The 57,671-nt window shown below is 28.8% G+C and carries 36 protein-coding genes, 3 rRNA genes and 1 pseudogene (2 of these 40 running past the window's edge); 31 read left to right on the top strand and 9 right to left on the bottom strand.

Translation table 4 applies throughout. From position 1 onward, the window contains the following. Both AC0B4S_RS04390 and AC0B4S_RS04385 read left to right on the top strand, forming a co-directional pair. Positions 1-7,170, top strand: the 3' portion of a protein-coding gene (locus tag AC0B4S_RS04390; RefSeq protein ID WP_465101876.1) for an FtsX-like permease family protein. The gene continues 816 nt to the left of window position 1, outside the view; the window shows 7,170 of its 7,986 coding nt (coding positions 817-7,986); its start codon lies beyond the left edge, outside the window; the stop codon is at positions 7,168-7,170. A gap of 1 nt (position 7,171) precedes the next feature. Beyond that, the gene (locus AC0B4S_RS04385) at positions 7,172-8,128 is read left to right on the top strand and encodes an ABC transporter ATP-binding protein (protein WP_465101875.1); all 957 of its coding nucleotides are present in this window, start codon (positions 7,172-7,174) and stop codon (positions 8,126-8,128) included. 50 nt (positions 8,129-8,178) lie between these two features. Here AC0B4S_RS04385 and AC0B4S_RS04380 read toward each other — a convergent pair whose 3' ends face one another. The 5 genes from AC0B4S_RS04380 to serS all read right to left on the bottom strand — a co-directional run bounded on the left by AC0B4S_RS04380 (position 8,179) and on the right by serS (position 16,087). After that, positions 8,179-9,087 carry a hypothetical protein gene (locus tag AC0B4S_RS04380; RefSeq protein ID WP_465101874.1) on the bottom strand — a complete coding sequence of 303 codons (909 nt, stop codon included), beginning with the start codon at positions 9,085-9,087 and terminating at the stop codon, positions 8,179-8,181. Further along, a complete protein-coding gene (locus AC0B4S_RS04375) occupies positions 9,047-13,045 on the bottom strand; it encodes an MGA_1079 family surface serine endopeptidase (RefSeq protein WP_465101873.1) in 3,999 nt (1,332 codons plus the stop codon). Before AC0B4S_RS04375 ends, AC0B4S_RS04380 begins: the two co-directional genes overlap by 41 nt. Positions 13,046-13,134: 89 nt before the next feature. Next, the gene (locus AC0B4S_RS04370; protein WP_465101872.1) at positions 13,135-13,944 is read right to left on the bottom strand and encodes an HAD-IIB family hydrolase; all 810 of its coding nucleotides are present in this window, start codon (positions 13,942-13,944) and stop codon (positions 13,135-13,137) included. Positions 13,945-13,982: 38 nt separating this feature from the next. After that, positions 13,983-14,822: a Cof-type HAD-IIB family hydrolase gene (locus AC0B4S_RS04365; RefSeq protein ID WP_465101871.1), complete on the bottom strand. Its 840-nt coding sequence runs from the start codon at positions 14,820-14,822 to the stop codon at positions 13,983-13,985. After that, the gene (serS, locus tag AC0B4S_RS04360; RefSeq protein WP_465101870.1) at positions 14,822-16,087 is read right to left on the bottom strand and encodes a serine--tRNA ligase; all 1,266 of its coding nucleotides are present in this window, start codon (positions 16,085-16,087) and stop codon (positions 14,822-14,824) included. Before serS ends, AC0B4S_RS04365 begins: the two co-directional genes overlap by 1 nt. A 73-nt stretch (positions 16,088-16,160) precedes the next feature. On the opposite strand from serS, the gene AC0B4S_RS04355 reads away from it, so the two are divergent. The 9 genes from AC0B4S_RS04355 to AC0B4S_RS04315 all read left to right on the top strand — a co-directional run bounded on the left by AC0B4S_RS04355 (position 16,161) and on the right by AC0B4S_RS04315 (position 25,627). Beyond that, positions 16,161-16,766 (top strand): FMN-dependent NADH-azoreductase, encoded by a 606-nt coding sequence (locus tag AC0B4S_RS04355; RefSeq protein WP_465101869.1) that lies wholly within the window; start codon positions 16,161-16,163, stop codon positions 16,764-16,766. A 165-nt stretch (positions 16,767-16,931) separates the two neighbouring features. Further along, complete coding sequence (rpmH, locus tag AC0B4S_RS04350) at positions 16,932-17,081, top strand: 50S ribosomal protein L34 (protein WP_465101868.1); 150 nt, start codon at positions 16,932-16,934, stop codon at positions 17,079-17,081. 12 nt (positions 17,082-17,093) lie between these two features. After that, positions 17,094-17,435: a ribonuclease P protein component gene (gene rnpA, locus AC0B4S_RS04345; RefSeq protein WP_465101867.1), complete on the top strand. Its 342-nt coding sequence runs from the start codon at positions 17,094-17,096 to the stop codon at positions 17,433-17,435. Then, positions 17,413-19,524: a membrane protein insertase YidC gene (gene yidC / locus AC0B4S_RS04340; protein WP_465101866.1), complete on the top strand. Its 2,112-nt coding sequence runs from the start codon at positions 17,413-17,415 to the stop codon at positions 19,522-19,524. Before rnpA ends, yidC begins: the two co-directional genes overlap by 23 nt. 188 nt (positions 19,525-19,712) lie before the next feature. Continuing rightward, positions 19,713-21,242, top strand: coding sequence for a hypothetical protein (locus tag AC0B4S_RS04335; protein WP_465101865.1), 1,530 nt, complete (start codon positions 19,713-19,715; stop codon positions 21,240-21,242). Positions 21,243-21,446: 204 nt separating this feature from the next. Beyond that, positions 21,447-22,013 (top strand): hypothetical protein, encoded by a 567-nt coding sequence (locus AC0B4S_RS04330; protein WP_465101864.1) that lies wholly within the window; start codon positions 21,447-21,449, stop codon positions 22,011-22,013. A gap of 582 nt (positions 22,014-22,595) precedes the next feature. Further along, on the top strand, positions 22,596-23,402 hold the full coding sequence (locus AC0B4S_RS04325) for a hypothetical protein (RefSeq protein ID WP_465101863.1): 807 nt from the start codon (positions 22,596-22,598) through the stop codon (positions 23,400-23,402). Then, complete coding sequence (locus tag AC0B4S_RS04320) at positions 23,396-24,664, top strand: S8 family serine peptidase (protein ID WP_465101862.1); 1,269 nt, start codon at positions 23,396-23,398, stop codon at positions 24,662-24,664. The genes AC0B4S_RS04325 and AC0B4S_RS04320 overlap by 7 nt, the downstream gene beginning before the upstream one ends. Positions 24,665-24,679: 15 nt before the next feature. Continuing rightward, entirely contained in the window at positions 24,680-25,627 is a 948-nt protein-coding gene (locus AC0B4S_RS04315; RefSeq protein ID WP_465101861.1) for a hypothetical protein, read from the top strand. A gap of 64 nt (positions 25,628-25,691) precedes the next feature. On the opposite strand, the gene AC0B4S_RS04310 is transcribed toward AC0B4S_RS04315, so the two are convergent. Continuing rightward, positions 25,692-26,873 carry an IS3 family transposase gene (locus AC0B4S_RS04310; RefSeq protein WP_465101581.1) on the bottom strand — a complete coding sequence of 394 codons (1,182 nt, stop codon included), beginning with the start codon at positions 26,871-26,873 and terminating at the stop codon, positions 25,692-25,694. 663 nt (positions 26,874-27,536) lie between these two features. Between AC0B4S_RS04310 and rrf the strand changes: the two genes are divergently transcribed. Then, positions 27,537-27,642, top strand: a 5S ribosomal RNA gene (gene rrf / locus AC0B4S_RS04305). A 2-nt stretch (positions 27,643-27,644) separates the two neighbouring features. On the opposite strand, the gene AC0B4S_RS04300 is transcribed toward rrf, so the two are convergent. After that, the gene (locus tag AC0B4S_RS04300) at positions 27,645-28,169 is read right to left on the bottom strand and encodes a hypothetical protein (protein ID WP_465101860.1); all 525 of its coding nucleotides are present in this window, start codon (positions 28,167-28,169) and stop codon (positions 27,645-27,647) included. Between the two features lie 107 nt (positions 28,170-28,276). Between AC0B4S_RS04300 and AC0B4S_RS04295 the strand changes: the two genes are divergently transcribed. The 3 genes from AC0B4S_RS04295 to hinT are packed head-to-tail and all read left to right on the top strand — an operon-like array spanning position 28,277 to position 31,999. Beyond that, a complete protein-coding gene (locus tag AC0B4S_RS04295) occupies positions 28,277-30,445 on the top strand; it encodes a HinT-interacting membrane complex protein P80 (protein ID WP_465101859.1) in 2,169 nt (722 codons plus the stop codon). Then, on the top strand, positions 30,445-31,686 hold the full coding sequence (locus tag AC0B4S_RS04290) for a HinT-interacting membrane complex lipoprotein P60 (protein WP_465101858.1): 1,242 nt from the start codon (positions 30,445-30,447) through the stop codon (positions 31,684-31,686). Before AC0B4S_RS04295 ends, AC0B4S_RS04290 begins: the two co-directional genes overlap by 1 nt. Next, entirely contained in the window at positions 31,676-31,999 is a 324-nt protein-coding gene (hinT, locus tag AC0B4S_RS04285) for a histidine triad protein HinT (RefSeq protein ID WP_465101857.1), read from the top strand. Before AC0B4S_RS04290 ends, hinT begins: the two co-directional genes overlap by 11 nt. A 198-nt stretch (positions 32,000-32,197) precedes the next feature. Here hinT and AC0B4S_RS04280 read toward each other — a convergent pair whose 3' ends face one another. After that, the gene (locus AC0B4S_RS04280) at positions 32,198-33,370 is read right to left on the bottom strand and encodes a restriction endonuclease subunit S (protein ID WP_465101856.1); all 1,173 of its coding nucleotides are present in this window, start codon (positions 33,368-33,370) and stop codon (positions 32,198-32,200) included. A gap of 162 nt (positions 33,371-33,532) precedes the next feature. On the opposite strand from AC0B4S_RS04280, the gene eno reads away from it, so the two are divergent. The 15 genes from eno to AC0B4S_RS04205 all read left to right on the top strand — a co-directional run bounded on the left by eno (position 33,533) and on the right by AC0B4S_RS04205 (position 55,551). Then, a complete protein-coding gene (gene eno, locus AC0B4S_RS04275) occupies positions 33,533-34,894 on the top strand; it encodes a phosphopyruvate hydratase (protein WP_465101855.1) in 1,362 nt (453 codons plus the stop codon). 125 nt (positions 34,895-35,019) lie between these two features. After that, entirely contained in the window at positions 35,020-36,087 is a 1,068-nt protein-coding gene (locus AC0B4S_RS04270) for a phosphatidate cytidylyltransferase (RefSeq protein WP_465101854.1), read from the top strand. Positions 36,088-36,095: 8 nt separating this feature from the next. Then, complete coding sequence (locus AC0B4S_RS04265; RefSeq protein ID WP_465101853.1) at positions 36,096-40,430, top strand: PolC-type DNA polymerase III; 4,335 nt, start codon at positions 36,096-36,098, stop codon at positions 40,428-40,430. 144 nt (positions 40,431-40,574) lie between these two features. Then, positions 40,575-41,477, top strand: a complete 903-nt coding sequence (locus AC0B4S_RS04260; RefSeq protein WP_465101852.1) for a Cof-type HAD-IIB family hydrolase — start codon at positions 40,575-40,577, stop codon at positions 41,475-41,477. Next, positions 41,477-42,160, top strand: coding sequence for a ribonuclease HIII (locus AC0B4S_RS04255; RefSeq protein ID WP_465101851.1), 684 nt, complete (start codon positions 41,477-41,479; stop codon positions 42,158-42,160). Before AC0B4S_RS04260 ends, AC0B4S_RS04255 begins: the two co-directional genes overlap by 1 nt. 56 nt (positions 42,161-42,216) lie before the next feature. Continuing rightward, complete coding sequence (gene recA / locus AC0B4S_RS04250) at positions 42,217-43,218, top strand: recombinase RecA (protein WP_465101850.1); 1,002 nt, start codon at positions 42,217-42,219, stop codon at positions 43,216-43,218. A 52-nt stretch (positions 43,219-43,270) separates the two neighbouring features. Then, on the top strand, positions 43,271-44,104 hold the full coding sequence (locus AC0B4S_RS04245; protein ID WP_465101849.1) for a TIGR00282 family metallophosphoesterase: 834 nt from the start codon (positions 43,271-43,273) through the stop codon (positions 44,102-44,104). A gap of 259 nt (positions 44,105-44,363) precedes the next feature. Further along, positions 44,364-44,792: a hypothetical protein gene (locus AC0B4S_RS04240; RefSeq protein WP_465101848.1), complete on the top strand. Its 429-nt coding sequence runs from the start codon at positions 44,364-44,366 to the stop codon at positions 44,790-44,792. Positions 44,793-44,868: 76 nt separating this feature from the next. Further along, positions 44,869-45,549 (top strand): IS30 family transposase, encoded by a 681-nt coding sequence (locus AC0B4S_RS04235; protein WP_465101847.1) that lies wholly within the window; start codon positions 44,869-44,871, stop codon positions 45,547-45,549. 316 nt (positions 45,550-45,865) lie between these two features. Further along, positions 45,866-47,374 (top strand): 16S ribosomal RNA (locus AC0B4S_RS04230). Positions 47,375-47,663: 289 nt separating this feature from the next. Next, a 23S ribosomal RNA gene (locus AC0B4S_RS04225) occupies positions 47,664-50,553 on the top strand. The 16S and 23S rRNA genes sit together here, the layout of an rRNA operon. A gap of 291 nt (positions 50,554-50,844) precedes the next feature. Next, the gene (locus tag AC0B4S_RS04220; RefSeq protein WP_465101846.1) at positions 50,845-51,294 is read left to right on the top strand and encodes a hypothetical protein; all 450 of its coding nucleotides are present in this window, start codon (positions 50,845-50,847) and stop codon (positions 51,292-51,294) included. Further along, positions 51,270-52,709 carry a S8 family serine peptidase gene (locus AC0B4S_RS04215; RefSeq protein WP_465101845.1) on the top strand — a complete coding sequence of 480 codons (1,440 nt, stop codon included), beginning with the start codon at positions 51,270-51,272 and terminating at the stop codon, positions 52,707-52,709. The genes AC0B4S_RS04220 and AC0B4S_RS04215 overlap by 25 nt, the downstream gene beginning before the upstream one ends. Continuing rightward, on the top strand, positions 52,702-53,499 hold the full coding sequence (locus AC0B4S_RS04210; RefSeq protein ID WP_465101844.1) for a hypothetical protein: 798 nt from the start codon (positions 52,702-52,704) through the stop codon (positions 53,497-53,499). The genes AC0B4S_RS04215 and AC0B4S_RS04210 overlap by 8 nt, the downstream gene beginning before the upstream one ends. A gap of 519 nt (positions 53,500-54,018) precedes the next feature. Further along, positions 54,019-55,551, top strand: coding sequence for a transposase family protein (locus AC0B4S_RS04205; protein ID WP_465101348.1), 1,533 nt, complete (start codon positions 54,019-54,021; stop codon positions 55,549-55,551). A 396-nt stretch (positions 55,552-55,947) separates the two neighbouring features. Here the strand turns inward: AC0B4S_RS04205 and AC0B4S_RS04200 are convergent. Continuing rightward, positions 55,948-56,580, bottom strand: a pseudogene (locus tag AC0B4S_RS04200) (IS3 family transposase); the annotation flags it as partial. A gap of 608 nt (positions 56,581-57,188) precedes the next feature. On the opposite strand from AC0B4S_RS04200, the gene AC0B4S_RS04195 reads away from it, so the two are divergent. Then, positions 57,189-57,671: the 5' portion of a hypothetical protein gene (locus AC0B4S_RS04195; RefSeq protein ID WP_465101843.1), read on the top strand. It continues 231 nt past the right edge of the window; 483 of the gene's 714 nt are visible here — the first part of the coding sequence; the start codon lies at positions 57,189-57,191; its stop codon lies beyond the right edge, outside the window.

Here is a 57,671-nt window from a genome sequence, read left to right as displayed (position 1 = left end):
AATAATAATAACAATTATGTTTATGTAATTAATAAAGAAATTAAACCAGTCTTAATTAATTACACTGATGGTGATGATTTTACTGATTTATATTCAAAAGAATTATTAAGAAGCTTTGCATATGACAATTTATTTAATAATAAAGATATCGAAGTTGAATATAATGGGAAAATAACTTTTGAAAATGATAAGTTATATAATATTCCACTTAACTGGGCTTACCAAAGAAATAAAATAACTTATTTTGAACGTAAGTTATATGAAACAACTTATGTTGGGGAAACCAAAAACAAATGAAGCGGAACATATAAAAGCTTCATGGATAATTTGATTACGCAATTTGGAGATATACCCCAAGACTATGCAAAATTCTCATTTTGAGAAAAAACCATAGTTAACGAATATATTCCGTATATAAATCAAAATAACCTTTCTATTCTCGGAGAAATAGAAACTAAAAACGAAGAGAAAAATTTACTATCTTATGAAGAAGTTCAAAATACTTTGTTAAAATTAGGTGAAAATCAAATTCAACCAAGAGGCATTGATTATACTAAATTTGCATATGATGGATATCAAGGTATAGCACAAATAGAAGGATATACCTTGATAGATAATAAAAATTATTTAAATTTAACTAACCGTAATATAGCTAGTGATACTTTGCTTAAAATCAGGTCTGGTGCGCTTGAAATCACAAAACAAAATATTTACAGATATTTAGAAAGAAAAGTATCAAATGAAAATATTGGTATTAGGCAATCTATAACTGTTGATTCATTTAATGATGGAGAGGGTAAAAAAGTTTATCATTTTGTTAATGTAGGTGATCAAAATAAAACAATTTACGGAATACAAAACAATATTAATAAATTGATTAATGAAGATTTATACCCAACTTTAAATAAAGAATCAAGTGATTTAACCAATTACTTTGTGGCTAAAGAACTTAACCCATATGTCTCTAGTGCTATATTAACCCAAGCATTATCAAATATTATACCTTCAGAAGAATATATTAAATTAGATTATGAATATAATAGAGTTCAATTTACTGATTCACAATCAGGTCAGGTAACTGATATACCAAGGACAAAAATCTATAAGTTAACAAATTATAAAAATAATAAAACATTACTAGATAACGAATACAATGTTTTTGCCGATCTTGGTGTTATGTTGCTATCAAATGATAGCAAATTTGTAATTTTAAAACCTTTTTATAATGAACAAAACCAAATAGTTTCATGAAAAAATGTTGAATTAAATATTGATCGGAACGGAATAGTACCAAACGGGCAAATGTATAATTGACTTAGTTCTAATAAATTAACATTAAAATCATATTTACCTAAAAATACTTTTGTTATGGAGGTTCCTGATTTTAATCATACAGTATTTGTTCCTTTTGAATTTAGAGGACCTGATGTTGAAGTAGTTAACCAGGCTTTAAATGAAAATTCCTTAGATTATGGTATTAATAAACTATGAAAAAGCATAATTAATACCGATTTATATAAAAAAGGGTTTATCAACGAAGAACAGTTATTGGTTTTAATGAGTTCATTAAAGAAATCATTTGATAAAAATAACTTTGCACAAATTTTTTCTTCAGGATCAATAAACTATAGCGTTTTACCTAAGATTATTTTAGATGGATTATATGAAGTTTCTAACCATCCGCAAGGTGATTATATAAAGATAATAATTAACAATGTTTTTAATAAAGTATTAGGTTTATTGTCTAATTTTAATACACAAGAAGAAAAGAACAATTATTTAGCAAAAAATATTGATAACTTATTTTCATTTATTGCTTTATTATCTGGTGATAAGATGGTTAATTATGACACTTTAAGTTCGATGATGAAAGCATCTAAGAACTTAGATGAATTCTTAATTATTTTAAGAGATATATTTTCTGCAATAAACTTTAAAAAGATTTTCGGATATACAAATCATTTCTTTAATACTGATTATAATAAAGAACATGAATTAAATGGGCAAATTTATAAACGTGGTTTAAGTATTTATGATATTCTTTTAGCCGTTTTAAATGGAATTGAATATCCAATTTTAAAAGATGCTTTTATTAGGTTACTTGATAACCTGGATATAAATTATTTAACAGACTGAGATAATCCAAATAATCCATTACAAGGTATTTTAGGTATTTTGCCATTTGGAGTTAAAGAATTATTGCCACAAATTAATGCTAAAGAAAATGACACCAATAAAAAATATCAAAACCTAATTGACGGAATTAAGTTTTTAATAAATAACTTTGATCATAAAATCTTTTTAAATACTTTAAAAGAGGAAATAGAATTAGAGGCTACAACAGTTACACAAGTTTTATTTAATAAACTTTTGGGTACTGATGTTGAATCAAAGAAAAATATTTTGATAACTAATTTAGATTCTAAAAAAATAACTTATGCAATAATTAAAAGTATGTTCAGTATCTCTGGATCAGATCGACGTGTCAAGGATGAAATTATTAAGATGCTTAATTTATCATCAAAAGGAACAAATATAAAAATTTCTGATGGTCAATATTTATCAATACCTGACCAAGATCCTGATAAATTGGATTTCTTTGATTTAATTGGGTTATTAGCACCCATTGATACAACAAGTTCAAGACTTTCTTCAAATACAAATTTAAAGAATCAACTAAATGCTAGTTTGACCACTTTGCAATTGGTCAAACGCCTTGTAAATCAAATAACTGAGAATAAAGATTTATTAACAAAAGAACTTTTACAAAATGTACATAAAAATGTTTTAAAAGAATTTTTTGAATTAAATAACCTTAATGATTTAAATAATCAAAAAGAACAAGTATTACAAAAAGTAAAAGAATGAAAAATAATCCTTGATTCAATGGAAATAGTTAATGAACCAAGTGATAGCAAAGTGCGTGAATCATTTGGAAATTTAACATCATGGTTTATCAATTTACAACCTAAAAGTAGTTCAAGTTTCTTTAATATTATCATTACTAGAATATTATCACAGCTAACACCTGCTAAATATAGTGAATTTAACTATCTTACAGATGTATTGCCTTTAATTAGACTATGGTTAGAAATTTTCAATAATACTAAAGATCATGCCCGTAATTTATCTTTTGCAAATGCATTATTAGAAATTGGAAATAAACAAGAAATAATTGATTCATTTAATTCATTTGATTTATTCCAATCAGGTGTATTAAATATTGCAGGATATCAAGAAACTGGTTTTGGTGTTACCAGATCATTAGCAAACACTACTGCCATGAACGAATATTTCTTTAGAAAAGAAAATTCAGGATATGCGAATACATATTTACGAAAATTAGTAAATGATTATCCTGATTTTGAAAAATTTATTGAACAAAACAGTTATTTAATAACCCAAAACTTTTCATATATAGCAGCAACTAATAAAGATTTTGTGATACAAACTGGAGGAGTTTTCGAACATTCCAATCCTTTATCATCATATATTAGTATTTTTATAAATACATTTTTAAATAACCCAGCATTTAAAAATAACTTAAAAACATTAACTAAAACATTAATTACTGATTATAAAAGATTTTCATTAGATGCTTTAGGTATCTCAGATGTATTATTAAACAATATTTTAAGAAGAATGTTTCCGCAATTACTAGTTTGAACATTTACTAATTCAGTTGCTTCAACTGAAGATGCAACTGTTGATTCAAATATTGCATCGTTTATTTATAATAAGTTAGTTAACTTTGAAAACTTAGTTAAAAATCGTGATAATTTTATATCGTTTTTAAGTAAATTTGATTCATCGGGACGTATTTCACCATATTTAGAAAGTGACTATACTTTAAAAATAGCAATTGATAATAATATTTTCACTAAGTTATCTGATTTAGTTGCAGAGGATCCAGAAAAATATTCATTCTTTGGAATGGATTTAAGTAATATTTTATTTGCGTCCATTAATTCAATTACTGGATTAACACCAGTGAACAATGTACTAACTTTTAATAGGCCTGAATCGTACATTGCAAAAGTTAATTATGCTTTTTTAAATCAAAATAACAAAGAGATTTATAGCGGAAAAATTCCTGACGATGCTATAGAAGCAGAAGCTTTATTAAAAACTCTAGATGAAAGATATTTAATTAATATTAATGGAACTAAATTCATTATTATTGGAGAAGATATCACATTTGATTATTTTTATCCTGTTTTAGATGAAAATAATCTACAAGTTAACACAAAGGATCAAGCTGTCGTATATGTAAATAATAGTGGGTTTGATCGTATTAGACAATCATACCGTGGAACGGTTGTTAAAGAATATTTAACATTAAAACAAAATCCAACTTTTAATTCATCATCATTAAATGAATTAAAATTAGAAATTGAAAAATATGTTCAAGACCAAATAAATGATGTTGCTAGTTTACAAAGAACTTTCTTATATAATGAACTAGATCCAATTAATCCAGAACGTAGTTTAAGAATTGGAACTATAGAAAAATTAATCAACTCAGTTTCGACTACTTCAAACTTTATTTTAATTATATTAATTACTCTAGTTTCAATATCAACCACATTTATTATTAAAAGGTATATTTCTAATAAAAATAAAGTTATTGGTATTTTAATTGCACAAGGATATACACCACTGCAAATCTCGCTTTCATTATGTATTTTTGCAATTTTTACAATATTTACAGGTGGGCTACTTGGATATATTACCGGATTTTTATTAACAGGATATGGATTGCAAATTTTAAGCAATTATTTAGTTATACCAATTGAAACACTGACCTTTGAACCTGTATCATTAATCACAAGTTTAGCTTTACCACTTTTTGGAATGAGTTTATTAATCATTTTAGTTGCACTTCGTTCTTTAAGATATAAAGCTATTGATTTAATGTCAGGAATTACAAGCTTAAGTATTAGTGAGTTTTACAATAAACTATTGCATAAAACTAGAAATAAGAAAGTAACAACAAAATTTGGTATTTCTTTAATTTATAATAGTTTTTGAAAACTCTTTTCATTTGGTATTACAGTTGTTTTATCTAGTATTACCACAATAATTGGTATTTCAACATTTGGTACTTTTGAAAAAGCAGTTGAGAAAACTTATAGTAACCGAAAATATAATTACAAACTTGATTTAGTTACCCCTACAACCCAAGGAGGGTTATATAACCCTGCTTTAGCAAAGGATTTAGAAAATACATTATATGTGCCTGTAGGTGATATAAGAGAACTAAACCAATATCAACCTGATTATTTTAAACCTGGCATGTCAAGTGCGGTAAATTTAAATGATCCAGACACTGGAAAAACAAAAAATGGAAATCCTAGTGATTTCCATCCTCATGTAATCACTCAATTTTCTGTTAATATAAAAATTGAGTCAAGTGTTTCAATTGATCCATTCCAAGTTATTTATAATTCCTTACCTGATAGTCAAAAATCACGTATTTTACAATTGAGAGATAATGTTGGATTTAATTTAATGAAACACCAAGAAGGTGTTGCATTTGTAATGGAAACCGATAAAAACGGCAAACAAGTAACTACAAATACTATTGATATTAATAAAACCTTAGAAAATGGAGTAAGGGCATTCTTCCAATATATACCAAATAAAGACAATATTATTGATGGGAAGTTTTATTATGTTGTTTATAACGATGTTGAAAAACAATGAGAACATAAAATTATTACAACTACTGCATATAGAGATCAATACCGTCAATTTCTAGTTAATGGATATAAATGAATGGATATAAATACTGAAGTCAGAGATTACTTTGTGTTATTTAACGGAATAGTCTTCAATAACACAACAAATGAAACATACACATATTTAGAATCAAACTATAAAGAAAATGATATAAAGATTTATGGTTACCAAAGTAATTCAAATCAAATAAACATATATTCTGAAAGTGGAGAAAATTTGCTTAGCGCAATTGATAATCAATATAAAGCCGAAGGATCAGATAGCACAAAAGCAATACCTTTAATTATTAATAATGTAGTTAAAAGTAAATATAATTTAAGTAAGGGTGATATATTAGAATTAACTATTAAAAATAAGGTTAATCGACTAACTAAAAATATTGAAGAAAAATTGGGAAGAACTTCATACTTAGATACCGAGAATGATCTAAATAAAACTTATAAGTTTTATGTTTATGGAATTAATCCAACTTTTATTAACAATGAATTTATAATTCCAAAAGCTGCTGCTGATCAAATTATAGGTTTTGATGCTTTATATAAAGATAAATTATCTAAAACAGAGGATTCACTGCCTGAAGGGCTTAATGAACATCATTACAAGTTTAATGGTATCTTATCTAAAGATCAACTACCAATTCAATTAATGTTATCAACTGGACTATACTCACCTTCTGGCTTTTTCGGTGCTATTGAAAGTTTTAATATTGATAATACTGGTCTTAGAGAGAAAAAAGATTTCTTTGATGCTATATTTGGAAACTTTACCGTTAATCCTAACTTACCTGTTGAAGGAGTTATGAAACAACTTGGGGCAAGTAATGATGAAATAGTTAAATTTTTAAATCCTAATTACAACCCAGAAAGAGATAACTTTATAACTGTTTATAATGAAGCAAAAGAAGCACCAGATTTACATATTAAAGAATTTGCTAAATTATTCAATGAACAATTAGCAATACCAAGCTCATACACTGTTGAATCTAAAACAATTGCGATTAGTTTTGCTTTATCAATCGGAAAAACAGTTCAGATTATTCTAACGATTATTTCAGCATTTAGTTTTATATTATCAATCATTATCTTAATTATTGTTTCAACAATTTTAATTAATGAAAATGAACGAAATATAGCAATTTGAAGTATCTTAGGGTATTCTAATAAAGAAAAAATTAAAATGTTTTTTGGTATATATGTACCATTTATAATTATTTCATTAATTTTGGCGTTTCCAATTGCTTATGGTATTATTTCAATCTTTGGAATCTTTTTAGCAACTAGTGTATCCTTATCAATCCCGTTAACTATATCTTGATTCAATCTGCTTCTAACAATTACAGTTGTTTCTGGGGTATTTGGGTTAACTTCAGCTGCAGCATGAATTAATTTAAACAAAATTAAAGCTATAGATCTATTAAAGGAGAAGTAAAATGGCATTTTTTAAGAAAAAAGAACGACAAATTAATAACGATCAAACAAATGATGAACAAATTGCTATTTTAAGTAAAAACAGTGATGTAAAGATAACATATAAAAATATCTTTGATATTTTAGACGTAGATCAAGGTAGCAAAAGAGTTATAGTTGATCGCTATATAGCTAAAAAATTGTTTAAAGCAGCGAAAAATAAGCGTTTAACCGACGAAAATAAAGACCTAAAAAATAGTGAGAATGCAATAATTGAGGTTAAAGATGTAAGTAAATATTATTTATCAGGAAATATCGTTACCAGGGTTTTAAAGAATATTTCACTAACAATTAATAAGGGTGACTTTGTTATGATTTATGGTAAATCAGGTAGTGGTAAAAGTACTTTGCTAAACTTAATTTCAGCTTTAGATAGGCCATCAAAAGGGAACGTAATCGTTTGTGATACAAACTTACCTTATTTAAGTGACCTTAAATTAACTTTATTTAGACGCGAAAATGTTAGTTTTATCTTCCAAAACTACAATTTGCTACAAAATTTATCTGGTTATGATAATGTTGAAACTGGTGGATATTTACAAAAAAATAAAGAAAAAAAACTTGATTTACATGCCTTATTCACTGAGTTTGATATGGATGATGTTAAATACAAATATCCAGCACAAATGTCAGGTGGACAGCAGCAAAGAATTTCTATTTTGAGAGCAATTGCAAAAAATTCTCCTATTATCTTTGCTGACGAGCCAACAGGTGCCCTTGACGAAAAAACTACTCAATTAGTTTTAAGTTATTTATATGATATTAACAAAAAATATGGCACCACCATTGTTATGGTTACCCATAACCCAAAAATTGATAAAATAGCTTCTAAAATTATTACAGTCAAGGATGGAAAAATTCAAAACGAAAGAAATAATCCAAACCCAATTCATCCTAAAAACATAAACTGGGAAAATTAATTCAAAGCACCACAAAATATTTTGTGGTGCTTTTTACTGTAAATTATATTTTAATTTTCTTCTTTTAATTCTTTTAAAAACCATGGCATATCATAAGTGTTAGGATTATATAAATAAGCCTTGAAGAGTTGTGAGGCTAATGATCGATAATTTTGTAATGAAAGAGGATGCTCACGGTCATAATTAACACCAAAAAAATTGTAATCTCTTAAATCATAACTATAAGCTATAGAAAAAGTTGAATCACCATAATATTCACTACTTCCAGCAGTTAGAAGACCAAAATAATTAAAACTACCATTTTTAGAAATGTATAAAGCTGATCCTGAAGAACCTTGGCCTCTATAAATATGTGAATAATAATTTCTTCATCCAACTGCAAATTGGTTGTCTTTAATTCACTTTGGTCTTCGCGTAATGGAAGCAGAAAATTTATTAAAAGGAAAACCAATATTCGCAGCATCCCAAATCATAGGAACTGAAGGAATTCTAAATTTAGAAGGAATATTAATTTCTAAATTTGCTTGTTTCATAAGTCTTTTAAATCGTAATACCTGGTCCATTAACCCTTTACTTCTAGCAATTTTTATTTTTTCTAATACATCTATTGAATAAACAATAATATCATGTGGTTGCCTAATGGTTTTACCATCTTTTGATACTTGTTCGTCAGTTACTCATATTATAGATGGATTATTATAGGTAAACCCATGAGTTGTTCAAATATTTCGGCTACGTTCTAAATCATTATCATTTAGTAAATAACTAAAATGATAATGACGGTTTTTTGCTTCCTTTAGGAAGTTTTGATCGATAATATCACTTCATGACTTTGCAGCAGCAGCCTCAGGGATTATATTTTCAACATGCGAATTTGTGGCAAATAAAAAAGTAAAGTCATCAGGATCCTTATTGGCCTTAGCTAATAAGGAGACCCCCCCCTGTTCTATTAAATACATTAACTTTTACTGACCTCAAGTATGCATTTTCCATAATATCTCAGTTACGTCATTCTTCAAGTCGCATGTATTCCGCATCCATTTTGTATCCTTCATGTAATTTGAAGGATACATTTTGGTTTGGTTGATAGACATCACGGTTAGCTAAATATTCTCAATCTGAGAAAATGGTAATAGGTTGGTTGAATTGGTTGTATTCCATATGATTATAATCAAAGCGGTTTTGGTTAACTTTAAAATCTTCTAATTCTTCATCATTTGTATATTGTATTGTTGCGCTTACAGCAGCAGGTAATATTAAAAATGCCCGATGTTTTTCAAATGTTTCTTTGAAATTAATTTGTGTGTCTGGTTCATCAATAATTATTTTATATGAGTTGTCCTCCATATAGATTTTAAACTCAATACCCGTAATTTCATTTCAGGTTAGACTTAATATATATTTAAAAGTCTTGTCTGTATTGGTTTTGGCTTCTTTAATATATTTAAGTGTTTTAGAAGCAATTAAATTATCCAAATCTATATTTAAAGCTATAGTATTATCGTTATTTCTAATGCGTTGAGTTTTTTGGTTATCATTAATTAATGAATTAGCATGTATATTAAATTTAATATTTCTATTTCTAGCATTTGGTTTAAGTAAGGTTTGCTCAAGATACTTACGTTTAAAGGTTCATGATGCAATATTAGTACGAGTATTGATATCTCATAATAAATCATCTCACATTGGTTCAATTACCCGATCACGGGCAATTGAACTTAGCGAATCTTGAATTGTTCTTAAATTTGAATTTTTTCATGTAAAACTTTCGTATAAATTATTTGTTTGACTTAAAGCAAATCCTTTTATTTTGTATCACGTATTACCTTGAATTCATTTATTGCTTTTATCTTGGACCTTAAAGCTGATGTATGCTTGGTCACCAGAAATACGTTTTATAGAATTTATTTTAAATATTGAAGCTGGTAAAGAGAAGTTTTTGTATTGAATTTCATTATTTTCATTAACTTTCAATTTGATTACTTGTTCAAGGCCATTTAAATCTCTTGCTCATTCATCTGCTGTTTTAGTTTTTAAGACTTCATAATTAATATCTAAATCGCTTAGTTTTATATTATTAACCATGATTTCTGGGTAGTGGTGTTGTTGGTAGTCATTAACTAAGTTTATTAAGGTATATTCTTGCTCGTTGGTGTATCTAATTGATTGATCAGTTTTCTTAATTCATCCAAGTTTAAATGACATGCCACGCTTACCAACACGTTTTACATCATATCAAACTGGGAAATAATCTCCTCGTAATGTGCTTATATTTGTTGCATTAACCTTTATATCTTTATCATAATATTTGTTATCTAATGGAACATATGCTTTATCATCGTGATTTACACCTTTATTATCTGTTCCTGTGTTATTTATTAACATTAAATATTCCATGTTAATAAATGCTTTTTGGTCAATTAAATCTTGAACATTGATAAGTCTAAAATCAGGTTCTACTTTAGTCGATGAAGTAAGCCTTGGGGTAAAGTTCGATTCATTAACTGAGTTAATTAAATTAATAATATTTTGATCTGGCATTATTGCATCTTTAAAGTCTTCTGCAGTAAAGATTTCACCTTTAGGCTTTAAGTCAAAGAAGTTAAGTAATTTGAAATTGTTAATTTTAATAGGATTTTTATAAATATCTTGATTATTTTCGCTTGGCACTTCAACTCCATCTTTTTTGTATCAGAGAATTAATTGTGCTGTTCCATTTCAATCATCAATATTAATAACATCTTTAATAAATAATTCATATTTACCAAATTTAGGCAAAATATATGAATCATTGAATGCTTTGATTGCATCAGATGCAAGATAGATTTCATGAGTGGTTTTGGTATTTGGTTTAAATTTTAAAGAATTAAAAAATGTTGATGAAGGACCTTCAAGGATTTTAAGGATCTTTGCTTTATGTATTTCATCAAGATAAGTTTGGTATGATCCTTGATTATTTCAAAAGTCCACTTTATGCAGTGTTGGCCGTTTTATTTCTCTTATTATTTGGTTATTAAATAAAACTCTTAATGTTACATATAATTGTCCATTTTTATATTCAAAATCATCAAGAAATTGATAAGTAAAAAATTTTGAAATTCTTCTTGATTTAGGTTTAAAGTATGAAAGTTTATCTTCAAAACTTAAGCTTAGAAAATCACTTTCTTTCAATTCATTTAAACGCTCATAATTTACATTAAAATTCTCATCAATGTGTCAAAGGTTAATTTTGTCAATGTATTGAGTGACATCTCTAGCGAATGTTTTGGAGAAATTATAAGTGTAGTTTATGTCTGGATTAGGTTTTAATATTACTTTAACTTCTACATTTAAAGTATTTCAATTGCTTGGGTCTAATTCTAGGTTTGTTATTTGATAATCAATATATTCATTATCATGTACATCAAAGAATAACTTTGTATTTTCAAAAGTATATGATGCTGAATATGAATATTTTTCGAGGTCATATTTTTTACCTAATTCATCATATTCAAATTTTAGTTTCTCACCTGCTTCATCTTTGAAATAGTCTAATAGTGTTTTGGAATCTTGCTCCTTGTTTTGTTTTAGATTAGTATCAAGAGTTTGATAAGTTTGTAATAAAGTTTCAAAAGATTTAATATTTGATTGCATTGAAACTAGCGAGATTTTATCTAATAAGCCACCTGTAAATAATTTATTATATTTTGCTTTTTCTTTGTAATAATCTAAAACTAGTTTTTGTGCACCGTGGTATTCATTTTTAATATATGTTTCAATGCTCGTTAGTTTATTATTAACTTGTGCAAATATTTGGAGGAATTTAGTAAATTCTTCGTTAAAGGTATTTAATGATTTAAAACTATAAGTATTAAGTAAATCTTTTAAATTATCTTTGTTATTTTGTGTTAACTGTGCTTCTTGTATTGTTTGAATTAAAGAACTTCTTAGGTCAACAACTTGGCTTGTTTCAAGGTGATTTAGTTTTGCCTGGAATTGATAAATACCTTCTAAGTTATAAATATTTTGGATCTCAGATATTAATGACTGTTTATCCAGAGGCGAAATATTTGAAGATTCAACAGTTTTAAATAACCTATTTTTAGCATTCTTTACATCATGTGCTATTAGATTATTTTCAATAATGTAATTAGTTAATGAAGTAAAGTTATTTTCCAATCCTTTATTATAAGAAGATAGATTATTTATTGACAGGTTTTCCTCAAGAAATATTTTAACTTTATTTAATTGTGTAATTAAAGATTCGTTATTTAAACTAAATGCAAATGTAAACAACTTATTTAGTTTTGTAATATTATTATCAATTTCTTTAATCAACTCCAAAGGATTCTTAATTTCTTTATTTAAATTAAATAATTTATAAATTGCAGAATTTAAAAAGTCTTTAACAACTTTATTACTAAGATTAAGTTTCTTTGCTTGGATTACGAACTTATCTAATTCTTTGTTTTTCTCAATCACTAATTCATTGTATGCTTGAATATCAGAATGAGTTTGTTTAATTTCTTCTAGTAATTCATGAGTTAAATTATTTAAGTTTAATGAGGTTGTATTAATAATCTTGTCATATTTTTGGAGTTTTGTTTTAATTGAATTAAAGTTTTCATTGTTAATACCAATGTCTGAATAAAGACTTTCAATATTAGTATCTAAGATATTGAGATACTCAGTTGCAAAATTGATTAGAATATCAGCTTTATTAGCTGAAATAGGTTCTTTTGTTTGTGTAATATTATTTTGTAATATATTTAACTGTTTTCTATTTTGATTATTGAAAAAACTAATTATCTTTTGATAATTAGGACCTTTTTCTTTATCTTCTTTTTCAAGTCTTTGAGCACTATTACAACTCATTACTATAACTGGTAGCAATGTTACTAAAGGGCCCATTAAAACTAGCTGTTTCTTTTTATGCATAAAACCTCACATTTATTTATTGTAATTATTTTACAATAAATAAAGAAAAACCTGTATTTTATACAGGTAAGTAAAATATTATATGTAGTTTATTTTAAATAGTTTTCCTCTAAATATTTAGCTAACCCAGATTCAGCACAAGTTAGCGGTAATACTTCATCTGCTATTTCTTTTAATTCATCTGTTGAATTAGCCATAGCAATCAATTTACCAACTTTGTTTTTAGTTGAAGCATCATTTCCGCTATCACCAAAGTGGATGGCATTTTGAGGATCTATTCCCTTTAGTTTGCAATATGCTACTTCTGCATCACCTTTAGAAACATTGATTTTGGTAATTTCTAAAATATTATTTGAACCACTAAGAGTAACTTCTAATTTGCCTTTATATTTTTGGCCTCATTCAAGAGCAAGTTTTCTGATTTTTGATTTTGAAATTGACCAAACTAGTGCCTTGAAGATCTCAAAATCATTTTTATATTCTGAATATTGTTTAGCTTGTTCCTTGCCAAAGCCCATTCAAAATTTATAAAAATTATTTTTAACAAATGCATGTTCTTTTGAAGAATTAAAAACAACAAAACATTTGTTCTTTTTAATATCTTCAAAGAGTTCTTGGGCTACTTCTTGTTCGACCGGAAAACTAGCAATAACTTTACCATCTTCAACAATTTTTGCCCCATTTCAAGCTATATAACTATTATTACCAAGCAGTGATACAATGATTTGTGTCTTTTGATTTACACCTCTTCCAGTTGAAACAACAACTGGGAGTTGTTTTTGCAATTTATTTATTACATTAATTGTATATTCAGTAGGCATTCGTTCTCAGAATTTAACACCCGGTCCATCTAATGTTGTGCCGTCTAAATCAATAAAAATTATTTCAGGTTTGTTCATGTTAATATTATATATTAAAAAAGATCTTTAAAAGTTGTTTAAAGATCTTTTTGTAAATATTTTTTGATAAATTGTCCTATGGCACCGGTATTATGATCACCAATTACTTCTTTAGCGGCTGCTTTAGCATCTAAAGTAGCATTACCCATTGCAAGACCATAACCTACGTTTTGGATCATTGACACATCATTTCCACTATCTCCAAATGCTACAATATTTTGAATATCCACCTTTAATGAATTTGCTAAATATTTTAAGGTATTTCATTTTGACACATTAATTCCGTTGATATCTGAATAAATTGAATTTGTTAAATATACTTCGCAACCACTTTCTTTCAAAGCAGCGGTTAATTGATTAGTAACATCTGCTGCTTTATGAATATTGTTACGCAAAGCAATTTGCGTAATTATTGCACCTGGTTTATAAATATTGTCTCAAACTTCTTGTTTTGTAGAAGGAGCATAATATGTATCGCTTTGTAGGTGGGTTTTTGTTGCTCATTCACTCATATATTCATCATGAATTAAAGTTTGATTTTTATCTATTGTATCAACACGCAATAAGATTGATTTAGTTTCAATAAAAATATTATAAATAATTTCCATAACTTCCGGTTTAATACTTTGAATTATTTCGTTTTTTCCGGTTTTTGGGTCATGAATCATCGCACCATTTGAGCAAATCAGAAAATCAATTGAAGACAAATCATTATTTTTAAAAAGTGGCATTATATTTGACAAGCCACGCCCAGTAGCCACAACATTATAGTGACCTTGTTTTTTAACTAACTTTAAAGCTTCAATAGTTTCTGGGTGAACATAATTTCGTTTTGTTAATAATGTTCCATCTAAATCAAATGCAAATATTTTTTTCATTATTTAATTACCTCTAAGCCATTCATATATGGCACTAAAACTTTAGGAATTGTAATAGATCCATCGTGGTTTTGATAGATTTCTAAAATAGCTGCAATAAGACGGTCAACAGCCATGGCTGAACCATTCATTGTGTGAGCATATTCATTTTGCCCCTGATCATTTTTAAAACGAATCATAGCACGGCGAGCCTGAAAATCTCCCATATAGCTCACACTTGAAACCTCACGGTATTTTTGTTCAGAAGGTAATCATAGTTCTAAATCAATTGTTGTTCTTGCTGAAAAACCAAGATCACCAGTACATAATTGTAATAAACGGTGTGGTATTTCTAGTTTTGTCAATACATCTTGTGCATCTAAGACCATTTGCTCAAACTCCCTGGTCGCAGTTTGTGAATTAGTTACTTTAACTAATTCAACTTTTTTAAATTGGTGTTGGCGTAAAATTCCTTTGGTATCTCGTCCTGAACTTCCTGCTTCTGATCTAAAACATTCAGTATAAGCTGTTGCTTTAAATGGTTTTGATAAATCTACCACCTCATTGTTATAAATGTTTGTTAAAGTTACTTCTGCTGTTGGTATTAAATATTGTGAATTGTCTAATTTATATAAATCTTCTTCAAATTTGGGTAATTGACCAGTACCAAATAAAATATTACGATTAACTATAACTGGTGTTGTAAATTCTTGGTACCCTTTAGTTTCGTGTAAATCTAGCATAAAATTAATTAATGCGCGCACTAATTTAGCCCCTTGGTTTTTGTAAATAACATACCTTGAACCTGATAATTTTACAGCTCTTTCAATATCAATAATATCAAGTTTTTTAGCAATTTCGTAATGTGGCAATACACCAGAAACTAATCCCCTCCCTAATGTTGAATATTCTTTTAAAACTATATTGTTTGTTTCCTCTTCACCAACAGGAACAGATTCCAAAGGGAGATTTGGAATCTGTGCTAAAAGAGATTGTATCTCATTATTTAAATCATCAGATTTTTTAGTTAAGGCTACTTCTTGAATTTTTACATCATCAATTTGCTCTTTTAATTCAGATAGTTTATCAGGTTGATTTTTATATTGTCCAAATAACTTTGATAATTTAGTTAATTCACTTTTTTTATTTTGCGCTTGGAACATAAGATTTCCACGGCTTTGTGCTTTATTTAGTAAATCATCAAATATTGCAAGGTCAAAGTTTCTGCTTTGCAAACCCGCTTTAACTTTCTCAGGATTTTTTAAAATATTTTTTAAATCTAGCATTTTTCTCGCTTTCTCTTTTAATTATAATAAATAATGTATAATTTAGTTACAAAATTTCAACGAAGGAGAAAAAATGCTAAAAATTTTATTATTAGATGGTGCACTTAATACAAGTGAAACATCATATTCAACTGCAACAATGAATCATATTGAATCATTATTTGCAAATGAAAAATATTCTGTCAAAAGAATTGATTTAAATCAAACTGAATTTGCTAAGACAATATTAACTGAACAAAACTTTAAAACATATTGAAATGATATAGAAAGCAATAAATGAATTAAAGAACTTAAGGAAACTGACTTATTAGTTATCTCAATGTCTATGATTAATTTTGCACCAAGTAATACAGTTAAAAACTTTATTGATGCTATTGCAGTTGCTGGTAAAACATTTACTTACGAAGGAGCAACATCAGCAATGCCAATTGGATTATTAAACAAACTTAATGTATTAGTAGTTGCTTCACAGGGCGCAGGCTATGGAACATATACATGAGGTGATCATATTAAATGATTAAAAGGAACTTTTGGATTTTTAGGAGCAAAAAGTGTTAATTCATTTGATATCTTAGGAACCAAAGTTACAAGCATTGCTAGTCAAAGTCCACAAGAATATGTTGAATCAGTTAAAGCACAACTTGAACATTTAGTTACAGAAATTAAAAGTAAATTATAAAAATCAAAAAACAAACCACTAGGTTTGTTTTTTATCTAAAAAGGGTTAAAATGTCGTCTTTTATAGTCGTAAAAAATACTTGACATAAAAAATATTTTTATTGTATAATATAAACACGCTTATATTACGTATATATCAATTTATTTTAATTTATAAGGAGGCAAAATGAGCAAAAGAACTTACCAACCTAATAAACGTAAACATGCAAAAGTTCATGGATTTAGAGCTAGAATGAAGTCTGTTAATGGTAGAAAAGTATTAGCTAGTCGTAGAGCTAAAGGTAGAAAAAGACTTACAGTTTCAGATAACAAATAATATTGTTAAATTATGAAAAAGAAATTCCGACTCAGCAAAAATTGAGATTTTGAAAAAATAATTAATGCTAAAAAATATATTTCCAATGATACATTAATTATTTATTATCAAAAATCAACTGAATGTAAAATTGGTATTACCATCCCAAAAAAATTTGAGGGTTCTGTTGGTCGTAATTTTTATAAACGGCAATTAAAGTCGATCTTAAGAGAACTAAACGTTTTTGACCTTAAGTATCATATAATAATTATTGCTCGTAAAAAGTTTTGTGAAATTAGCTACAATGATAAAAAGTTAGCTACACAAATACTTTTTAAAAAATTAAGGAATTATGAAAAAAACACCGCAATTTAGTTATTTTTCTAATTTAGAAAATGATCCACAAAAAAGAAGAAGTGAATTAACAAAGAAAATTTGAAAAATTGTCAAAATCATTCTTTACTTATTTGCTTTTTCTATTACTATAACAGGCTGCGTGCAGTCCTTTGTTTTAAAAACTTCATCAAATGTAGGTAATAGTATCGAGTTTTACCGCCGTCCTGAAGATATTGCACCAAAACTTAATACTTTTAAACCTAAAAATGTAACTAACACTTCAACTTACATCAATGCTAATGGTGAAACTGTTAAAGATAAAAGTATAAACTTAAGTTTGGATGTCTTACAACAAGATGCTGATGTCAACGTATTGGTTGATAATAAAGATACTTTAAAAAACCTTAGTAAACAAACTATTGACAACAAAGGTGTTTATGGAAAACACGGAATTTTCATGACTAGTATTGGAGCTGAAGGTATTAAAAGTGAAGATTTAACAAAACTAGGTTATTCAAAAATAGATAATGAATCTAATATTATTCAGAAAGATAATAAGAGTTTATTCAGAAGTGAAAGTGAACTTAAATATCAATATTTACATGATCCTAGTTTAGATGAAAATCAAATTTTAATTTTTAGTTACCTTCCTGATCAAAATTCCCCATTTTTAGCCTTAAAGCAAAAAGAAATTAAAACTACAAATTCTGCTGGTTCTGAAGTAACTAGAAGATATAATGAAGTAGATGAAAATGGGAAAGTTGCAGTTTCATTTATTTCAGGATTACAGAAAGTAGATTATGTTTCAAAAGAAGCATTAGACTCTATTACTAGCGCAACTGATCAAACAAGGAGTTTACTTAACCGTGCATTTGCAAGAGATGTTTTACAATTCTTCTATGCATATACATTTGGGAAAGATAGTAAATTATTACAAAGATTAAACACTGTAGCTCAACAAGAATATAAACAAACCTTTAATTCATTTAATGACTATTATAGATTCTTAGTATCTAGAATCGAAAATAAAGATACAAAAATACAAAATAATAATGAAGAGTTATTTAAAATAACCCAAGAAGAGTATGCAATTATAAATGCTTACCATGAAATAATTTATGCTTGATTAATGCAATTTGGTATTGTTCCAACACGTGTTTCAGGGAATGCATATAAAGCAAGAGTTTCTGAATTAATTACTTCATCTACTAATAAATATGACGAAAATAAATATACGATAGAAGAATTCATTGCAGAATATAATAAGAATGCTCCGCAAGGCGAAGCTAAATTGCAAACTAATATTTTATTAGGTGGCGATTATGCTGTTCAGCCGATTTATACATGAGGCCAAGCATGAACATATGGTCCATTTTATGGTTTACTAGTCTATCCTTTATCTGTTGTTGTTCAATCATTAAGACAAGCAATGCCGGATATGGATGGTTGGTCATCAATTATTGCTATTTTAATTGCAGTTATCTTTACTCGTTTGCTTGTTCTAGCTCTTTCGTTTAAATCCACAATTATGCAATCAGTACAAGAAGGGTTAAGAAATAAAAAAGCAGCTATTGAAGCTAAATACATGGGATTTGAAAATAATAAGGCCATGAAGATGAAAAAAAGTCAAGAGCTTCAAGCTTTATATAACAAATATAATATTAATCCACTTGATCAATTTGCTAACATCTTCCTGTCAATGCCAGTATTCCTCGCGATGTGGCGGGTAATTCAAGCTATTCCAGAACTTAAAGAAACATTCTGGCTTGGAATTAACTTCTCATCTGTATCATGACAAAAAGTAACTAGTGGTAACTTTGTGTATATATGGATTTTAGTTGCTGCTATTGTGGTACAATTAATTTCACAACTTATACCTCAATGGTTGAACCGGAAGAAAAACAACATTTCTATGACTATTACGGAAAAGCAAGCCTTGAAAAAATCAGAAAAAACCCAAAAGTATATGATGATTATTTTTACGGGTATTACAGTCTTGTTTAGTGCCGGAGTTCAAGTTTACTGATTATTTGGTGGTTTATGACAAATAGGACAAGCATTAACACTTCATAAACTAAAGCAAACCAAATGATTTAAACAAAAGTATAGCAAAAAATTAGCCAAGTAACAATCGAAAATATAAACTAAAAGTATTCATTTTTGAATACTTTTTTTGTTTTTTAATTAAAAACACAACAATATTTTTACTGGAAATAACAGTATAAAGGGCTCAAGGGTTAAATTATTTTTCTTGTATATTTAGTATAATTACTTTGGTAAAGCTTCAATTTAACTTTACCAAAAGGAGCTAAAATTATGAAAAAAAGTTTTAAAAAGGCTTTTGCTTTGTTATCTACTTCATTAGTAGCACTGCCTATTATTGGATTAAGTGCTAATACAAAGAAAAGTAATGATACTGCATATTTTGATAAAACTGTTACAGAAAATGGTAAAAAATACCATGTAGTAAATGTTAGTTTTGCATTAAAAGATAATGAAATAAATGACCTTAAATCAATGTATTCATTTATTAGTTTTATATTAGAGCACCCTAATATAAGCGGTGGAGATAATGTAATGTATTTAGGATACACAAATAAAGTTGAAGAAGTTACAACTAGTTTTAAAGCAACTGGTGCTAGGCTTGAAAATGGAAAATTTAATGAAGCTACAAAGACATATTCACTAGATGTTAAATTTGCGGGCGATTATGCTTGAACAGCAGCAAACTTTAAATTCGAAATTGGTCTTGGTGGTAGAGAAATTTCTATTAAACCAACTAGCCGCAACGTTGTAAAACAAACTGCTTTAGACAAAATGAGCCACGAAGAATTATTAAAATTAGCAGCAAGTGTAGAAACTTATAAACCAGAAGTTAAAAAACCTTTTGAATCTGCCGTAAAAGATTTTGCTTTTATCCCATTAGATGAGAAAAAAGTAAATACTAGAAATGCTTCATCAAACATACATATTAATGCTGTAACTGGTAAACCTTTTGTAACATTACAAGCTACAAAAGAATACTTAGATATTCTTCCTCATTCGCAACACTTAGGATTAGTTCCTAATTTACCTTTATACCAGGTAGTTATACCAAATAACCATAAGTTTTCAGAAGATCCAAGCAGAAAACTTTACTTAAATATGACAATTCAACAAGAAGGGCAAAGTACTGGAAACGTTTCATATGTAATTGAAAAAAATAAAGCATCTCTTATTTCGAACCTTGGATCAAATAAGAGTGATATAAGTTTATATACTAGCACATATAAGTCAGATGATGAATTAGGTTACATAACTTTCCAACTATTATTAGGAAAAAGATGAGACCCTTCAAAAACAAGAATTGTTATGTCATTTACAGGGTATAGAAATGGATCATATTTTGATGTTGCTGGTAAAAATAGAAAAACTGGTGATGTTACACTTACCAAATGACAAGAAAATGAAATTTGGAGAAGAGGAACTTGAAATAAATATGTTTCATTTGACAAAAGTGTTGTAAGTAGTACAGGTAGATCAACCAATCAAAATGATCATAATGGCAAAGAGGTAACAATCGAACTATCACACCCAGATACCCCAAAAACTACTATGAAATATAAAATCAATAATGATAAATTAGAACCAGTTAATGTAGTTGCAAACCAAGTTAAATTTAAGGCTTATGTTAAAAATGGTATGAAATTAGTTAATGGTGGTAAACTGGCATTTTACGTTGAATTTAGTAGTCTATTTGATCCTACTAAAGCAATCATTAAAGTAACTTATAATAATAAAACTCAAGAAGTTAAAATGCCAAATTTCTGGGGTTGATTTGGGGATAACCCTAGGGATACTAAATAAATTAAAATATTCGCATTAATTGCGAATATTTTTGCTTTTATAATATCTTTTATTTCGGCTAAAAATCATAAAACAGCTTTCAAAAAATAATGTATAATATTTTGAGAAAACTGATATTAAACTATCAATAATTTAGGAATATTATTAATATTTGTTTCACAAATTAGTTTTCTTAATAATTATAAATGTAAGAAAGGATGTGTTATGAAACTAAAAAAATTAATTTTATCATCCATTTTATTAGTACCTTTATCAGTATTTTCTTGTTCACAGAAAGAAATTGATTACCCACCCAATTATATTTTGGGTACTAACGAAGATGAAAAACCGTGAAATGAAAAACCTTGGACACTTAACGAGAATGATATTACTAGTATAGTTACTAAAAAAATAAACGAAGAAGAACACAAAAAAATATCTACAGAACTAGCCAAGGAAGAAGCAAACTATGTAACTGAAAGTGCTTTTCTGCCTCCAAAAACAACTAGAATTAATAGTAATAGTGAAAAATCTTCACCATCACGTATTGAGAATAAAATAAATAGCAAATTTTTTATAGACAATGATTTTGTTAGCCCGCAATTTATAAAAATAAGCACGAAAGAAAATTTTAAAAATTATATTATTGCCAATGCTAAAAAAGTACCAAGTTTTGAAAATTTCCATGATGAACTTGAGATAAAAGAACTTTTTGAGAAACTTTATTTAAAAAGCAAAGATGTTTTTAATATTCTTGAAAGTTTAGATATTTATATTTTTCCATATACCTAAGAACATAACTTAATAAAAATGGAATTGAACAACATGTTTTTTGTATTTCAAATTCGTGATATTAATAAAGAACCAGTATGGAATAGTGGATGAGGTGGGCCTGTTGTTTGAAAAGTAATTTTACTACCAAAGGATATAACTGTAACAAAGCGAATATATAATAGCTTTGAGGATATAAAAAAGTGATACAATGATGTTTATCTCCCTAATAAGAAAACATAATATTTTAAAACCTAATCTATTTAAATCAGATTAGGTTTTTTTGATTTTGTAGTTTGATTATACCTCTACAGGTTTAAAAAATTTTTTTATTGTTTAGAATTATGATAAGCAGTTAAACTAGATAAAGTGGTGCTTCTCTTTTACTAGTTACAAAATGACTTACTATTTCCTGTTTAACACCATTTTCATTAACTAAAGTATTTTTGAGTATTTGATATTTAATTATTGTGAAAAAGATAGGTTCGTATATTTACCAACATTACTTAACACTTTAAATTATGTTATAATTTATATATAGAATTTTTAAAGTTATTTAAATAATTAAATATATTTTTAGATAAATTTAATAAGGAGATTTTTATGCTAAAGAATTTAAAATGATTCTTTTGACTTTTTATAAGTTTTTCTGGGTTATCTGCTTTTTTTGTTCCTAAAACTTTAAAACAAAGTGTTATAAATGACTGATATGATAATTTAAGTACTAATAAGTTTGAGATTCGTGGACAAGGTACAACATCTGCTTTAACTGAAGATAATGAAGAAGCAAATATACCAATTAATAATAATTATGAGTTTAAATTATTATTAAATCCTGGTTTTGAAACAGAAAATGAAGATTTAATAGTTAGGTTTAATTTTAACTTTATAAATAAAGTTAAAATAAATGATGTGACATTTAAATCATTTGAAACTAGCGAAATATTCCCAATGGTCTGGTTCTATTTTGAAAGCGAAAAGCGTCGGGAAAGTTTTGTTAATTCAATAAAAAGTTGAAATGAAATTGAGAAATTTATTATTTTTGAGAATAAAGTTAATAAATTTGAAGTAAATCAACTTGATCCACCACGTGAATTTCTAGATCCAATACCATATGAATTAATGCCTCCTAACTTTGACCCAACAATTTATAAAAATAAAAATTATGAAAGTTATATTGATTTTGACTTGCAAAAATTTATTGACTCATCAAATAAAAATGCATCGATAGTTAATGTAACTAATTATTTGAATAATAGTTATATTAATAAAATTGGTGTGTTAGAAGTTTGAGCTTACCCATTTGATCAGAAATATAAAAAGTATTTTAAAAATGGGATAGAAATAAATGACCTTGAAAACAATGTCAATAAACCAAAAAACTCACATTCACTATGGTGTCAATGATAGTTGGTGGCCAGCACGGTATTGATAAAACTTCCAAAGTATATTTATATACTAGTAATTTTACCGATGGTCATTGAAATAAAACAATTCAAAAAATGGTTAAGGAAGATGGTATACGTTTAATAAACCATAGCTATGGTACTAAAATGACTATCTGAAATGGATCTGAATATGTTGATAATTCAAAATACTTTTTAGGATACAGTGAAAACTCATATTTTTTAGACTATATATCACGTAAATATGGTGTGATAAATATCTTTTCCGCAGGAAATAACGGTACTAATAGCAGGCACTTAATATCAGACGACAAATTATCTTTTAATTCTATAATTGTAGGTGCATTAGAAAATAATGCTAACAAGAAAAATTTAAGATCTAATAAAGTTGCAGATTATTCTAATTATCAATTATTAGATGAATTTAGCAATATATCTAAACCTTTAGTTGTTTCACCAGCATATTTTTATAACCCAGTTTATAACACTAATAATTATAGCAAAGGAACTAGTTATGCTGCGCCAGTTGTTACAGGATTACTTTCTAATTTAATTAAATATAATGAAAAAATTAGAAATAGTAAATATAGGGTTCCAATTGTAAAAGCAATTTTATCAGCATCAGCTGTTAGTCCTAAACTAACTGGATTAAGCTATAAAACAAGTGGTTATGAGCAAAAATTTGGAGCTGGAATACCAGATTTTAATGCAATGCTTGAAGCAGCTAATAATTACCAAGTTAAAACAATTAGTCCAACTGAAGCAAGTCAAATTGTTTTAAGAAGCGATGAACTTAAATTAAGTAAAAATCAAACTATTAAAATTTCTAGTTCATGGATGTTTAACGCTGGTATTTTAAAATCTTTAGATTCTCCACTTAATTCATATTATTCATTACAAAATAACAGCTATTGAGAAAATAAATTAAATCGTTTTAGTATTTCAAAAATAGTAACAAACGAAACTCCTTATACACCTTGAAATAAACCATATTCAACTTTACCGGATACTCATAATGATTATTTATGACTTAAACAAGAAGAAGCAAAGAAACGCCAATATGATAGATGGTTTACTGATTATGATTTAATCTTACAAAAGAAAGATGAGACTGGAGCTTGAGTTACAGTTAAAGGTGTTTATACTGTTTTAACTAATGATGAGTTAATAGAATATAAGATTACCGAATCGGGAAGTTACAGATATATAGTTACTAAAGTATCGAAAATTCTTTTGCAAATTCTGTTGATGATATTGTTGCACTAACACATGCGGTACGAAATGAAGATTATTAAGAAAATTTTGTTATTTAGCCCAATTTTAACACCTTTATTCACCTTTGCATGTAATGCAAAGAAACAAGGTACAATTAAAGAGACTACGAAACCAATAGAAATAATGCAAGACAAAGATGAACCAGTACCTAAACAAGATCCAAATTTAAATCAAAATATTGTGTCAGATAAAAAAAAGAATAATGCAAAGCAAAATATTGATAAACCAACATCAAATGATAAGATAGAAAAACCAAAAGAACCAACCGAAGAAGAACTCATTAACGAAATAAAAGAAATATACAAAGTTATTTATCCTACATATCAAAAGTTTACCAACATTGCAGTCTTTGTCCCTAAAGAATGATTACGAGAAGACGAATTATATTTAAAAAATGAATACCATTTAAAATATTTAGATACTTTTAATGAGAATTTTTTAGATAAATCATTGCAACCAAAAAATCCTCAGAATTTTTTAGCTCAAGATTCATATATAATAACTTCGAAAGAGGAATTTGACACTTATATTGTCAAAAGATTTAAAGAATTAAATCCTTTTGATGAGTTTTTTGATGATCAAAAAATTAAAAAACTTTTTGAAGAATTATATTTAGAAAATAAAGATGTTTATAATATTTTAGATAACTATAATATAGTTATAACTACTGTAAGCCCTTATAAATATTTACAAGGTGCTGGCTATATAATACCAATATACCAAAATAATAAAACATATATAACTTCAATTAGTGGTCATGAACTAATCCCTGAATCAGTTTGACATATGGACGCACTTGAAATGGAACCGATAAAGTGGGAAGTTTTCTTAGTTAATAAAAATCATGTTATAGAATATAAAACAATATGAAGAAAAGAAGATGAAACACTTCTTTCATTTAAAGATAAATTTGTTAAATGATATGAAGAAGTATTTAAAAAACAATATCCATAATTTATATTTTAAAAAAATGCTTGGAACTATAAACATGGACAGCAAAATTTAACATTTTAGTTATTTATAATTCCATAGCAAATTGCTGTGGAGTTTTTCAGTTTAAGTTTGATTGAATTCGGTCATTGTTGTACCAAATTACATATTCTTGTATCATATCATTAAGTTCATTAAATGTTATTTTTGAATAATCTAAATCATTTAATAATTCAGTTTTAATGATTCCAAACCAATATTCAATTTCTCGATTATCAAGAGAATTTCCCACTCTTGATAACGAAATAATCCCACCAAGATTTTTAACTTCTTTAATATATTGATGATGTGTATATTGAAAGCCATGATCTGAGTGAATGATAAAATTTTTGTATTTGTATTGCTTTAATGAATTTAAATTGTCTAAAACTAGTTCTAGATTATTACTTTTTGATAATTTAAAACCAACAATTTGTTTAGTTTTATGAGACAAAATTGCAGACAAATAAACGTGTGATTCTAACACATCTTTTGGCGCTTTTATATATGAAACATCAGTTGCATAAATATTTCGATTGTTTTGATCATTATAATCACGATTTACGAAGTTATCAATCTGAGTAGATAGATTTTTAATTTCTTTTCGTTTTGATTTTTGTCTAAGCTTACATTTTAGGCCTAAAAGGTTCATATATCTCCCTAATGAACGTTCGTTTATATCTATTTTGTATTTTTTAGATATGTAAACACTTAGTTTTAACCTTCCATATCTTGACTTTGTTTCTGCGAACGATTTTTCGATTACATCACTATATTTAGGGAGTTTTTGTGCAATTTTAATATTTTGAGTTTTAGAAATTGTTTGTCTAGAAATGCCAAAAACTTCTGCAAGCTTAACATAACTTATACTAAAACTTTTAGATTCAATAACTTTCTTACTTTTAGGTAATTCGTTGGTAATTTCATAATATCTTTTAGCTATTTGTAACAAATCATCACGATCAAAAATATCTCAATTTGGTTCTCTTTTCGTCTTAGGTTTGCCGCTTCCTTTTTTGCGGCTTTCCCCTTTCTTTGTCTGTAATAAGTCTTCCATACCTAAATTATAATACTTAATTATTTTATTAATTCTAACTTTTACACTATTTCTTTGTAAGTTTTTTGTTTCTGGTGATATTTGGTAAATAGCTTGGAAAGCACCTGGGAAACCTGATTTTTGATATTCTTCATATATTTTTGCAAATTCTTCTTTCTTTAAATGTCTTGACATAATTTATCCTTTCAAAAAAATTCTTCGTTGGTACCAACGAATGGTAACAGAAAAGCTAACATTTACATGTTAACTTTTCTGTCCGGCTTTACTACCCCAGCATTTTTTATATGGATTATTCTCTGCACTAGAGCTAAAGAATTTGACTTCGACAAAGTTATGGACTAAATTACCTGTTACTTTTATTTTTTCTCTTTTTGGGCATCTGATTTAAAGCATGATTTTGATTTCTCTGTTCCAAATGTAATAATATCATTTCCTCCAATTTAATATAAATTTTGGTGCCTATTTGAACTAACTGTATCCCTTGTTAACTCATTTCTCGCACAAACCGATTGAATTTTCATATATTTAGCTTTCACTGCTTTAAATTCAATGGCAAAAGCTGTATGTTGTTTGTTGCCCTAATTATATTTCTATCTTTTGAATTTTGGAAGGCAATTAAAGTTTATAGTAAACCCCTAAGTTTTGCAAATTGATTTAGTACAACTTATGGGGTTTACTATAAATACTGCCGTGTTTTTCTGTTTTCTCATGCATTTTTTATGTAAAATTTATGTTAAAATTAAAACGCAATTATTTTGTTAATATCTCGCAAGTGACTTTTCTAAAAAACAAAAATAAAAAAATATTTTGACTTTTATTTTTTTGTGTTATACTATTATCAGTGGTTAAAGCAAGAGGGATCACCTGATACCATTCCGAACTCAGTAGTTAAGCCTCTTTACGCCGACGATAGCCAAAAGGTGAAAATAGGAAGCCACTGTTTTTTTATATTTTTTTTCATTCTTCAATGTATGGAAATTGCTTACCAGCAACTTCGATAACTGAATAATAATCTGGATTAACATTTATAACTTTTTTTATTTTTGTTAATCCTTCATTTGAATCAAAATATAAAAGAATTAATAAATCAGGATTTGGTGAATATAACTTATTAATTACTTTAAATAAGTTATATTCAATTTTTTTGTTATACTTTGTGTTAACAACCAAGTTATAATTAGATTTGGTTGTTTTTATTAATAAATTTAAATAAATTTTTTCGTTATTTAAGGCAATATAGGGCATGGTGTTTTCAGCCGCATAACTGCGGTTTCCAATTAAAACATTATTTTCTAGAAATAATAGTGTAGTTAAGGTTTCTAGATTTATAACTACTTCATATGGCTGTGAAGTACTTTGGTTTAAAGCCAAACTATTAATAGTTTTAGAAAAAAGCGAGTAAACAAATTTATGTTTTTTAGCTAATAAATCAAAGGCACCAAGAGTGTCTAAAAAATTTCTTGTTTTCATGTTTATAATTATAATTATAAACGTACACTTTTATAATTATTTTTTGTTATAATTTATAAAAAAAGTGGCTTAATAATAAAATGCCAAATTTTAAGATAGGAGAACAAATGGCAAAAAGACAAAGATCATTTTTTGAACGTTTATCAGAGTTAAATGATAATTTTGATGAAAAAAATAAAAAATTAAGCAGAAAGACAAAACGTAATTGAATCAATTATACAATTTTGGGTTCTTTAGCAACTATGATTATAACTGGTATTACAGTTCCCTTAGTTATCAATACTACTAAAGTAAATTATATTGAACCAAAAAAAGATAGTGAGAATGCTTTTGTTTTTAATAATAATTTAAATATTTCAATTGGTGATTTAACAAAAAAATTACAAACAAACGACACAGACTATTCAAAACAATTTGATGATACTTATAAAAAAGTTATTTTCTACATGTATGAAAAGGAAGTTTTAGCTTCAAAACAATACCAAGAAATTGTTAATAGTTCACTTAGCAATAATGAAAATGCAAATTTATCAATTGAACTTAGTTCACTAGACAAAATTAAAGAAAATCAGAAAAAGAAAATTAACGATCTTAAAAATAATTTAAAAACAACGTATGGATATTCAACATGAGAAAATGTTTATAAAGAAAGATTGTTAACTGATGAGTATGGGAAGAGCACTAGTGAAGAAGATGCAATTGAATATTTAACATTTAAAGAAATTGAATCAACTGCGCTTAGATCTTCCGAAGTAGAAGTAAAAACCGTAAGTTTAGATTTTATTAATAAAACAGCTAAGAAAACAATTTATAAAATTGATGCTAATGGAAATCCTGTAAAAGACGCAAATAACCAAGCAGTTGTTTTATTTAACCAAGGTGATAAAGTATTTCCACACTTCAAAGAAGGTGTAAATTACTTTATTCAACCCAGCAATCCAACTCAAGCGACACTTTTTCAAACTAAATCATATATTACTGATTTAATCCCTGCGGATAATGTAATTAGAAATTACTTTAACAATAACAATGTTTTAATCCCAACTTCAGTTTTATTACCTGGTGTTGTTAATTCTGATTCTCGATTTGGTTTTAGCTTAACAGATACAACTGCTCGTCAAAAATATATTAATAATCTAAAATATTCAGTTTTAAAGGATGGTAATTCTAATATAAAAGTAAGTCAAAATATTGATTTATTACTTAATTTTAAAAAACCAAGTGAATATGGACTTTATACCAATAAAGATCAAACACTAGATGCTTTTAAAGAAGAAACTTCAAGATATAAAACGTATTTAAGTGCATTAACTCTAACTTCTGATAGTTCTTTAGGTTTCCTAGGAACTTCAAGTATGAGTGACTTAATCAACAATAATATTGATCTTTCATTTGGAACAATTGCAAATAATTTACTTAAAAACTCAAATAATTTTAAAGAAATTGATTTAAAACAAGTATTTAGTATGCCTAGTGGTTTTAACCCTAATGTTGAACAAGAAATTGCTAATTTGATTAAAGAAGCACAGGATTTAGCAACAAATGCAACTGAAGGTAATCAAAATGATAGGTTCAACTTAATTTCTAATAAATTGGAAGAAGCAAACTTATTAATTGATCGTTACTTTGCACAATTAACTAGCGAACAATTTAATGATGTTATTAAAACAAAATATAGTGATGTTTTTGCTATTAAAGTTAATAGCAATACATATAATTCTTTAGTTTATAAAATTAAAGATAAACAAGAACAATCTTTAATTTTAACTCCTGGGGGAATAGCAATCTTTACAAATGAACATCTTGATACAATTGAGAAGTTTAAAGAATATATTACTAATGATTTAGTTAATATTGCTGGCGGAAATGCTTCATACTTCAAATTTGATGAAAAATTAAATGCATACAAATCAAAAGAATTATTAGTATTGGATAAATTAAATGACCTTGAATTTGTAAGTTGGTTATTAACACAGAAAAATCACGATAATAATATATATACCAATGAATTGATTAGTAAATTTAAAGATGAAGTATCATCAGTTAGAAATGGTCTTAAATTAAAAAATGAATTAACTTTATATGAAAAAATTGATACATATATTAAAGACAAAGTTAATTCACTTACAAATCTTAACTTTAAAAATGTAGATGGAGTAATTAGAGTTGCTTATTTAGGATCTGACAAAGCATCAGTAGAACTAAACAACTCTAAAAATGCTTTTGAGTTAGCTGAACAAGAATTTCAAAAGTATTTTGAGAAAGGAAATAACTAATGAAAGCACTTAAAAAATTATTAACTTTTTCAACTCTTGGATTTATTCCTGTTGTAGCTGTGGCTTGTGGTCGGGATGTTAATACTGATAAAAAAATAGCTCAAGATAAATTATTTTCAGGTGAGAATGTTAAAGATGTTGTGCAATCTTTATGGCTAGATAACACCTTAAAATCTTTATATAGTGTTTCAGAATCTGAAAATATTAATAATCCTAAATATAAAGAAGATGCCTTCCAAGCTTATAAAACATTTTTAAAAAATCAATTCCAAAAAGATACTAAATATCTCCCAAAACAAATTAGTGATTTATTATCTAAAGGTTTAATTAATCAAACTCAATATAATGATTTAAAAAGTTTGCTTAATTCATATTATCCAAATATAACAATGGAACAATTCTTGATTCTTTATAATATTAAAGAATCAAAGGTTAAATTAACTGTTGAACAAAATTTATTAGTTAATAAATATCTAACAATTTCTAAAAAAGAAGATTTAGAAAAAGTGTATGCAAGCCAGTATCAATCAAGAAAAGATGATTATGATCTAAATAACTTCATTTTAATTGATTATTTAGTAAATAAAAGACTTACCCAAACTTGAACACATTCAAGTACTAGTGAAAATGATTTATTTACTTCATCTGTAAAAACAATCAATAAAATTGCCGATTATACTGCTATATCTCTTAAATCATTTGATGCAAAAGAAGTAGCTAATGATGATGTTTTATTTTCTAATAGGGAATATGAACGTAAAATTGGCGGTTATAAAGGCTTAGAGGCTTCTTCATTAAATTTTAATTTTGAATTAAATGCATTAAAGAATAATACAACTGAAACACTAGCTAACGGATTTTATGATTATTCTAAAAAAACCTTAATTAAAGTTAATGATGATGAAACATTAGTTGAAGCTTTACCAATTACTAGTGGGAGTAACTCTATTTTAGTAACCTATGTTAGTTGGTTGTTGCCTCTAGGCAAGGATTATGAAATTGAAAATCCTAAGCAAGAAGAACGTAGTGAAAAACCAATGATTAATGTTAAAAAATTAACCTTAGAAGGCACCTATTTAATTAAAGATTTAATTAAATTAACTACCGCATTATATGATTATGATAATAATTTATTTGAACAAGCTGTAGACGCTTTTGTCAGGCTTGGAAATAAAATTAAATTAACAGTTGAAGATGAAAATCTTAAAAAAGCCATTCAAGGATTAAAATATGCAGAATAAGAGTATTTTTACTCAAATTATTGAAAGAAAAATACCTGCGAATATTGTTTATGAAGATGAAAGAATAATTGCTTTTTATGATATTAATCCTGTGCAACCAGGTCACTTTCTAGTTGTTCCTAAGGTAACTGATGAGAATATTTTAAAAAATAATGAAGAAGATTATGTATATCTAATGTTAATGGCTCGTAAATTAGCTAATAACTATATTCAAGAATACAATTGTTCAGGCTTTAAATTACAAGTAAATACTGGAAAAAGTGCTGGGCAAGTAGTTTTCCATACCCATGTGCATATTATTCCCTATAAATAACAAAACCAGCTTTTTAATAAGCTGGGTTTGTTAAAAAGTATATTGTACTAAATTAAAGAAATAAGTTAATATTTACATGTGAACCTCACTACTTTGCTTTAAAAATATTATTTATGTATTAAATATTAAAATTTAAATTAAAATAATTCAAACAAAATATAAGAATTAATTAAAATAGCAACAACAATTAGTTTGTTGCTATTTTGATTCTTTAAAACCTAACAATCTATCTCTATAATATTCATATTGTTTTTTTCTAAGATTTATTTCAGCTGGCAAGCCAATTTTGAGATCATGACAAATTTTCTCAAAATTGTCTAAGACTTCTGCAATACGGTTTTGGACTGGAAGAGGAGGAAGGGGGATTGAAAAACCTTGCAAAATTGGCAAAGTTATATTAGGTATTACTGAATTAATTGTAAATTTATAAACATAATCTCTTAAATATGTTTTTAAATAATGCATTAAGAATAATGAATTAACGTCTTTAAATCCTTGTAAAACATATGTTCGTTGATTAGCATTAAATTTACCCTTATAGTAATGTACATGTGCAAGCTGGCTGCCACTACCAGCAATTATTATTGCTTCGGCATCAAAGGCAAATTTGTCTATTTTATATGGAGTAATATTACATGTATAAAATGGATATAATCCATCTTCAACTTTTTCTTTTGTATCTAATTTACCTGTTGTTATTGAACATAATTCTTTTAGTGGTTTATACTCAACATTAACTTTTGAATCATCAAAAGTTAATAATTTATCTCTGTAATACTCATATTGTTGCTTACGGTATTTAAGTTCTGTGGTAAGTTCTGTGAAATTATCAAGAATTTTCACAATTTCATCCTGGATCGCGCGGGGAGGAAGGGGAATATTTATATTTGCCATTAGTTTTTTAGAAACATTATATCTTGTTACTCCAGAAGCTGTTTTTGACAATTGTCTTCTTAAATTGTCTGATCTAAACAAATGTTTTAAAAAATGAGGGTTAAAGATTGTTTTGTTTTCAATTCTTCAAATAAAACAAAAACTATTTAAATAATAATTTGTATTTGGCTCTTCAGTAACTACTGACGACATAGCACACTCATCAGGATTTTCTGAAGAACCAGTAAATATAACATCCATATATTCTAATTTTCTTTGTTTTTCATTTGGGAATATTTTTACTTTATCGGGTAAATCTAGCCGCACAGAAGGATTTTTAAAAACATTCATATATGTTATAAAATTACAATTCCCATCAGTAAAATCATTTTTAGATTTACCTGTTAATCCGCCAAAGAATTGGCCCAAATTAGAAAGTTTTTTATATTCAACACCACCTGAACACAATTCATTAATTAACTTTTCAACTTTATTCATATTGTTTCCTTTAATATATAATAATTAATTTTAGCAGAAAATATTCCACCGCCTATTATCAATATTATTTAATTAGATTTATATAAAATAACTAGTTTTATTGTATAATTGAGCAAATCAAACAATAATATATAAATACACTAAATATAAGCAAGGAGAAAAATGTCAGCAATTAAAAAAATTCATGCACGTGAAGTGTTAGACTCACGTGGAAATCCTACTGTGCAAGTAGAGGTTTATACACAATTAGGTGGATACGGATCTGCTATGGTTCCTTCAGGAGCATCAACAGGATCTAGGGAAGCTCTTGAATTAAGAGATAAAGGATCAAAATACGAAAACAACTGATTTGGTGGTAAAGGTGTTATGTTAGCAGTTGACAATGTTAATAACATTATTGCACCAGCAGTTGTTGGGTATGAAGTTACTCAACAACGTAAAATTGACCAATTAATGATCTCATTAGATGGGACACCTACAAAATCTAAATTAGGTGCTAATGCTATTTTAGGAGTTTCATTAGCTGTAGCTCGTGCAGCAGCTAATGAATTAGATTTACCATTATACAAATACTTAGGTGGGTTTAATGCACACCAATTACCAGTTCCAATGTTAAATGTTATCAATGGTGGAGAACATGCTTCAAACACAATTGATTTTCAAGAATTCATGATTATGCCAGTTGGAGCTAAATCACTTAGAGAATCATTACAAATGGCTAACTTTGTATTCCACAATTTAGCTAAATTACTTAAAAAGAATGGACACGGTGTTCAAGTTGGTGATGAAGGTGGGTTTGCTCCAAACTTCAAATCACATGAAGAAGCTTTAGATTTCTTAGTTGAAGCTATTAAAGTATCTGGTTATGTACCAGCTACTTCAGGTGAAAAAGCTGTTGCAATTGCAATGGACTGTGCATCAAGTGAATTATATGAAAATGGTGTTTATACTTTTGGTAAATTAAAGAAAGCTATCGAAACTAAACAACCAGGATTTGAATCACTTAAAGATGTTAAACTATCTTACACTACTGACGAAATGATTACATACCTTAAAGGATTAATCAATAAATACCCAATTATTTCAATCGAAGATGGTTTTGCAGAAAGTGATTGAGAAGGGTTTAAAAAATTCACAAAAGAAGTTGGTCACAAGGTTCAAATCGTTGGTGATGATTTAACAGTTACAAATACAGCAATCTTAAAACGTGCTATTGAAGAAAAATCAATGAACTCAATTTTAATTAAAGTAAACCAAATTGGTTCATTAACTGAAACCTTTGATGCAATCCAAATGGCTCAAAAAGCAAACATGACAGCGGTTGTTTCACACCGTTCAGGAGAAACAGAAGACACTACTATTGCAGATATTGCAGTAGCTATGAATGCTGGTCAAATTAAGACTGGTTCAATGTCGAGAACAGACCGTATTGCTAAATACAACCGTTTATTAGCAATTGAGCAAGAATTATGCTCATCAGCAGAATTCCAAGGTGCGAAATCATTTTATAACTTAGAAAAATAGTTAATATTTAAAACATCTTGCTTAAAGCAAGATGTTTTTTAATGAATTGTGTTGAATAGTCCAAATATTTATTCATAATTATAACTATTCACAAAGTTATTTTATTTTTTTATTATAATATTAGTATGAATTGAACAAGTGAAAGTAAAAAAAAATTAATTAACACTCGCATTATTCCTGCGATTATAATGGTTATTTTCTTAATCTTTTTATTAGGGTTTAACCATTATGTATTTTATTTGGCTGGGAACAGTTTACAGGATAATATATATATTCCTCTATATATACTTGCAATTTTACTAATAACAAGTGTGGGCTATTGAATTTGTTATGAACTTGCCAATGGTTTTATACAAGATAAAAAAGCAGCATTACTTCAAGCTTTATTTATGGCAATTGCATTGCCTATTTGAGGCGTTCATTATTATGCCGCAAAAGGAGAAGGCAAGATTATTGGAGAATATATTGCAATAGATTTTTTACCTTATTTGTTTTTCCTTGATTTTAGATTTTTTCCATTACTTGTTTTGATTTTGTTATTACCATTATTTTCATATCCACTAATAAAAATATTAGTATTAAAAAGAACACCAAACCAAATATTATATAAAAACTATTTTAAGAATATTTTATTATTTATAGCAAGTTATTTAGTTATATGGATATTATTTAGAACTTACCTATTATTACATCTTATACCAGATGGACTTTATTATATTTTACTTTGTATTATAGTGCCAGCTGCTCATGATATAGGAGGTTTTTTTGGCGGCATGTTCTTTGGAAGAAAATTCTTTGTTAAAAAACTTGCTCCAGCAATTAGCCCAAATAAAACAATTGAAGGGGCAATTGCTGGAATCCTATCAGGGATATTTACCATTTTTGCATTTTCAATTTTTTACTATTTTATCTTCAAAAATAATGAAAATACTTCTTCAAATGATTTAATTAGTAGAATAATATTTATTTATAAAACAACTGGATTTCATCTTAAAATTCTCGGAATTGCAAACTTTATAATCTTTGCACCAGCTTTTGCATTAACTGGTGATTTATATTTTTCATACTTAAAACGTCGCTTAGATCTTAAAGATTTTTCTAAGATTTTAAAAGGACATGGCGGAATGTTAGATCGAATTGATAGTATCGCATTTGTATTTGTACTGTTATTTATTTTAGCAGCGATTTTATAGGAGGTTTTATGAATTATAGTGATAGAGCATTTGATAAATTGGCCAAAGGTATTAAATTACCTTTTTTAATAACTTTAGAAGATGTCTCAATTATTGATGCTAGAAATGATAATGGATTAATAGCCGGTAAGATTTTACTGAAAAGAGTTCCTGATATACGTGAGTTCTTGCAATTTGTTTATCATATTGAACAAAACAGACATTTATTTTCGTCTCTAACATATGAAGTTCAAAACTACTATCAAGAGCAAGAGATTTTTCGTGATTATATTTATCATTTTCTTGGTGCTTTTGCCAATTTTAAAAATATTCATCCATTAATTAATAAACAAAATGATATTTATTATAGTCATGATAAAAGTAAATGAGTTTTAAAATATACCAATCGTGAATATGAATTGGAATATAAAAATGCTGTTAGTTTTTTAAATAATAATTTTCCACGTTTTGGTCTGGGCAACGTGCAAGTAGAAATTTTATTTGACAAATTTGATTTAAAACTAAATATTCAAACTAATCAAGATTATATTAATTCACAATTTGATTTATTTGTGAAACAAGGTACAAATATACAAGAATTTCAAAAAAATGCCCGAAATAAATTTAGTAACAATTTTAATCGCTCTTACAGATTAATTGAGTTAGATCAACTTAAAGACTATAATGATTTTGATAATTTACCAGTTACATTTACTGGAACTATTTATAAAAATGAGTTATACGAAAGAAATGGAACTAGAATCCACAAATATAAAATTACTAATGAAAAGGATGCTACTTCATTAGTTCACTTTATAACTAATGAAGAAAATCCTGAATTAATAAGTGTGGGAAATAATGTAAAAGTACAGGGAATTTATAATTTAAAAAACCATAATTCAAATTCATTTCAAAAATCAAAAAATGTTAGAGTTGATAAAATTGAAGTAATTGAAAAGAATCAAGAAAATTTCAAAGAAGATTTAGATGTTGAAAAGCGAATTGAATTCAATACTAAAAGCAAAATGAATGCAATGGATGGACTTTTAGATGCTGAACAAATTGTACAAATTGCTAAAAAATATGGACATAAATCAGTTGCAATTTTAGATTCAACAAGCTGTCAAGCTTATCCAAAGTTTGCATTAGCCGCAAAAAAAGCAGGGATTAAGCCAATTTATGGTGTTTCTTTTGATGTCATTTCTAAAAACAATATGATATTTTTAACTGAATTTGATAATAAAAATATTATGGATGAAACATATGTTGTTTTTGATATTGAAACAACAAACCTTTCCCCAAAATTAGGAGAAATAATTGAATTTGGTGCAACTATTATAGAAAAAGGTAGCATTGTTGAAGAGATTCAATTCTTTATTAAAGCAAAACAAAAACTTAGTGAATTTACTATTGAATTAACTAAGATCACTGATGAGATTTTAAAGAAACAAGGTTTAGAACTGGATGGAGCTCTTGCAAAAATTTATAAAATTTTGAATAATAGAACAGCAATTGCACACAATGCAAAATTTGATATGAATTTTATTGTTCAAAAATTCATTGAGTCTAATATTGAGCCGCCTCAAACTGTGTATCTTGATTCATTAATGATTTCAAGATGTGTGTCACCTGATAATAAAAAGCACCGCCTTGGAGATTTTGCAAGTGCCATGGGTATTGATTATGACTCAGATGTGGCCCACCGCGCCGATTATGATGCATATGTATTAGCTAATTCTTTAATAAAAGCTTTTGAAAAACTAAAAAATCAAGGTATTTATGATTTTGTGTCCTTAAATAATTATTTACCAAATGGCTTTGAATATTTTAAAAAAATAAATACGAGTAATAGCCAGATAAGTGTAATAGCGAAAAATCAAGCGGGTTTAAAAGAATTATTTAAACTTGTTTCACTTGCTTCAACTGAAAGGCACTTTAATGGTCCTAAATTATTTTGAGACGACTTGCCTAGAACAAATAATTTACTATATGGATCTGGGGGTCTAAAAAGCCCTTTAATTGATTCTTTATTATATTCATCAGATTCAGAAATAAATAAATTAATTGAAAAATTTGATTATATTGAATTGCCACATCCTGATGCTTTTTTACATAAAACTTCAATTGGCGGATATTCAAAAGATGATATTAATTTCTTACTGAAAGATTTGGTTAATAAAACAAAAGCAAAAAATAAAACATTAATTGCAATAGGTGACGTTAGATTTGAAAATACAGAAGATAAAACTTTTTACAAATCATTAGTTTATTCTAAAGGTATTGGAGGAACCCCACACTTTTTATTTAGTTATAAAGATGCATATAAACTGGAAATACCAGATCTAAGCTATTTAACTACTGAAGAAATGAAAGATAAATTTGCTTTTTTAGAAAATGTAAACTTAATTGATGAAATAGTAGTTAAAAATACTAATTACTTAAATTCATTAATTGAGGATAATATTCAAGTAATTAAAAATAAGTTATATACTCCTACATTTGATAATTCAAAAGAAAAATTACCAGAGTTAGTATTTCAAACTGCTAAAGAAAAATACGGTGAAGATTTGCCAGAGGTCATTTTACAAAGAATTAATAAGGAATTAGATCCAATTATTAAATATGGATTTCATGTTATTTATTGAATATCACATATTTTAGTAAAGAAATCAAACGATGATGGGTATTTAGTTGGAAGTCGAGGTTCAGTTGGGTCTTCGCTAGTTGCTACTTTATCAGGTATAACTGAGATTAATCCCCTTGAACCTCACTATATTTGTGCTAATTGCAAATATTTTGAAATGGTAGATAATCCACTTACATCATCTGGATTTGATTTAGATGATAAGAATTGCCCTAATTGTAATACTTTATTAGGTAAAGATGGCCATTCAATACCTTTTGAAACATTTTTAGGCTTTAATGCTGATAAAGTTCCTGATATTGATTTAAACTTTTCAGGAGATTATCAACCTATTATCCATGCTGAAGTAAGAAATTTATTTGGCAAAAATAGTACTTTTAGAGCTGGAACTATTTCAAGTATTCAAGAAAAAACTGCCTATGGATATGTTAAGGCTGCAGTTGAGGATTATAATTGAAATTATACACCTGATTACATCGATTATGTTTCTTCAAAAATAATCGATGTAAAACGAACAACAGGTCAACACCCTGGCGGGATTATTATTATTCCTAAAGAGTTAGATGTTGAAGATTTTACCCCTATTAACTTTCCGGCTAATGATGAAGATAGCGATTGGAAAACGACGCATTTTGATTTCCATGCAATTCATGATAATGTTTTAAAATTGGATTTACTTGGCCATGTTGATCCTACTGCAATTCGAATGCTTGAAAGATTAACCGGTTTAGATGTTAAAAAAGATATTCCATCAAAAGATCCAAAAGTTATGTCATTATTTACATCACCAAAGGAATTAAATATTGGACCTGAAGATATTGGAGGCGAGAAAACTGGAGCACATGGAATTCCAGAATTTGGTACTGATTTTGTGCGTAGAATGTTAACACAAGCTAAGCCACAAAGTTTTGCTGATTTAATTGCTATTTCTGGCCTGTCACACGGTACAGATGTTTGAAGTAGTAATGCGGAAGAATTAATTACAAAAGAGAAAATGAAACTTTCAGATGTTATTTCATGTCGTGACGATATTATGTATTTTTTAATCAAAAACGGTGTTTCAAACTTAGATTCATTTAATATTATGGAAAATGTACGTAAAGGTAAGGGGTTAAGTAGCGCAGACGAAGAATTATTGCGAAGTAAAAATATTCCTGAATGATCTATTAAAAGTATGAATTTAATTAAATATATGTTCCCAAGAGCACATGCAACTGCCTATGTTTTGATGGCTTGGAGAATAGCATGGTTTAAACTTTATAAACCATTAGAATATTATGCAACATTCTTTACAACGAGACTTAGTGAATTTGATATTGAAATTTTAGGCGAACAATATAAAGTGCTTCACAAAATTGATGAATTAAGAGGCAAAAAAGAAAAAACAGTTAATGAGCGCAACCTATACGCTACTCTTGAAATAGCAAGGGAAATGTATGCAAGAGGATACGGATTTTTAAATATTGATTTAAATAAATCTTTAGAATCCGAATGAGTAATTGATTATGAAAAAAATTCCTTAATTGCACCTTTTAGTGCAATTAAGGGCTTAGGAGAATCAGTAGCTAAAAAAATAGTGCAAGCTAGAGATCAAATGCAATTCCAAACCAAGGAAGATTTTAAAAAGCGTAGTGGAGTTAATGCAACGTTATTTGCCGAGATTGATCGTCTAGGGGTTTTAGAGGGACTAAGCGAAAGAGATCAAATGTCGCTTTTTTAAGTTTAACTAAATGTTATTTAACTATAAAACGCAGAGTCAATGCTTAATGCAGTTGGATTTTATTTTTTTATATATTATGCTATAATATAGCAAACACCTTATTGCTTAATTGTGATGGGTGGTTATTTATCTTTGGAGAAAATTATGCAAAAAGAAAAATATTTATTTGCCATAGATTTAGATGGCACAACACTTTTTTCAAGTGCTACTGGGGAAATACATGACTTAACAATGGCTGCTATTAAAAGAGCTAAAAATGAAGGTCATATTGTATGTATTTTAACCGGAAGACCATGAAGAAGTACACAATGTATCTATGAAACTTTAGGGCTGGACACTGTTGTTTCTAACTTTAATGGAGCTCACATCCATAATCCTTGTGATAAATCTTTTATTCCACATATTAAATATTTAAACCTAAATGAAGCTTTATATATTTTAGGTGATGAAAAAGTCCAAAAAGAAATTACTAATATTGCAATTGAAGGACCTGACTGAGTGCAGCTAGAAAAACGTGATGAAGATTTAGAGAAAGTTTTTGGTTTTTCATCAGCACCAAAATTAAAGTTTGGTTTAGATTTTTATAAAATTCCTTTAATGCCTACAGGTATTTTATTTGATGTACGAAAAGACACTGATGTTGAAGCTTTAAGATGTTATCTTAAAGCAAGATATGGTGATTTAGCTGAATTTTCATATTGATCAAAAGGAGAAGGTTTAAGCCCAGTCTTTGATATTACTAATATTGTGGCTAATAAAGGAAAGGCATTAAGTGTTCTAACTAGGTATTATGATATAAAAACAGAAAATATTGTTGCTCTTGGAGATGGATTTAATGATGTTCCGATGTTTAAAATAGCCAATGTCTCAGTCGCTATGGGAAATGCATCAAAAGATGTTAAAAGATATGCGAATGTTAGAATTAATAAAACAAATAAAGATGGTGGGGTTGGGTGATACATCAACAAGTTTTTAGATAACCCAGAAGCAGAAATTCAAAAAGCAACAGAAAAAAGAAAAAGAATTAGACAATTTGAGGAAGAGTAGTGAAATTTCTTCAATTAAATGAAGAAATTTTATCTTCTAATATTTTAGGTATTGATGAAACGGGAGTAGGGGATTACTTTACTCCTTTAGTTGCTTGCTGTGCTTTTTTACCACAGGAAATGCATCAATGAGCAAAAGAACTTGGAGTTAAAGATTCCAAGTTACTAACAAATAGAAAAATAAAAGAAATAGGCAAGGAGTTAAAATTAAAAGTACCACACTCTTTCTATGTCTTATCACAACAAGGTTATAACACAATGGTTACTAAAAAATTTAATGCTAATGAACTTAAATTTTTTATTCATACCAATGCAATTTTAAATTTTGAAAAAAAATATCAAATTGTAAATAAAGAAATTGTGGTTGATCAATACTCGACAACTAAATCAATTCATCGTTATGCTCACAGATTTAGTTTTATTGATGATTTTAATAACTTATATAATAAATATAATCAGATATATTTAACTCAAAAAGCTGAGCAAAAATATTTATCAGTGGCCTGTGCATCTATTTTGGCTCGCTATTACCTTTTAGAATATATGGAAAAGCAAAATAAGGATTGAAATTTTGCTTTTCCCTTTGGAGCGAGCAAAGCGGTGAAAGAAAAAGTATTAGAGTTTAAAAAAAAGCATGGGGATCTTACCCTATGAAAAGTTGCTAAAACAAATTTTAAAATTTAATTTGTTCTTTTTTGGTTTTACGTAATACATAAATTTAACGATACTTCGGAGGAAAAATGGCCGAAGAAACAACAAACTTAAACAAATCAATTATAAAAACAGCAATTACACAAATTGAAAAGAAATTTGGAAAAGAATCAATTATGCTTCTTGGTGATGTCAACGATATTACTGTTGATACATTCCATAGTGGTAGTTACATCCTTGATAAAATTTTAGGAATTGGTGGTTATCCTAAAGGGAGAATTATTGAAATTTATGGACCAGAAGGTTCGGGAAAAACTACTTTATCATTACATGCAATTGCAGAGGTGCAAAAGCGTGGTGGAATTGCTGCCTTCATTGATGCAGAACATTCAATTGATGCAGTGTTTGCGAGTAAACTTGGTGTAAATACTGATAATTTAATTTTATCCCAACCCGATTCCGGTGAACAAGCCTTAGAAATTGTTGATATTTTAGCAAGGCTTGGAAATATAGATCTTATAGTCGTTGATAGTGTTGCGGCTTTAGTCCCACTTGCTGAATTAAATGGGGAAATGAATGATCAACAAATTGGTGCACAAGCCCGTTTAATGTCTAAAGCATTGCGAAAAATTACTGGTAATTTAAACAAAAATAAAACAACAATTATTTTTATCAATCAACTTAGAGAAAAAGTAGGTGTAATTTTTGGAAATCCAGAAACCACACCAGGCGGAAGAGCATTAAAGTTTTATGCAAGCATTCGAATTGAAGTACGTAAAGGAACACAAATTTCAGGAGACAAAGAAATCTCAGGTAATGAAGTGAAGTTTAAAATTATTAAAAATAAATTAGCTCCACCATATAAAAGTGCTCAAACAGAACTTTCCTTTAATGAGGGAATTGATAAATATGGTGAATTAGTAGATATTGCTGTTGATAATAAAATTTTGGATAAAAAAGGTGCTTGATATAGTTATGAAGGAAATAACGTGGCCCAAGGTAAGAAAAATGCTAAAGACTATATTAAAGAAAATCAAGAAATAATGGATAAAATACTTGCTTCTTTAGAACAAATCAAAGCAGATAAATAAAAAAGAGAAATTCTCTTTTTTATTTTTATTTAATTGTATTATGATTATTAACATGAAAAAAAAGAAAAGTCTTAAGGTCTTATTTATTGGGGATATTTTTGGTTTGCCAGGAATTGTTACCGTTGAAAAATATTTACATAAAATAAAAAAACAACATAATGTGGATTATGTTATTGCGCAAGGAGAGAATATCACAGGTCGCAAAGGACTTAACGAAAATGACTATAACCGCCTTTGTAAAACTGGTGTTGATTTTTTTACTATGGGTAATCATGTTTGAGCTAATTTAGATATATATAATATTATAAATAATAGCAATATAGTTAGGCCGTATAATGTGATTAGCAAATATCCAGGACTTGGCAGCCAAATAGTAAATGTAAAAGGATTTACTTTAAGAATTACTTCAATGATGGGGCAGACTTTTAACGAACTAAGACATCCATGGCTTGAAAATAGTGCCAGTAATTTTATTACTGCTGTGGATGAATTATTATATGAAGCACAACCATCAGATTTTCATATAATTGATTTCCACGGCGAAACCACAAGTGAAAAATACATTTTTGGATTACATGTTGATGGTAAGGCAGATGCAGTTTTAGGAACCCATACACACGTTCAAACAAATGATGATCATTTACTTCCACACGGAACACTTTATATAACAGATGCAGGAATGACAGGGCCAATTGATAGTGCAATTGGTGCTAGAGTTGAAGAAGTAAAAAATAAGATTATTAATCCTGATTCAAGAGATAAGTTTTATGTTAGTTCCAACAACACACAATTTAATGCTGTTTTATTAACTTTGTATAAAAAAGGATTAATAAATAAACAAAACAAAATTAAAAAAGTAAATTTATTTAATTTAAAGATTTATTAAATTATTATTCATAATTAATTATCTTAATGAATAAAACAATATATATAGTTTGATTATATTAAAAATTTTTTGGTTTTTATAACAATTCAAAGAATTATTATATTTTCTAAATATCATTACTAAAAAACAACCAACAAAAAAATATTAAATGGAAATGTCACATGCAAGATTTTTTGCATGTGACATTGTTTTTGTCTGCCTTGTAATAAAATAGTTGTATTAATAATTTTTAAAAAATGAAAGGAGACTTTAAAATTATATGAAAAATTTAGAAAAATATATTTGTGTTTTTGACAAATATCGAAAAGAAAATAAATATCAACATTTTAAAATCGAAGAGAATCATAATACTATCTTGAAAATGCAAGGTACTCTTGGGACACAACGAAAATTACGATCAGATCAAATCGATCTAGAGCAACTTTATAATATTTTACAAGAACTTTCTGAAGGCTTCTCAATCCAAGAAGTAGCCAATATTTTTGGTAGAGACATTCGAAGTATAAAAAGCAAAATCCAAATTATTACAAATCGCAGACCACTTAGTTTAGATAAACAAAATCGCTATGTTTGTCCTAAGTGCTCAAAAAGAGTAATGCGTGTTAAAACCCTTAATTTTGCAAAGCTATACGAACATTTATTAGGTTATTCATTTTCGCGACTCTTTTTTTGTAAGTGATGCAATTAAAGAGAAATGAAAGACCTACAGAAAATATTGGTATAGTGAGCTTAATACATACAATAAAAATAGAAATAAAAAGAATTTGCAGCAAAAAGAAGTTAAGAAATCAGTTACCTATCTTGTTAATTCTTTTAAAAAAATATCACCTGATGAATTTGCTCCTTCGCCTAGTACAATTTATAAAATAATCAAAAAATACCCTTATTTCCTTGAATTTGACCATATTGTTAAAAAATCTGAAGGCAAATATGGCATAAGGAAGAAGAAGCAAACCAAACCTAAAACATTAAAATATGCTACAGAAATTTCGAAACGTCCAGCTTATATTAATGATCGCTCTGAACACGGCCACTTTGAATTAGACACCGTTATTGGTAAAATCAATGATACATATTGTATTGTGACCATAATTGAACGGCAAACCAGAATGTCTTATGCTATGCTCTCAAAACGCAACTCCAAAGCTATAAAACAAACTCTTCTAAAACTAATCAAGAAACATAACTTAGACATTAAAACTTTAACAGTTGATAATGGTAGTGAAAATGTCTTATTGCACCAGGTAATTCCAACTGAAAGATTATTTAAATGCCAACCATATAGTTCATGACAAAAAGGTTCAATAGAAAATATGCACCGCTTAATTAGGTATTACATTCCCAAAGGAAAAAGTCTAGATAAATACTCTCAGCAAGAAATTGATTATATGATGGATAAAATAAATAACTATCGGCAAGTTGTCCGGCAATATAAGATAACCTAAGATTTTTTTTTAATCCCCCGCCTTTGATTTCAATCAAAGGGGCCTTACTTTTGGCAAAAGTAAGCAAAACCCACGAGAAAACACTGCCGTGTTTTCTGTTTTCCCATACATTTTTTATGTAAAATTTATGTTAAAATTAAAAGACAATTATTTTGTTAATATCTCGCATGTGACTTTTCCAAAAAACAACTTCAGAAAAAAATAAAAAAATATTTTGGTTTTTATTTTTTTGTATTATAATTATCTTGCGCTTTTTTGAAAAAGCAGCATGAAGTTCTTTGAAAACTAGATATACACACAAAACATGACAGTCAATTTTTTCGAGAGTTTGATCCTGGCTCAGGATGAACGCTGGCTGTGTGCCTAATACATGCATGTCGAGCGGAGTTCTTTTAGAACTTAGCGGCGAATGGGTGAGTAACACGTACTTAACATACCTCTTAGATTGGGATAACGGTGAGAAATTATCGCTAATACCGGATACTTATATAGTTCGCATGAACTATATATAAAAGGAGCCTTAAAGCTTCACTAAGAGATTGGGGTGCGGAACATTAGCTAGTTGGTAAGGTAATGGCTTACCAAGGCGATGATGTTTAGCGGGGTTGAGAGACTGATCCGCCACACTGGGACTGAGATACGGCCCAGACTCCTACGGGAGGCAGCAGTAGGGAATTTTCCACAATGGACGAAAGTCTGATGGAGCGACACAGCGTGCAGGATGACGGCCTTCGGGTTGTAAACTGCTGTTATAAGGGAAGAAAAAGCATTAGAGGAAATGCTAGTGCCTTGACGGTACCTTGTCAGAAAGCAACGGCTAACTATGTGCCAGCAGCCGCGGTAATACATAGGTTGCAAGCGTTATCCGGAATTATTGGGTGTAAAGCGTCTGTAGGTTGTATGTTAAGTCTGGCGTGAAAACTTGGGGCTCAACCCCAAATTGCGTTGGATACTGGCATGCTAGAATTGTGTAGAGGTTAGCGGAATTCCTAGTGAAGCGGTGAAATGCGTAGATATTAGGAAGAACACCAATTTGGCGAAGGCAGCTAACTGGGCACATATTGACACTGAGAGACGAAAGCGTGGGGAGCAAACAGGATTAGATACCCTGGTAGTCCACGCTGTAAACGATGATGATTAGCTGATAGAAAATCTATTGGCGCAGCTAACGCATTAAATCATCCGCCTGAGTAGTATGCTCGCAAGAGTGAAACTTAAAGGAATTGACGGGGATCCGCACAAGCGGTGGAGCATGTGGTTTAATTTGAAGATACGCGTAGAACCTTACCCACTCTTGACATCTTCTGCAAAGCTATAGAGATATAGTGGAGGCTAACAGAATGACAGATGGTGCATGGTTGTCGTCAGCTCGTGTCGTGAGATGTTCGGTTAAGTCCTGCAACGAGCGCAACCCTTGTCCTTAGTTAATTTTCTAGGGAGACTGCCCGAGTAATTGGGAGGAAGGTGGGGACGACGTCAAATCATCATGCCTCTTACGAGTGGGGCAACACACGTGCTACAATGGATAGTACAAAGAGACGCAAAATGGTGACATCAAGCAAATCTCAAAAAACTATTCTCAGTTCGGATTGTAGTCTGCAACTCGACTACATGAAGTCGGAATCGCTAGTAATCGTAGATCAGCTACGCTACGGTGAATACGTTCTCGGGTCTTGTACACACCGCCCGTCACACCATGGGAGCTGGTAATGCCCGAAGTCGGTTTTGTTAACTACGGAGACAACTGCCTAAGGCAGGGCCGGTGACTGGGGTGAAGTCGTAACAAGGTATCCCTACGAGAACGTGGGGATGGATTACCTCCTTTCTACGGAGTACATTAAGTTACAATTCATTTTAGTAACAATTACCAATTTATAATATGGTTATCATTTCTTATTTAATGTCATGGTTGAGATAACCCAACATGTATATCTAGTTTTGAGAGAACTTCTCTCTTTTTGTTCTTTGAAAACTGAATAGTAAAGATAAATTAATATAACAACGACATCAAAAAATAAATTAGTCAATTTGTTTTGGATAACCGAGTAATTATTTTATAAATAATTTATTAAAATGTCTTTGAATACATCAACAACAATAGGTAAATATTGAACTTTTAAATAAGTAAGAGTGAGTGGTGGATGCCTTGGGTCTGGAAGTCGATGAAGGACGTGATTACCTGCGATAAGCCTCGTGGAGCTGGATATGAGCTACGATACGGGGATTTCCGAATGGGGAAACCTAGTTAGAGTAATGTCTAACTGCTTCAAGATGAATAAAATAGTCTTGATTGCGAGACACGTTGTGAACTGAAACATCTTAGTAGCAACAGGAAAAGAAAATAAAATATGATTCCATTAGTAGCGGCGAGCGAAAGTGGAAGAGCCCAAACCATCTTAGGGTGGGGTTGTAGGACTATCTACATAAAGTTACAAATTTTTGTTATAGCAGAAAAAGTTGGGAAACTTTAGCATAGAGGGTGATACTCCCGTATGTGAAATAGCAAAAACTTTTGATAGTATCCTGAGTAGGGCGGGGCACGTGAAACCCTGTCTGAATCTGCCGGGACCATCCGGTAAGGCTAAATACTAACCAGACACCGATAGTGAACTAGTACCGTGAGGGAAAGGTGAAAAGAACCCCGGGAGGGGAGTGAAATAGATTCTGAAACCACTTACTTACAATTAGTCAGAGGCCGTTAATGGCTGATGGCGTACATCTTGCAGTATGGACCGGCGAGTTATGTTAACATGCGAGGTTAAGCAGAAAAAAGCGGAGCCGCAGAGAAATCGAGTCTTAATAGGGCGTTTAGTATGTTGACATATACCCGAAACCAGGTGATCTATTCATGAGCAGGCTGAAGCTTGGGTAATACCAAGTGGAGGGCCGAACCGTAGTACGCTGAAAAGTGCCCGGATGACTTGTGAATAGCGGAGAAATTCCAATCGAACTTGGAGATAGCTGGTTCTCCTCGAAATAGCTTTAGGGCTAGCGTGTGATGTTAAACTTTGGTGGTAGAGCACTGAATATGGAATGGCCGCGCCTAGCGGTACTGACTATAATCAAACTCCGAATACCATTGTGTATTGTCATGCAGTCGGAACCGGGGTGCTAACGTCCCGGCTCGCGAGGGCAACAACCCAGATCGTCGGCTAAGGTCCCAAAATTATGTTAAGTCAGAAAGGTTGTGAGATTTCATAAACAACTAGGAGGTTGGCTTAGAAGCAGCCACCCTTTAAAGAGTGCGTAATAGCTCACTAGTCAAGAGATCTTGCGCCAATAATGTAACGGGAGTAAAACATAATACCGAAGCCACGGGTACGAAAGTACGTTAGAGGAGCGTTCTTAATGCAATGAAGTCAGACCGTGAGGACTGGTGGAGCTTTAAGAAGTGAGAATGCCGGTATGAGTAACGATTCGTAGTGAGAATCTACGACGCCTATTGGGAAAGGTTTCCTGGGGAAGGTTCGTCCACCCAGGGTTAGTCAGGACCTAAGGAGAGGCTGAAAAGCGTATCTGATGGATAACAGGTTAATATTCCTGTACTGCCTTGTTATAGTGATGGAGTGACGGAGAAGGATAACACTACCTATTAATGGATTTAGGGGTAAGTAGTAACTGGTGAATATAGTTAAATGCGTATTCTACAACCGGGAGCTACGATGCATAAGGCTTTGGCCTGAATTGTGTGATTTCATACTTCCAAGAAAAGCTTCTAAACGTTTAAATAACAGGGTACCTGTACCGAGAACGGACACACGTTCCCAAGATGAGTATTCTAAGGCGAGCGAGAAAACCAATGTTAAGGAACTCTGCAAATTAACCCCGTAAGTTCGCGATAAGGGGTGCCAACATTAAACCGTTGGCCACAGTAAATTGTGAGGGGCAACTGTTTATCAAAAACACAGCTCTCTGCTAAACCGCAAGGTGATGTATAGGGGGTGAAGCCTGCCCAGTGCCCGAAGGTTAAGTGGATGCGTTAGCTTAATGCGAAGCGTTGAAATGAAGCCCGGGTGAACGGCGGCCGTAACTATAACGGTCCTAAGGTAGCGAAATTCCTTGTCGGCTAAATACTGACCTGCACGAAAGGCGCAATGATCTCTCAACTGTCTCAACATTGGACTCGGTGAAATTATGGTCCCAGTGAAAACGCTGGGTACCCGCATCAAGACGAAAAGACCCCATGGAGCTTTACTACAACTTCGTATTGAAACTTGGCCTAACATGTGTAGGATAGGTGGGAGACAGTGAGATCAAGGCGCTAGCCTTGAAGGAGTCAACCTTGAAATACCACCCTTGGTATGTTGAGTTTCTAACCTGCCGCCGTTATCCGGCGGGGAGACAGTGCGTGGTGGGTAGTTTGACTGGGGCGGTCGCCTCCTAAAAGGTAACGGAGGCGTTCAAAGGTACACTCAATACGGTCAGAAACCGTATGTAGAGCGCAAAGGTAGAAGTGTGCTTGACTGCGAGACCTACAAGTCGAGCAGGTGCGAAAGCAGGACTTAGTGATCCGGCTGTACGTCATGGAACGGCAGTCGCTCAACGGATAAAAGTTACCCTGGGGATAACAGGCTTATCTTGCCCAAGAGATCACATCGACGGCAAGGTTTGGCACCTCGATGTCGGCTCATCGCATCCTGGAGCTGGAGTCGGTTCCAAGGGTTTGGCTGTTCGCCAATTAAAGCGGTACGCGAGCTGGGTTCAGAACGTCGTGAGACAGTTCGGTCCCTATCTGATGTGGGCGTTGGAATATTGATGAGAGCTGCTCTTAGTACGAGAGGACCGGAGTGGACGTACCGCTGGTGTTCCAGTTGTTCCGCCAGGAGCATAGCTGGGTAGCTAAGTACGGAAGGGATAACCGCTGAAAGCATCTAAGTGGGAAGCCTCCTCAAAGATAAGTATTCCCTTGAAATTCCTTGTAGACTACGAGGTTGATAGGATGGAAGTGTAAGTGTAGTAATACATTCAGCTGACCATTACTAATAAATTGATAGGTTTAAAAGTTAAATGTATTCATGACATTTTAATAAATTACTTTACTGTTCAGTTTTCAGAGAATAAGTAAAAACTCCCCCGAGGGGAGGTTTTGTTTAAGGGTAATTTTTGAAGTTGTATATTGGACAAGTAATGAAAACAAATTAATTTATTAAATGTTAAACTTTTTTCAGTGTTTAAGAAAACTAAAAAATATTTTCAGTTTTTTTTTTTTTTTTAAGTTATAATTTTAATGTCCTATTAAAATAAAAATAAAATTAGGGCAAATTAGCTAATTAATAATATAAAAAGGAAAAAACTGTGAATTTTTCAAAGAAAAAGAAACATTTTATTAAAAAAATATTAGGAATTGTTTCCTTATTTTGTGTTGCATCCACGGTTTACTTATCACCACATCAAAATAGTAAAAATTTAGCTTATTGATATGAAAATTTAAAAACAGACAGGTTTGAAGTTCGGGAACAACTAACAACTTTGCATTCTAGTTCCAATACAACTACTACTGAATATATAGACAATAAATATGAACTAAAAATATTATTAAATATAGAATTTGATGCCTATAATATGGATCAAGTAAATGACTTTAATAAAAATTTTATAACTAAAATTAAAAATACAGGTTTAAATTATTTATCAACAATTACAAGCCTTATAATGCCTACTGTTTGAATTTACTTCAAAGATGAAAAGGATCGTGAAAACTTGGTAAATAAAGTAAAGGAATGACCCAAATATTTAAGTTTATAATTTATAAAAATGAATATAAATCTTACAAGGTATCTGATGATATTTTAGAATGGATCTATAAGCCAACACCAGAGGAAAAAGATTATATGCGCAAATATATGGCTAATGAAAGAAATGTTCATAAATACATAAATTCAGTTCATAATAATTTAGATATGGTTAATGGTTTAGGTTATGATAATAAAAAAGTTCTCAACAGTAAAATTGGTATAATGGAACTTTACCACAAAAATTTTGACAATAATTACACAAACTTTTTTGCAAACAGAATTAATATAAGTGAATCAGAACTAGGAATTGCCAAAAATAAAAAAGAGTATCATTCTACTTTTGTTTCATTAATTGCCGGCGGTAGACATGGTGTAGATAAAACCTCAACTATATATTTATCAACATTTTCAACACAAGGTGAATGACAAGTTCAACTTGAGAAGATGGTAATTGAAGATGGAGTTAGACTTATAAACCATAGCAATGGTGATGGTAAGTTTACTTATTCAGATGTTTCGCATACCTTAGATTACTTGTCACGTAAATATGGTGTAATTAATGTTATAGCAGCCGGAAATATAAACGACAAAAACCAATATATAAATTCAAATGCATTATCATTTAACTCAATTGTGGTCGGAGCATTAGACGATGGTTCTGCTAAAGAAAATATAAAAACAAATTCAGTGGCTTATTATTCAAAATATTCGATTGTAAATAAACATAAAGATTTAGCAAAACCATTGGTTGTGGCTCCTGGTTATTTTTATCAAGTGGGGCATAACTCAAATAAATATGGAAATGGAACAAGTTATTCTTCTCCGTTTGTTACTGGACTAATTTCTAATTTACTAAAAAATAAACCAGAAATTAATAATTCAGAATTTAGAGTTCCACTAGTGAAAGTGATTTTATCATCCTCAGCAATAACTCCAAAACTAAAGAATTTAACCTATAAAAGTAATGGCTATGAAGAAAAATATGGCGCTGGGACAGTCCACTTTACATCAATGTTGGAAGCAGCAAATAATTATTCAATCGCAAAGATAAATCCAGCAAGCACTCAAGAACTTATTCTTACAAGTAAATCATTAAAACTAACCGCAGGACAGAATTTAAAAATTGCGGCTTCTTGAACATCTAATGCGGATATTTTTAAAAATTCTGAACAACGCATTAAATATGATCATAATAAAAATTATTTATTTACAAACTATGATTTAATTCTTCAAAAACAAGATAATTGAGGTCGTTGGTACACAATTAAGTCTCACAGTGTAGTAAAAAGCAATGATGAACTTATTGACTATTCTGTTTTAAATACTGGTGTGTACAGATATCAAATTTATAAAAGAAATGCTACTTGAAAAACTAATTTTGTTGATGATTTAATTGCAGCAACACACGTGGTGAGAAATGACTAAACTTAAAAAATTGTTAATTTTTTCATCATCATTATTTATACCAACTTCTTTATTGTCATGCAATAATAACTCTGATCCAGATATTAAAAAACCGGATGAGGATCCATATGCGGATGGTATGTTAGAATATTTTCGTGAAAGAGCTAAAAAGCGTGATGCTGATAATTTATTTCATGAAAAAATATCTGAAGACACAAAAAAAGAACAACTGAAATATGTTGTTGAGAAAGATTTTACAACAGATGAATTAAGAATTTTAAGTGCAACAGAACAGAATCGACGCTGAACTGAAAAACCTTATAACTGGCACTTTTTTGGTGAACCAAAATATTGGGGAGATCCGGTAATTGTAAAAATTAGAACTCTTGAAGATTTTAATAATTTAATAATAAATAATGCAAAGAAATCAAAAACATTTCAAAATTATCAAGATGAAAACAAAATAAAAGAACTTTTTGAAACAACGTATTTGGGTGGTGAATCAGTAGATGAGATTTTAAGCAAATCCGATATTTACATTTTTGAACTGGGATCTGATTACAATCTTATAAGAATTAAACACAATGATATATTTTTTGTATATGGTATTAAAAATAGTAGTGAACCTAAATGAAATGTGGGTGTAACGTATTATGATTATTCAGAAATTTGGAAAGTTACGAAGGCACCGAAATATAGTCACATGGAATTTAAAAAATATGACGACTTAGATGATATTATATATTGGTATAATGATGTATTTTTACCAGAAACAAAAAAACAGGGACAGAATAATTCCCTGTTTTTTTAAGATAAATATAATGAATATGGCAATTGAAAAATTATTAAAACGTGTTATTGATTTATTATTGCACAAGAGCGACCTAAAATTATTGGTGCTTAATTGACATAAAGAGTCAAAAGCAATGTTAATAGATGTATTAGTATAAACTTTTTGCTTTATAGTATAATATTGTTTAAAATATGTTTTACAGTATAATAAATAATATAAATAGGAGGCAATATTGCGTGGAATAAGCGGATTTGTTAATTTTGGTGATTTTAATAAATTTAAATTGGACCCTACAGTAAACTGGGAATTTTTTTTCGGACGGTTTTACCTTCCCTAACCATACCATTTGGCTAAGCCAAACGGAATGCTTTGGGAAGGTTTTTTTATCTTATTCTTTTATAATTATATCAGTTTATAAATTCTTTGATTTTTTGTGATAATTCAATAAAAGTAAGTGTCCAATGACAACTATTTAGGCCCATATATAAATCCCACCCAAAGTGAACTAATTTAATTAAAATATGGTATAAATTATTTATGATATTTAAACATAACATAGATAAGTACAAAAACTTAACAAACTACGAACTAAAAAAGCAGCAATCTCTCATATTAATTGCTGCTAATATTGAAAAATCTTTATCTCAACTTAGTTTAATTACAAACCTTAGTGTATCAACTGTAAAAAGATATAAAAAAATAATAAAAAGTAATCAAGAAATTGACATCAGCCATAAAAATAAAAATCAACAAAGAAGTTGCAAAGTTACAGATTCAGAAATTGAATTAGTGTTTAAAGATTATTTAAAAATATGTGAAGTCATTTTAAATAGCGTTCTAACAAATAACCAACTTTCGTTTAAAAGTTATTATTATTCAGAATATGGTTCTTTTATAAGGCAAAAAATTTCTTACAAAACTCTGGTAAGAAGATTCAACCAATTAGGATTATTTAATATACATACAACCAAAAGAGGAAGAAAAATAGCAAAATTATCAAAGAAGAAAACTTCACAAGAGACAACATTGCTATTAAAAAAATATTATAAACAAATTAAACAAAATGAAAAACAAAGACAAGTTTTGGGTCTAAAGAAAAATTTAGAATTTGGTGAAATTGTTGAAATCGATGCTCAGCTTGAACCATATTTAAAAAATAATAAACCATTCTATCTTTATCATGCAATTGATGTTGCCACTGGAACATTATTAGCAGCATGATTTGAAGAACAAGAAACAACATTAGGATATCAAAGACTGTTAGAAATAGTATTTAAGAAATATGGATTTCCAAAGAAAATTTATACTGATAAAAGAAGAACTTTTTGGGGAAATGAAAACACACAAACAATTTTTGAAAAAGATTTAAATAAAAAAGGAATAGAAGTACTCAGTTCATCTAATCCCAAACATAAACCTCACGTTGAGAGATCTTTTAGAACATCATTAGATCAATACCCATTATTAATTCATGAAAACGGATATAAAGATATTAATGATTTAAAACAAAATAACGAAGTATTTCAAAATTATTACAACACAAGGAATAAAAAAATAATTTCTAAACATAATGTCTTTCAAAAAGAAGGAAAGAAAAACGGCAATTGAGCCGTTGATTTAGAGATTAATAGAAAAGTTTTAAATGGCGTTGTTAGATATCAAGGTCAAAACCTTGCAGCCTTCGATATGCATGACAAAAGGATTATATTTCCTTATAATTCTGATGTTGTGTTAGTACATTCTTCTGATGATAATTTGTATTTTAAATATAATGGAAAAAAATACTTTGCCAAAGAACCTACTGGAAAATATCTAAGCTTTACAGAAATGTGAGCTCTTGAAAAAGGTTTAGATTATTCTATACCTGCCGTTGGAAAACTAGCATTTATCCACAAGAAAACAAACTCATTTTTTAAAACTCTTGAATTATATATCTCAAAGTTTAATAGTGTCTCTGTGAATGCACAAGGAAATAACCTTGAAGCCAATAAGATTATGGCTGAGTATTTAGAGATACTTAGAGCATTACACAGAAGCATCAATGATGAAATAAAAATTGATGCATATTAATTTTAATATTTTTTATTAAAAAAGAAAATAATAAAAATAGAAAACACGGGCACGTGTTTTCTGGAAGTTTTGCTTACTTTTTCAAAAGTAAGGCGCCCTTGATTGCAATCAAGGGCGGGGGGGCGGGGGTTTAAAAATCTTTTTGCTGCATTTTGAAATTTTGTAGTTAATGTAATGATATAAATAATTATGTTCTGGTTTTTTAAACAGTAAAAACATCAAAAAATATATAAATTTTCCAATTTAATTGCCAAAGAAGAAAAAATTTTTTTGGTTTGTTTTTTCATTATCTTTTTTTTGTAACAAAAGCATCATAATATAAATTAAAAAATAAAAAAAGATTAACCCCCAACAGCCTGGGCAAAAAATTAAAAAAGTAGTGCAAAAAGGTAGTTATTCTACAAATTCTTTGATTTTTTGTGATAATTCAATAAAAGTAAGCCTTTTACAGGTTTGATCAAAATTTGGAAAAATCTCGCTTTTAAGAATTGAAAAGAAATATTCAATTTCACGGTTGTCTAGACTATTGCCAATTCTTGACATTGATATTTTACCTTTTAGCAATTCTATTTTTTTAGTATATTCAAGCGAAGAATAAGCAGATCCATGGTCAGAATGTAAAATAAAATTTTTTTTGAATTTTGTATTACTGATATTATTTAAAATTAGTTCAGTATCATTTCTAAGTGATAATTCATAGGTCACAAACTTAGTTTTATGGTCGATAATTGCGGATAAATAAATATGATTTTGCTCAATGTCTTTTGGTGCTGGTATGTAGGTCACGTCTGTTGCATATATATTATTGTTGATTGAATTATAATCTCGTTTTACTAAATCAGGCACTTTAACACAAGTATTTTTAGATTCTTTGTTTTTACGTTTTTGTCTAACAAATGTTTTTAAATTAAGCTTTTTCATATAATTCCCAAGGGTTCTAGGATTTATTTGAATATTATATTCTTGGAAAATATATTTAGCAAGCCTCCTTCGTCCATACCTTTCTTTATTTTCGACAAAACTTTTAAAAATTATTTCTTTGTGTTTGACATTTATCTCTTTAGCTTTGTTGTTATCTTTCAATTTCTCATAATATGTTGATCTTGCTATTAAAAAAATTTTTGCCTTGTATTTTGATGAAAGATTTTCAATTTCTTTAATATTTTTAATATCTGCATCAATATTATTTTCATTAAAAATTCGATAGTAGTATTTTATAACTGCATCTTTTTCATCATCTTTAAGAGTATTAATTCATGTATAATCGAGAACTTTCTTTTTCTTTCTCCCAACACCTTTATCTTTCTTGGGTGATTTACCGCTTTGCGATTCTATGTTCATATTTAAATTATACAGTTTTCTTTTCTTTAACATATTTTTCATTGATTCTTTATTTCAGTATGCTTTTCTGATGTCAAAACAGAAATTTTCAAATTCTGCTTTGGTTATTCCCAGGTTCAAGTATTTATCATATATGTCAAAAATTTTGATTCATTCTTTAGTCTTTAAATGTCTCATAACTACCTCTTTTTCTTTATATTAAAAATATTCGGATTTTGTCCGAATATTTCTTCCCTGTCTACAGAGTGTGGTATAGTGTATTTTTTTATAAATATTTTTATATTATTGCAATGCTTATGATTGGAATTCATATAATTATCCAGTTTTGTTATATTAGAGAAAACCATTTAAAACGAAAAAGTTATCAAATACCATTTTTTAATATTTTTGCTTTATTAAATGGATCTACTAAAGATTTTTTTGTGAGAAATAAATTAAAATTAAATGAAGAATATTTTAAGATTATGATGTTGTTTATATCAAGGTATGATAAATATCTAAAAGATTGTATCTACACAGATAAATCTACAAAGTGGAACAAAATTCTTAAAATTTATACTTTTTTATCTGGTTTTAGTGGTTTTGTGTTTCTTGGGTTAATGTATGAAGAATATTATATATTTATTATTATATTTACAATCATAAACTGTATTTTTGTATTTATAAGTTTCTTTATTATTTACAAAGTTGGAAATAATAAATTAATTATTCCAAACTATAAATCAACTGAATTACTTCAAGAATGGTGATTATTTAATCGTGAGTTACCTGATGAAAAT

The organism is Mycoplasma sp. 6934 (assembly GCF_055523595.1).
This window is presented reverse-complemented; position numbering and strand designations above follow the sequence as displayed.